This window comes from Campylobacter sp. IFREMER_LSEM_CL292 (assembly GCF_025771615.1).
Taxonomy (GTDB): Bacteria; Campylobacterota; Campylobacteria; order Campylobacterales; family Campylobacteraceae; genus Campylobacter_D; species Campylobacter_D lari_D.
The window spans coordinates 1-57,671 of sequence record NZ_JAKMQP010000003.1; the positions used below are offsets into that span (position 1 = coordinate 1).

The 57,671-nt window shown below is 30.4% G+C and carries 59 protein-coding genes and 1 pseudogene; 18 read left to right on the forward strand and 42 right to left on the reverse strand.

The annotated features are described in order from the left end of the window. Both L8T82_RS02675 and L8T82_RS02680 read right to left on the reverse strand, forming a co-directional pair. Positions 1 to 585 (reverse strand): cache domain-containing protein (locus L8T82_RS02675; RefSeq protein ID WP_263665462.1); only part of this gene is annotated, 585 nt, incomplete at its 3' end. Between the two features lie 244 nt (positions 586 to 829). Then, positions 830 to 1,426 carry a peroxiredoxin gene (locus L8T82_RS02680; RefSeq protein ID WP_133319569.1) on the reverse strand — a complete coding sequence of 199 codons (597 nt, stop codon included), beginning with the start codon at positions 1,424 to 1,426 and terminating at the stop codon, positions 830 to 832. Between the two features lie 186 nt (positions 1,427 to 1,612). On the opposite strand from L8T82_RS02680, the gene L8T82_RS02685 reads away from it, so the two are divergent. The 6 genes from L8T82_RS02685 (at position 1,613) to L8T82_RS02710 (ending at position 4,946) form a co-directional block, all read left to right on the forward strand. Beyond that, positions 1,613 to 1,897, forward strand: a complete 285-nt coding sequence (locus L8T82_RS02685; protein ID WP_039619165.1) for a ferredoxin, 4Fe-4S — start codon at positions 1,613 to 1,615, stop codon at positions 1,895 to 1,897. A gap of 156 nt (positions 1,898 to 2,053) precedes the next feature. Further along, positions 2,054 to 2,467, forward strand: a complete 414-nt coding sequence (gene ndk, locus L8T82_RS02690) for a nucleoside-diphosphate kinase (RefSeq protein ID WP_263725818.1) — start codon at positions 2,054 to 2,056, stop codon at positions 2,465 to 2,467. Further along, positions 2,467 to 2,820, forward strand: coding sequence for a hypothetical protein (locus L8T82_RS02695; RefSeq protein WP_087699608.1), 354 nt, complete (start codon positions 2,467 to 2,469; stop codon positions 2,818 to 2,820). The genes ndk and L8T82_RS02695 overlap by 1 nt, the downstream gene beginning before the upstream one ends. A gap of 14 nt (positions 2,821 to 2,834) precedes the next feature. Further along, positions 2,835 to 2,981 carry a 50S ribosomal protein L32 gene (rpmF, locus tag L8T82_RS02700; protein WP_012662034.1) on the forward strand — a complete coding sequence of 49 codons (147 nt, stop codon included), beginning with the start codon at positions 2,835 to 2,837 and terminating at the stop codon, positions 2,979 to 2,981. A gap of 5 nt (positions 2,982 to 2,986) precedes the next feature. Beyond that, the gene (gene plsX, locus L8T82_RS02705) at positions 2,987 to 3,976 is read left to right on the forward strand and encodes a phosphate acyltransferase PlsX (protein WP_263671240.1); all 990 of its coding nucleotides are present in this window, start codon (positions 2,987 to 2,989) and stop codon (positions 3,974 to 3,976) included. Continuing rightward, on the forward strand, positions 3,963 to 4,946 hold the full coding sequence (locus L8T82_RS02710) for a beta-ketoacyl-ACP synthase III (RefSeq protein WP_263659785.1): 984 nt from the start codon (positions 3,963 to 3,965) through the stop codon (positions 4,944 to 4,946). Before plsX ends, L8T82_RS02710 begins: the two co-directional genes overlap by 14 nt. 18 nt (positions 4,947 to 4,964) lie before the next feature. On the opposite strand, the gene motB is transcribed toward L8T82_RS02710, so the two are convergent. From motB to polA, 3 genes are read right to left on the reverse strand one after another with little or no spacing between them, the layout of a single operon-like run. Further along, positions 4,965 to 5,699, reverse strand: coding sequence for a flagellar motor protein MotB (gene motB, locus L8T82_RS02715; protein ID WP_133319564.1), 735 nt, complete (start codon positions 5,697 to 5,699; stop codon positions 4,965 to 4,967). 9 nt (positions 5,700 to 5,708) lie between these two features. Further along, positions 5,709 to 6,482 carry a flagellar motor stator protein MotA gene (gene motA, locus L8T82_RS02720; protein ID WP_133319563.1) on the reverse strand — a complete coding sequence of 258 codons (774 nt, stop codon included), beginning with the start codon at positions 6,480 to 6,482 and terminating at the stop codon, positions 5,709 to 5,711. A gap of 12 nt (positions 6,483 to 6,494) precedes the next feature. Beyond that, positions 6,495 to 9,134 carry a DNA polymerase I gene (gene polA / locus L8T82_RS02725; RefSeq protein ID WP_263725820.1) on the reverse strand — a complete coding sequence of 880 codons (2,640 nt, stop codon included), beginning with the start codon at positions 9,132 to 9,134 and terminating at the stop codon, positions 6,495 to 6,497. A 127-nt stretch (positions 9,135 to 9,261) separates the two neighbouring features. On the opposite strand from polA, the gene L8T82_RS02730 reads away from it, so the two are divergent. Beyond that, positions 9,262 to 10,617, forward strand: coding sequence for an MFS transporter (locus L8T82_RS02730; RefSeq protein WP_087685416.1), 1,356 nt, complete (start codon positions 9,262 to 9,264; stop codon positions 10,615 to 10,617). Beyond that, positions 10,617 to 11,621: a nucleoside hydrolase gene (locus L8T82_RS02735; RefSeq protein ID WP_263725860.1), complete on the forward strand. Its 1,005-nt coding sequence runs from the start codon at positions 10,617 to 10,619 to the stop codon at positions 11,619 to 11,621. The genes L8T82_RS02730 and L8T82_RS02735 overlap by 1 nt, the downstream gene beginning before the upstream one ends. Here L8T82_RS02735 and L8T82_RS02740 read toward each other — a convergent pair. Beyond that, a complete protein-coding gene (locus tag L8T82_RS02740) occupies positions 11,577 to 12,020 on the reverse strand; it encodes a YqaA family protein (protein ID WP_263659782.1) in 444 nt (147 codons plus the stop codon). The two genes, L8T82_RS02735 and L8T82_RS02740, sit on opposite strands and share 45 nt — an antisense overlap. A 276-nt stretch (positions 12,021 to 12,296) precedes the next feature. Here L8T82_RS02740 and trpB point away from each other — a divergent pair, with 276 nt between their 5' ends. Continuing rightward, positions 12,297 to 13,472 carry a tryptophan synthase subunit beta gene (gene trpB / locus L8T82_RS02745; protein WP_263725821.1) on the forward strand — a complete coding sequence of 392 codons (1,176 nt, stop codon included), beginning with the start codon at positions 12,297 to 12,299 and terminating at the stop codon, positions 13,470 to 13,472. Positions 13,473 to 13,490: 18 nt separating this feature from the next. Here trpB and uvrA read toward each other — a convergent pair whose 3' ends face one another. After that, entirely contained in the window at positions 13,491 to 16,313 is a 2,823-nt protein-coding gene (gene uvrA / locus L8T82_RS02750) for an excinuclease ABC subunit UvrA (RefSeq protein WP_263725823.1), read from the reverse strand. 158 nt (positions 16,314 to 16,471) lie between these two features. Between uvrA and L8T82_RS02755 the strand changes: the two genes are divergently transcribed. From L8T82_RS02755 to kcuS, 3 genes are all read left to right on the forward strand, one after another. Then, complete coding sequence (locus L8T82_RS02755; RefSeq protein ID WP_263661470.1) at positions 16,472 to 17,185, forward strand: DUF4198 domain-containing protein; 714 nt, start codon at positions 16,472 to 16,474, stop codon at positions 17,183 to 17,185. A gap of 148 nt (positions 17,186 to 17,333) precedes the next feature. Beyond that, positions 17,334 to 19,439 carry a carbon starvation CstA family protein gene (locus L8T82_RS02760; protein ID WP_263725824.1) on the forward strand — a complete coding sequence of 702 codons (2,106 nt, stop codon included), beginning with the start codon at positions 17,334 to 17,336 and terminating at the stop codon, positions 19,437 to 19,439. Beyond that, a complete protein-coding gene (kcuS, locus tag L8T82_RS02765) occupies positions 19,436 to 19,627 on the forward strand; it encodes a KCU-star family selenoprotein (protein WP_133319555.1) in 192 nt (63 codons plus the stop codon). Before L8T82_RS02760 ends, kcuS begins: the two co-directional genes overlap by 4 nt. 60 nt (positions 19,628 to 19,687) lie before the next feature. On the opposite strand, the gene serC is transcribed toward kcuS, so the two are convergent. From serC to L8T82_RS02910, 29 genes are all read right to left on the reverse strand, one after another. After that, positions 19,688 to 20,764, reverse strand: a complete 1,077-nt coding sequence (gene serC / locus L8T82_RS02770; RefSeq protein WP_263666625.1) for a phosphoserine transaminase — start codon at positions 20,762 to 20,764, stop codon at positions 19,688 to 19,690. Positions 20,765 to 20,776: 12 nt separating this feature from the next. Next, a complete protein-coding gene (gene xseA / locus L8T82_RS02775; RefSeq protein WP_263725825.1) occupies positions 20,777 to 21,940 on the reverse strand; it encodes an exodeoxyribonuclease VII large subunit in 1,164 nt (387 codons plus the stop codon). Continuing rightward, the gene (ubiE, locus tag L8T82_RS02780) at positions 21,937 to 22,638 is read right to left on the reverse strand and encodes a bifunctional demethylmenaquinone methyltransferase/2-methoxy-6-polyprenyl-1,4-benzoquinol methylase UbiE (RefSeq protein ID WP_133319552.1); all 702 of its coding nucleotides are present in this window, start codon (positions 22,636 to 22,638) and stop codon (positions 21,937 to 21,939) included. The genes xseA and ubiE overlap by 4 nt, the downstream gene beginning before the upstream one ends. Positions 22,639 to 22,645: 7 nt before the next feature. Further along, on the reverse strand, positions 22,646 to 23,830 hold the full coding sequence (locus tag L8T82_RS02785; protein WP_263725826.1) for a hypothetical protein: 1,185 nt from the start codon (positions 23,828 to 23,830) through the stop codon (positions 22,646 to 22,648). Position 23,831: 1 nt separating this feature from the next. Continuing rightward, positions 23,832 to 24,245 carry a peroxide-responsive transcriptional repressor PerR gene (gene perR / locus L8T82_RS02790; protein WP_133319550.1) on the reverse strand — a complete coding sequence of 138 codons (414 nt, stop codon included), beginning with the start codon at positions 24,243 to 24,245 and terminating at the stop codon, positions 23,832 to 23,834. 81 nt (positions 24,246 to 24,326) lie between these two features. After that, positions 24,327 to 26,156 (reverse strand): 1-deoxy-D-xylulose-5-phosphate synthase, encoded by a 1,830-nt coding sequence (gene dxs / locus L8T82_RS02795; protein ID WP_263725828.1) that lies wholly within the window; start codon positions 26,154 to 26,156, stop codon positions 24,327 to 24,329. Then, entirely contained in the window at positions 26,153 to 26,965 is an 813-nt protein-coding gene (gene fliH, locus L8T82_RS02800; protein WP_263709235.1) for a flagellar assembly protein FliH, read from the reverse strand. Before fliH ends, dxs begins: the two co-directional genes overlap by 4 nt. A gap of 4 nt (positions 26,966 to 26,969) precedes the next feature. Continuing rightward, positions 26,970 to 27,998 (reverse strand): flagellar motor switch protein FliG, encoded by a 1,029-nt coding sequence (gene fliG, locus L8T82_RS02805; RefSeq protein WP_039619192.1) that lies wholly within the window; start codon positions 27,996 to 27,998, stop codon positions 26,970 to 26,972. Further along, on the reverse strand, positions 27,998 to 29,683 hold the full coding sequence (gene fliF, locus L8T82_RS02810; RefSeq protein ID WP_133319547.1) for a flagellar basal-body MS-ring/collar protein FliF: 1,686 nt from the start codon (positions 29,681 to 29,683) through the stop codon (positions 27,998 to 28,000). The genes fliG and fliF overlap by 1 nt, the downstream gene beginning before the upstream one ends. A 14-nt stretch (positions 29,684 to 29,697) precedes the next feature. Further along, on the reverse strand, positions 29,698 to 30,789 hold the full coding sequence (gene hisC / locus L8T82_RS02815; RefSeq protein WP_263659772.1) for a histidinol-phosphate transaminase: 1,092 nt from the start codon (positions 30,787 to 30,789) through the stop codon (positions 29,698 to 29,700). Continuing rightward, a complete protein-coding gene (gene pheA, locus L8T82_RS02820) occupies positions 30,779 to 31,852 on the reverse strand; it encodes a prephenate dehydratase (RefSeq protein WP_263659771.1) in 1,074 nt (357 codons plus the stop codon). The genes hisC and pheA overlap by 11 nt, the downstream gene beginning before the upstream one ends. Further along, positions 31,849 to 32,610 carry an HAD-IIA family hydrolase gene (locus L8T82_RS02825; RefSeq protein ID WP_263664589.1) on the reverse strand — a complete coding sequence of 254 codons (762 nt, stop codon included), beginning with the start codon at positions 32,608 to 32,610 and terminating at the stop codon, positions 31,849 to 31,851. Before L8T82_RS02825 ends, pheA begins: the two co-directional genes overlap by 4 nt. 1 nt (position 32,611) lies before the next feature. Further along, the gene (gene lysA, locus L8T82_RS02830) at positions 32,612 to 33,817 is read right to left on the reverse strand and encodes a diaminopimelate decarboxylase (RefSeq protein WP_263664588.1); all 1,206 of its coding nucleotides are present in this window, start codon (positions 33,815 to 33,817) and stop codon (positions 32,612 to 32,614) included. A gap of 17 nt (positions 33,818 to 33,834) precedes the next feature. Then, positions 33,835 to 34,896 carry an LptF/LptG family permease gene (locus L8T82_RS02835; RefSeq protein ID WP_263659768.1) on the reverse strand — a complete coding sequence of 354 codons (1,062 nt, stop codon included), beginning with the start codon at positions 34,894 to 34,896 and terminating at the stop codon, positions 33,835 to 33,837. Positions 34,897 to 34,899: 3 nt separating this feature from the next. After that, complete coding sequence (gene pth, locus L8T82_RS02840; RefSeq protein WP_263725829.1) at positions 34,900 to 35,439, reverse strand: aminoacyl-tRNA hydrolase; 540 nt, start codon at positions 35,437 to 35,439, stop codon at positions 34,900 to 34,902. A gap of 1 nt (position 35,440) precedes the next feature. Continuing rightward, on the reverse strand, positions 35,441 to 35,977 hold the full coding sequence (locus L8T82_RS02845) for a 50S ribosomal protein L25/general stress protein Ctc (RefSeq protein ID WP_133319540.1): 537 nt from the start codon (positions 35,975 to 35,977) through the stop codon (positions 35,441 to 35,443). A gap of 46 nt (positions 35,978 to 36,023) precedes the next feature. After that, a complete protein-coding gene (locus tag L8T82_RS02850; protein WP_263666618.1) occupies positions 36,024 to 36,995 on the reverse strand; it encodes a transaldolase in 972 nt (323 codons plus the stop codon). Further along, on the reverse strand, positions 36,992 to 37,618 hold the full coding sequence (gene serB, locus L8T82_RS02855; RefSeq protein ID WP_133319538.1) for a phosphoserine phosphatase SerB: 627 nt from the start codon (positions 37,616 to 37,618) through the stop codon (positions 36,992 to 36,994). The genes L8T82_RS02850 and serB overlap by 4 nt, the downstream gene beginning before the upstream one ends. After that, the gene (locus L8T82_RS02860; protein WP_133319537.1) at positions 37,618 to 38,136 is read right to left on the reverse strand and encodes a chemotaxis protein CheW; all 519 of its coding nucleotides are present in this window, start codon (positions 38,134 to 38,136) and stop codon (positions 37,618 to 37,620) included. Before L8T82_RS02860 ends, serB begins: the two co-directional genes overlap by 1 nt. Before the next feature lie 4 nt (positions 38,137 to 38,140). Next, a complete protein-coding gene (locus tag L8T82_RS02865) occupies positions 38,141 to 40,447 on the reverse strand; it encodes a chemotaxis protein CheW (RefSeq protein WP_220566582.1) in 2,307 nt (768 codons plus the stop codon). 2 nt (positions 40,448 to 40,449) lie between these two features. After that, entirely contained in the window at positions 40,450 to 41,403 is a 954-nt protein-coding gene (locus tag L8T82_RS02870; protein ID WP_133319535.1) for a chemotaxis protein, read from the reverse strand. Then, positions 41,403 to 42,131 (reverse strand): UDP-2,3-diacylglucosamine diphosphatase, encoded by a 729-nt coding sequence (locus L8T82_RS02875; RefSeq protein WP_220566581.1) that lies wholly within the window; start codon positions 42,129 to 42,131, stop codon positions 41,403 to 41,405. Before L8T82_RS02875 ends, L8T82_RS02870 begins: the two co-directional genes overlap by 1 nt. Positions 42,132 to 42,134: 3 nt before the next feature. Beyond that, a complete protein-coding gene (greA, locus tag L8T82_RS02880) occupies positions 42,135 to 42,620 on the reverse strand; it encodes a transcription elongation factor GreA (protein WP_039619215.1) in 486 nt (161 codons plus the stop codon). A gap of 9 nt (positions 42,621 to 42,629) precedes the next feature. Beyond that, a complete protein-coding gene (lpxB, locus tag L8T82_RS02885; RefSeq protein ID WP_263725830.1) occupies positions 42,630 to 43,727 on the reverse strand; it encodes a lipid-A-disaccharide synthase in 1,098 nt (365 codons plus the stop codon). Next, positions 43,724 to 44,317 carry a hypothetical protein gene (locus L8T82_RS02890; protein WP_263662785.1) on the reverse strand — a complete coding sequence of 198 codons (594 nt, stop codon included), beginning with the start codon at positions 44,315 to 44,317 and terminating at the stop codon, positions 43,724 to 43,726. Before L8T82_RS02890 ends, lpxB begins: the two co-directional genes overlap by 4 nt. Next, a complete protein-coding gene (locus L8T82_RS02895) occupies positions 44,283 to 45,731 on the reverse strand; it encodes an AAA family ATPase (RefSeq protein ID WP_263662784.1) in 1,449 nt (482 codons plus the stop codon). Before L8T82_RS02895 ends, L8T82_RS02890 begins: the two co-directional genes overlap by 35 nt. Positions 45,732 to 45,855: 124 nt before the next feature. After that, positions 45,856 to 46,428, reverse strand: a complete 573-nt coding sequence (locus tag L8T82_RS02900) for a cytolethal distending toxin subunit A (protein WP_263661487.1) — start codon at positions 46,426 to 46,428, stop codon at positions 45,856 to 45,858. 9 nt (positions 46,429 to 46,437) lie between these two features. Continuing rightward, complete coding sequence (locus L8T82_RS02905; RefSeq protein ID WP_220566608.1) at positions 46,438 to 47,241, reverse strand: cytolethal distending toxin subunit B family protein; 804 nt, start codon at positions 47,239 to 47,241, stop codon at positions 46,438 to 46,440. Positions 47,242 to 47,243: 2 nt separating this feature from the next. Then, on the reverse strand, positions 47,244 to 48,050 hold the full coding sequence (locus tag L8T82_RS02910; RefSeq protein WP_133319529.1) for a cytolethal distending toxin subunit A/C: 807 nt from the start codon (positions 48,048 to 48,050) through the stop codon (positions 47,244 to 47,246). Between the two features lie 156 nt (positions 48,051 to 48,206). Here L8T82_RS02910 and pepT point away from each other — a divergent pair, with 156 nt between their 5' ends. Further along, positions 48,207 to 49,433: a peptidase T gene (gene pepT, locus L8T82_RS02915; protein ID WP_133319528.1), complete on the forward strand. Its 1,227-nt coding sequence runs from the start codon at positions 48,207 to 48,209 to the stop codon at positions 49,431 to 49,433. Positions 49,434 to 49,457: 24 nt separating this feature from the next. On the opposite strand, the gene dcuC is transcribed toward pepT, so the two are convergent. Continuing rightward, a complete protein-coding gene (gene dcuC / locus L8T82_RS02920; protein ID WP_220566573.1) occupies positions 49,458 to 50,750 on the reverse strand; it encodes a C4-dicarboxylate transporter DcuC in 1,293 nt (430 codons plus the stop codon). A 9-nt stretch (positions 50,751 to 50,759) separates the two neighbouring features. Next, entirely contained in the window at positions 50,760 to 51,464 is a 705-nt protein-coding gene (gene pepE, locus L8T82_RS02925) for a dipeptidase PepE (RefSeq protein WP_263725831.1), read from the reverse strand. Positions 51,465 to 51,584: 120 nt separating this feature from the next. On the opposite strand from pepE, the gene surE reads away from it, so the two are divergent. The 5 genes and pseudogenes from surE to L8T82_RS02950 all read left to right on the forward strand — a co-directional run bounded on the left by surE (position 51,585) and on the right by L8T82_RS02950 (position 54,575). Continuing rightward, entirely contained in the window at positions 51,585 to 52,358 is a 774-nt protein-coding gene (gene surE / locus L8T82_RS02930) for a 5'/3'-nucleotidase SurE (RefSeq protein WP_133319525.1), read from the forward strand. Next, complete coding sequence (locus tag L8T82_RS02935; RefSeq protein WP_220566570.1) at positions 52,351 to 53,004, forward strand: ThiF family adenylyltransferase; 654 nt, start codon at positions 52,351 to 52,353, stop codon at positions 53,002 to 53,004. The genes surE and L8T82_RS02935 overlap by 8 nt, the downstream gene beginning before the upstream one ends. Then, positions 52,988 to 53,443, forward strand: a complete 456-nt coding sequence (locus L8T82_RS02940) for a GNAT family N-acetyltransferase (protein ID WP_263725832.1) — start codon at positions 52,988 to 52,990, stop codon at positions 53,441 to 53,443. The genes L8T82_RS02935 and L8T82_RS02940 overlap by 17 nt, the downstream gene beginning before the upstream one ends. Continuing rightward, a pseudogene (locus L8T82_RS02945) lies at positions 53,433 to 53,740 on the forward strand (hypothetical protein); the annotation flags it as partial. The gene L8T82_RS02940 and the pseudogene L8T82_RS02945, both read left to right, overlap by 11 nt. Positions 53,741 to 53,753: 13 nt before the next feature. Continuing rightward, entirely contained in the window at positions 53,754 to 54,575 is an 822-nt protein-coding gene (locus tag L8T82_RS02950; protein WP_263661492.1) for a CPBP family intramembrane glutamic endopeptidase, read from the forward strand. Positions 54,576 to 54,578: 3 nt separating this feature from the next. On the opposite strand, the gene L8T82_RS02955 is transcribed toward L8T82_RS02950, so the two are convergent. Genes L8T82_RS02955 through L8T82_RS02970 form a run of 4 tightly spaced genes read right to left on the reverse strand, consistent with a single transcriptional unit; the run spans position 54,579 to position 57,617 of the window. After that, complete coding sequence (locus L8T82_RS02955; RefSeq protein ID WP_263659508.1) at positions 54,579 to 55,277, reverse strand: methyltransferase domain-containing protein; 699 nt, start codon at positions 55,275 to 55,277, stop codon at positions 54,579 to 54,581. Beyond that, on the reverse strand, positions 55,262 to 55,888 hold the full coding sequence (locus tag L8T82_RS02960) for a pimeloyl-ACP methyl esterase BioG family protein (protein ID WP_263725833.1): 627 nt from the start codon (positions 55,886 to 55,888) through the stop codon (positions 55,262 to 55,264). Before L8T82_RS02960 ends, L8T82_RS02955 begins: the two co-directional genes overlap by 16 nt. Continuing rightward, complete coding sequence (locus L8T82_RS02965) at positions 55,885 to 57,009, reverse strand: aminotransferase class I/II-fold pyridoxal phosphate-dependent enzyme (protein ID WP_263725834.1); 1,125 nt, start codon at positions 57,007 to 57,009, stop codon at positions 55,885 to 55,887. The genes L8T82_RS02960 and L8T82_RS02965 overlap by 4 nt, the downstream gene beginning before the upstream one ends. Next, positions 57,009 to 57,617 carry a tetratricopeptide repeat protein gene (locus tag L8T82_RS02970; protein ID WP_263725835.1) on the reverse strand — a complete coding sequence of 203 codons (609 nt, stop codon included), beginning with the start codon at positions 57,615 to 57,617 and terminating at the stop codon, positions 57,009 to 57,011. The genes L8T82_RS02965 and L8T82_RS02970 overlap by 1 nt, the downstream gene beginning before the upstream one ends. Positions 57,618 to 57,671 lie beyond the last annotated feature (54 nt).

The window sequence follows — 57,671 nt, forward strand, 5'->3', positions numbered from 1 at the left end:
ATGCCCTATAGCTAAAACATCTTTAGAAAAAGTATGTAAATTATAGTCACCTCCAACTACCGCTAAGAGTTTTCCATTAGCATAAACAGGAATAGCATAAGTAATTCCTATTTCTCCTGTTGTTACAGATTTATATGGATCAGTTGTTATAAATTTTCCAGCTGCTTTAGCTTCTTTATACCAACCTCTATTTTTAGTATCATAACCCTTTGATAAATCAAGTACTTGACCATCTGATTGATAATTTTTGCCACTATCTTCAAAACCAACATAAACTAGCTCAAACCCAGAAGTTTTTGCAGCTAGTTTGAGAATTTGCATAATTTGTTCTGAAGGCATATTTAAATTACTAGAAAATTGCTCTGCTAAAGATTCTATAGCTAATCTTTTAGTTTTTCCATAAAAATCATACAGAGCATTTGTATCCACCATATTGTTTACTTGTATTTCTGTTAGTAAATCAAAAGTACTATTTTTTGAATTAAAATAACTGACTAAATTAATCAGTATTACAATAGAAACTACACCTACACACATTATCCATATAAGCTTTGAAGATAAGCTCTTAGAAAATGAAAAAACCATAACAGCTCCTTAAAATTTTGTAGTAAATTTTTATACAACGATTATCATGCTATTAATATAACAAAATAACAACAAAATAATAAATATATAAAATAAAAAGTAAATTATTTATTACATGATGTCCTAGTTATAATATTTTAAAAGCATTTATCAAAAATGTATATTAATCAGTATATTTTGAGAGTATTGTAACTTTATAACACAATTTATGCTAAGCTGAAAGAAAAACTTTCAGCTTAAAAAATTATAATTTATTTTCGTTTTTACTTAGATAATCAGCAACACCTTTAGGGTCAGCCTTCATACCTTCATCGCCTTTATTCCAACCAGCTGGGCAAACTTCACCATGTTCATTAGTAAATAACATAGTATCAACCATTCTAATCATTTCATCAATGTTTCTTCCAAGTGGTAAGTCATTTATAACTGCATGGCGGATTGTTCCATCAGCATCAAGCAAGAAAGAACCTCTTAAAGCAACTGCTTCTTCAAATAAAACATCAAAATTTCTAGCAATTTGTTTTGTTAAGTCAGCTACTAAAGGAAATTTAACTTGACCTATACCACCTTGATTTACCGGCATATTTTTCCAAGCAAAGTGAGAGAATTCGTTATCGCAAGATACACCAATTACTTCAATACCTCTATCTTTAAAATCTTGATATCTTTTATCAAAAGCAATAATTTCAGAAGGGCAAACAAAAGTAAAATCTTTTGGATAGAAAAATACTACTGCACCTTTTGGTCCTATATTTTTATAAAGATTAAAATCTCCAACTATTTCATTATTACCTAATACAGCAGGTGCTGTAAAATCAATAGCTTTTTTAGTTACTATCATCGTTTATCTCCTAATTAATAAATTTTATTTGTAACAAAATAATATCATTTGTAAATTTAAAAATTTATTAATTGTGTAAATTTGTATGTAAATTAATTTTATTATCAAAATTAAAAGATTTTAAGAATAAAATTAAGACAATTTTGATAATCTTATATTAAACTTTTAATATTTAAGGAGTAAAAAATGGCAGTTAAAATTACTGATATTTGTATAGCATGTGGTTCTTGTATAGATGAATGCCCAGTAAGTGCAATCGTAGATGATGCAAATAACCCTGAGGGCGAAGATAGATATTATGTTTATGCTGATAAATGTGTTGAATGTGTAGGACATAATGATCAGCCAGCATGTGCAAGTGCATGTCCAACTGATGGCTGTATTGTATGGAGCGATGTAGTTAGTGGTCAACCAAGTCGTGATAATATCGGAAGCGATTTAAGAGATGGCTCAACTCCGGTATTTGCTTAATTAATACCCAATACAAGCATCTTTCTAGTATTTAAGATGCTTGTAGCTTCTTCATTTTATAACTCAAAATTACAATTTTTATATAATTTTAAAGCATTTTTTGATATAATTAGCTCTTTTATAAATATAAAACTTATCTAAATTAAGGGGACGATTTTGGAAAAAACACTTTCTATTATTAAACCTGATGCAGTAAAAAAAGGCGTTATTGGTCAAATTTTAACACGCTTTGAAAGCAATGGTCTAAGAATAGCGGCTACAAAAAAAATACAGCTTTCAGAAAAAGAAGCACAAGAATTTTATGCTGTACACAAAGATAGACCATTTTTTAAAGACTTAGTTGAATTTATGGTCAGTGGTCCGGTTGTGGTTTCTGTTTTAGAAGGCGAAAATGCTGTGTTAAAAAACAGAGAATTAATGGGTGCTACAAATCCAAAAGAAGCGGCTCCTGGTACTATCAGAGCAGATTTTGCAGATAGTATTGATGCAAACGCGGTTCATGGAAGCGATAGCTTGGAAAATGCAAAAATTGAAATAGAATTTTTCTTTTCAAAAACTGAAATTTTATAATGAAAATTGCCTTTGCAAAACTTAGCTCTGTAGCTTATCCTTTTAAACTAGATCTTGATAATATAGTTTTTGAAGGAACTATTACAAAAGTTAATCCAAAATTAGCTAAAATAACAGCTAATTTTAAAGGATTTACTTATAGAAATTGCGATCGATGTGGTGATGAAATGGAACTTGAAATCGATCAAAATATAGAGCTTTTTGCAAGCGATGGAATTTTTAAAGATGAAAATAATACTTTAAGTGATACTATGGAGTTTTTTGACTCTCATATTGACTTAATAGAGCTTGCTACAAGTGAATTACAATCTTACTTAAGTGATTATTTTTATTGTAATAAATGTTTAAATTAATAAAGGAGTAAAAAATGGCAGTACCTAAGAGAAGAGTGAGCAAAACTCGCGCAGCAAAACGCAGAACTCATTACAAAGTTACCCTACCTATGCCTATTAAGGATAAAGATGGTAGCTACAAAATGCCTCATCGTGTAAATCCTGTAACTAAGGAATATTAAGAACAATGACGAGCATTGCTATTGATGCAATGGGTGGTGATTTTGGGGAAAAGCCTATTATAGAAGGTGTAATTCAAGCTCTAAAAGAGCGAAAATTTAAAGCCGTCTTAGTAGGAGATCCTCAAAAGCTTAAAACCTTAATCCCTCAAGAATTAAACTCATATATAGAATATGAAGAGGCTTTTGATGTGTTTGCTATGGAAGAAAATTCTACAGATGCATTAAAACGAAAAGATAGTACAATCTACAAAGCCATAGATTTAGTAAGAAATCAAAAAGCAAAAGCTGTTGTGTCAGCTGGACATAGTGGAGCTACTATGAGTTTGGCTACTTTAAGACTTGGAAGATTAGCCAATATCGCTAGACCTGCAATAGCCACTTTAATGCCAAATATCCATTCAAGAACATTAGTGTTAGATGTTGGTGCAAATGTTGATTGCAAAAGCGAGCATTTGTTTCAATTTGCCATTATGGGTGAAGCCTATGCTAAAGAAATTTTAAAAATTGCTAAGCCTAGAGTTGCTTTGCTTTCAAATGGTGAAGAAGAATGCAAAGGAAATGAGCTTACTAAAGAAACCCATCAACTTTTAAAGCAACTTCCAAATTTTGTCGGAAATGCTGAAGGAAGAGATATATTTAATGGCACGATAGATGTATTAGTATGCGATGGTTTTAATGGAAATATCTTACTTAAAACCGGTGAAGGTGTAGCAAGTGTTATTACAAAACTTTTAAAACAAGAAATTCAAAAATCTTTTTTATCAAAACTTGGCTATCTTTTAGCAAAACCTGCTTTTAATGAATTAAAAACCCACATTGATTATGAAGAATATGGAGGGGCTCCACTTCTAGGTGTGAAAGAATGTGTCATTATAAGTCATGGTAAAAGCGGTCCAAAAGCTATTAAAAATGCTATTTTTCAAGCATTAAATTTTACACAATCAAATATAAATCAAACTATAGAAAAAGAACTTGCCAATTATGAAATCAACTAAAGCTTCATTAAAAAGTATAGCTTCTTACATCCCTGAAAAAATACTTAGCAATAAAGAATTAGAATCTATGGTGCAAACTAGTGATGAGTGGATATTAAGAAGAACAGGAATAGAACAAAGACGCATAGCAAATGATGATGAAAACACAAGTGATCTTGGTACTAAAGCAGCTATCAAAGCTATACAAAGAGCGAATTTAAAACCTCAAGACATAGATGCTATTATTGTTGCTACTTTAAGTCCTGATTGCTTTACTATGCCATCAACTGCATGTAAAATTGCTCATAATCTTGGATTAAAAAACATCACTGCTTTTGACATTTCTGCAGCATGTTCAGGGTTTATTTATCTTTTAGAACTTGCTAAATCTATGGTTGAAAGCAAAACAAAGAAAAATGTTTTAATTATTGGAGCTGAAAAAATTAGCTCTATTATAGACTATACAGATAGAAGTATTTGTGTTTTATTTGGCGATGGAGCTGGTGCTGGAATTGTATCTTTAGATGATAATTATCCGATTATAGATACTCATACAGCAAGTGATGGGGAGTTTGGAGATTTATTAATAACTCAAAGATCTCAAAAAAGTAGCATTTGCTCTCCTCTTTCTATGCAAATGAAAGGAAACGAAGTATTTAAAATTGCAGTAAATACTCTAAGTAACGATGTTGTTGATATTCTTACAAAAAATAATATAAAAAGTGAAGAAATTGATCTTTTTATACCTCATCAAGCTAATTTAAGAATTATTAAAGCCGTGCAAGAAAAATTAAATTTTACAGATGAACAATGCGTAGTTACAGTGCAAAAATACGGCAATACTTCAGCAGCCTCAATACCTATGGCAATGAATGATGCTTATGAACAAGGTCGTTTAAAACAAGGCTCACTAATATTGCTTGATGCTTTTGGTGGTGGATTTACTTGGGGTTCAGCATTGCTTCGTTTTGGCGGAGAAAATAACAAATAAGTTTATAAAGCTTATTTGTTATTTAAAAGTTTCTATTTGATCTAATACTGACTTTCTAACTTGATTGTCTGAAGAATCTACACGAATATAAAACTCTACCCTATTATTTATTTCATCTTCTTTATTTGTACTTAAAGGATAATTATCACCAAAACTTACAACTATAAGTTGAGTTGGATCGATTCCTTTAGCTATTAAATAATCAGCTACAACTTGAGATCTTTTACTAGCTAAATCAAAATTTCTCTTAGGATCCCGATCGCTTGCATCAGTATAACCTCTAAGTTCTATTTGAGCTTGTTTTGGCATTTTCTTGAGCACTTCACTAATACGCTTTAAAAAATCTTGTACATCAGCAGAATCAATCTGAATACTACCCCTAGCAAATTCAACTCTAGCTGGTAAATTTAAAACTATATTATTTTCTCTTTGATCTAATGCTGCTTTTAATTTTTCTATATTTTCTTGTTGAGTAATACTTAATTTCTTAAGTTTTTCAAGCTCTTCTACATTTGCATTTGAAGGTGCGCTATATTTATTATGCACTTCACTTTCTTTTTCTAAAGGACTAGAAGCAGTGAATTCAAAAATTTTAACAAATTCAGTTTTCAAAGCTTCAGTTTTTGCAGGATTACTTTCAGAAATCGCCCAAAGAGCAATAAAAAGTGCCAAAAGCAAACTTAAAAAGTCCGCATAAGGCACTGCCCATTTTTCACCTGCTGGACATTCTGGACATTTATGTTTTTTTCCCATTTTTAACTCTTATTTATCAAATTGAGAAATTCTAGGCTCATCATGACTTAAATAGTTAAATAACTTTGCCTCCAAATCTCTTGGATTAGCTCCTTCTGCAATACTTACAATAGCGTGAGAAATAACTATTCTTTCCTTAATTAAATCATGTGAATTAGCTTTCATTTTATTACCCCAAGGCCCAAATAAAGCATAAGCTCCAAAAATTCCCGTAACAGTTGCTGTAAAAGCTCCTGAAATACCCGCTGCCATAGCCTGTGGATCATCAAGTAGTTTAAGTGCCAAAATCAATCCAAAAACAGCACCAACAAGCCCCATAGTAGGACAAGTTTCACCAAAGCGTATCCAATATTCTGCACATTCTTTATAATATTCTTCCATTTCTTCTACTTGAATTTCCATACTTTCTTTAATTTCTTCTACGCTCTTACCATCTACCATCATCATCATAGCTTCTTTTAAGAACTCATTGTCAATTTCATTAGTTTTTGACTCTAAAGCCAAAAGTCCATCTCTTCTTGCTATAACAGAGTATTCTACAAGCTCAGCTATTCTTTGACTTAAATTTACCCCCGAACCTTTAAAAACTACCTTTAATTCCTTATATGCACCTTTAACAATTTTTTTATGTGTAGAAGTCATTGCGCAAAAAGCTGCTGTAGGCACCACGATAATAAAAGACGCTAAGTGTAAAACATGCAAAGGGTTACCACCCTCTAAAATATCCCCTACAGAAATACTAACAACAGCTAATACCATCCCAAGTATGGTTGAAAGATCCATTAAACATTCTCCTTATTTTAATATACCCCAATTTTTGGCAATACTTGATGAAGTTTTTAATTTAACTTTTAATTTTACAATATTTTCCATAATATCACTAGCTTTTTTTGCAAAATCCTCACAAAGTTCATCTTTTACTTCAAAAATAAGCTCATCATGAATTTGCAAAATTAAGCGTTTGTTTTCATCCAAATTTCTACTTATTTCTATCATTGCCAATTTTATTATATCGGCAGCTGAACCTTGAAGTATAGAGTTAATACTCTCTCTTTCATGCATTGCAATTTGCATAGGCTTTACATTTTCAAAATCAAAATAACGCTTACGACCTAGTAAAGTACTTATAAAGCCATTTTGCTTAGCTTCATTTTTTACTTTTTCAAAATAAGTTTTAATACTAGTAAAATTCTCAAAATATTTTTCAATATATTCTTTAGCTAATTTCGCTTCTATTTTTAAATTTTGGCTCAAAGTCTTATAACCCATACCATAAATAAGACCAAAATTTATACTTTTAGCAATACTTCTTGTCTCATAATCACTATGGCCAAAAATCATAATAGCAGTTTTTGCATGAATATCCTCATCGTTTGAAAACGCTTCTAATAATTTCTCATCTTCACTAAAATGTGCTAGCATTCTAAGCTCAATTTGTGAATAATCAAGTGAGATAAAACTAAATCCTTCTTTTGCAATAAAGCAAGATTTATAATCTTTAGCATATTGACCATGTGCAGGGATATTTTGCAAATTTGGATCTTTTGATGAAAGGCGTCCAGTAGCTGTTCCTGTTTGCAAAAAACTTGAATAAATTCTTGAATTTTCATCTTTTTTAGCTAATTTTAACAAAGGTTCACAATAAGTAGAAACTAATTTTGCAAGCTCTCTGTAAGCTAAAATTTCTTTTACAATCAAATGTTCATCTAAAATAGCATTTAAAACCTTTTCATCAGTAGAATAACCTGTTTTGCTTTTTTTACCACTTGGTAATTTTAATTTTTCAAATAAAATATCCCCTACTTGTTTAGGAGAGTTAATATTAAATTTTTCACCCGCTAAATCATATATTTTTTCACTTAGTATTTTAATATCTTGATTAAAACTTTGCATTAAGTTTTCAAGCTTTTGAGTGTCAAGTTTAATGCCATTATTTTCCATCATAATAAGCACTTTGATAAATTCAAACTCACTTTTTTGTGCAAGTTCAAATAAAGGCTTTTCTAAATTTTTTAAAAAATACAAATAAAATCTTAAAGTAATATAAGCATCTTCAGCAGCATATTTACAAGCTTTTTCTACATCCACTCCTGCAAAGTTTTCTCCTTTTTTTACCAAGTCTTCAAAATGTAAAGTCTCATAAGCAAACAATCTTTTTGCCAAATCATCCATATTTACACGCAAACTTGGCTCTTTAAGCCATGCAAGTATCATAGTATCAGCATAGTTTTTTGGAGGAAGTAAATTAAAATTATTTTTTATGATTTCAAAGTCATATTTAAGATTATGGCCTATAACCGTGCTTTGATATATTTTTTCTATACCCTTTTTAGCTACTTGCATAGAAATTTGCTTACAAACTCCTAAATAATCATGTGCAAGTGGCACATAAAAGGCTTCACTTTCATGAAAACAAAAACTAAACCCTACTATCTTAGCTTCTTTAGTATCCAAGCCCGTAGTTTCGGTGTCAAAAGCAACAATGCTTTGATCATCAATTTTTTCTAAAATTTCAAATAATTCTTTCTCATCTAAAATTAATCTTGCATTAAATCCTAAATTTTTATCTTTATTAGTAGGATTAGTGCGTAGTTTTTTTAACAAAGCATTTAATTCATAATGCTCTAAAATATCCATAATCTTAAGCAAAGGCTCATCTTTTGGATACTCACAATTTAAAAGCATATCTTTTACATCTAAATTTTCATACAAAGAAGCAAGTTTTTTACTCAAAAAGGCATTTTCTTTGCCTTCAAGCAACAAATTACGACTTCTCTCATTACGCACTAGTGTTAAGTTTTCATAAATTCCCTCAATACTTTCAAACTCATCAAGTAAATTCTTAGCACCCTTAGCACCAATTCCTTTTACCCCTGGGATATTATCTGAACTATCTCCGCATAGAGCTAAAAAATCTCTTATTTGGCTAGGTTTTACCCCATATTTTTCCAAACACCCTGCTTCATTATAATCATTTTTTGAAATAGGGCTATAAATACTAACTTTATCATCTTTTATAAGTTGATATAAATCTTTATCTTGAGTGATAATTCTTATAAAAATATCCTTACTTTCACACTCTTTAACTAAAGATGCGATGATATCATCAGCCTCATATCCTTCGCAAGAAAAACTTGAAAAACCCATTTTTTCTATCATTTGAATGCAAATTGGAATTTGAGCTAATAAATCAGGCGGAGGTGGAGTGCGGTTGATTTTATAATTTGGATCAATTTCACTTCTAAAAGTTTTTCCTTTACTATCAAGAGCAAAAATAATCATATCACTAGGATGTTCATTTTTCAAACTATAAATAAAATTAGCAAAACCACTAATCATATTACTAGGCTCACCTTTTGAATTTTTCAACCCCTTTAAAGCATAAAAAAGTCTAAAGAAAAAGCCAAAAGTATCAATTATTGTTAAAGTTTTCATTTTTTTCCTATATTAAAAAATAATAATAATTATCGCCCAAAATTATTTAAAAGTCGGTAAAAAGTATTAAATTTCCATTTTAAGCATTTTAGTTACAATTATATTTTAAATTTAAAACAAAGGTTTAATCTTGCAAACAAAATCAATCGCGGATGAAAATTTTCAAACTCCACAAGGAAAAAAGGCATTTAAAAAGGCTGTGTTTTCATGCTGGCTAGGAACTGCCATGGAATATGCAGATTTTGCACTTTATGGCTTAGCTGCAGCTACTGTTTTTTCAGAAGTTTTCTTTCCTGAACAAACTCCTGTTATAGCATTATTGCTTAGTTTTGTTACTTATGGTATAGGTTTTATTGCTAGACCTATTGGAGCTTTATTTTTTGGATATTTAGGAGATAAATACGGAAGAAAAAATGTATTAATGAGCACCATTGCATTAATGGGTATTTCAACTACTTTAATTGGTTTTATACCAAGTTATGCAGTAATTGGAATTTGGGCTCCTATATGTTTGGTTATTTTGCGTTTTATGCAAGGCTTTGGAGCAGGTGCTGAGCTTTCAGGTGGGACTGTCATGCTTGGAGAATATGCTCCTAGCAAACATAGAGGTTTAATCTCTTCTGTTATAGCACTTGGATCAAACAGCGGAACCTTACTTGCAGCTTTCGTGTGGCTTTTAGTTACAAGTATGGATGATGCTAGTTTTAAAGAATGGGGATGGAGAATTCCTTTTATAGGAAGTATTTTTATAGCACTTTTTGCTGTTTATATGCGTTTAAATGTAAAAGAAACTCCTGTTTTTGAAAAACAAAAAGAATTAATGCTAAAAATTCGTCATGAAAATGAAGCACATATGAAAAAAGATGAAAGAACTTTTTGGCAGAAAAGTCGTGCATTTTGGACTATGGTGGGTATAAGGATAGGAGAAAATGGACCATCTTATCTTGCACAAGGCTTTATAGTAGGTTATGTAACTAAAATTTTACTTCTTGATAAATCAGTAGCCACAACTGCTGTTGTTATCGCTTCTTTGGTGGGATTTTTGGTTATACCTTTAGCAGGATATTTAAGTGATAAATTTGGAAGGCGTATTACTTATAGAACCTTTTGCTTGCTTTTAATGCTTTATGCTTTCCCTGCTTTTATGCTACTTGATAGTAAAAATGAAATTATTGTAATTTTAACTATCATCGTAGGTATGTCTTTGGCATCTTTAGGAATTTTTGGCGTACAAGCTGCGTGGGGTGTGGAGCTTTTTGGAGCAAAAAATCGCTATACCAAAATGGCACTAGCAAAAGAATTTGGCTCTATACTTTCAGGAGGAACCGCTCCTATGATAGCTTCAGCTTTACTTGCTTATTATGGCACTTGGTGGCCAATAGCCTTGTATTTTGTTATCACTGCAGGAATTGGTTTTATCACAACTTTCTTTGCACCAGAAACTAGAGGTAGGGATTTAAATTTAATAGAAGATGCGATATGATACGCCTTATTTTAGATACTGATATAGGCAATGGAATAGCAGGGGCTAATACTGATGATGGTTTAGCCCTTGGACTTATTTTAGCCTCCAAAGAAATCAAACTTGAAATGATTAGCACTTTAAGTGGTAATGTGCAAGCTTTAACCGCTTATAGTGTTGCTAAAGATTTATTAAATAAGCTTAATCTAGATATACCTTTGTATTTAGGTGCTCATGAAGCTTTATGTGAAGATAGTCATTTTTGGAGACAAAGACTAGATAAAGGCGTAGAAGAGTTTAAGCTTACTCATCTTTGGGATCATATAAAACCTATAAAAATCTTAGAAAACATAAACCCAAATGCTTGTATGAAAATGGGTGAGCTTATTATGCAAAACCCAGGTGAAATTTCAATTTGCACTATAGGGCCTTTAACAAATATAGCCATAGCTATGAAGCTTTTTAAAGACTTTGATAAAAATGTAAAAGAAATTTTTATCATGGGTGGAAGTTTTGATATGCCTTATCATATCAAAGATACAAATTTTGGCTTTGATCCTGAAGCTGCTAGTATAGTTTTAAACTCAAGAGCTAAAATCACACTTGTTCCTTATAATGCAACAATGCAAACTATGCTCACGCATGAAGATTTAAATACTTTAGAAAATCAAAATCCACTTTGTGATTTTTTAGTGCAGACTTTAAGAGTTTGGATTGATTATGCAAGCAAAACAAGAGGCACAAATGGCACATGGATACACGATGCATTAACTATTGCTTATATGCTTGATCCAAATTTAGCAAATTTTGATGAGTATTTAGTAGATGTCATTTGTGATAGTACTTTTGCTAGAGGAAGCACGATAAGGTGTTTTAAAGATGCAAAAATGCCTATGAAAAATCATGAATTAAAAAACACCATAAAAGTTTTAAAAGATGTTGATAATGCTAGACTTTTAAATCTTTTAAAATCAAGGCTTTTAAATGGAATTTGCTATGAAAATTACAAAAGCATAACGACTTAATTTACCCAAGGCTATAAAAATACTTGCTTTTAAAAAAGAATACTTAGCAAATCCAAGCCCTAGTGCAAAAAGATCTCCCACTATGGGCAAAAAAGTAAAAAAAGCATACAAAGAGCCAAATTTTTTAAAGTTTGCATTGATTTTTTCTAATTTACATAAAGAGTTTTTAAAATATTTTTCCAAAATTTGACTCTCTCCAAAATAAGCTAATGCATAAGTACTTAAACTACCCAAAGTATTTCCCAAACTTGCTATAAATAAAACCATATAAGCATTAAAATCTAATTTCACAAAAGCAAGCACAAAAGCCTCACTTGCCATAGGTAAAAGCGTGCTAGAGAGAAAACATACTATAAAAAGCCCTATATAGCTTATATCATTATATAAAAAATCAAACATTACAAATTTTCTTAGTATTTATTTTATAAACTATCATTTTAAAGAATTTTTAATAATAATTATCTTAGAATGTAAAGTCATTTGGCAATTTTTTAAAAGGAAAAACTATGGAAAGGAAAAAATTTTCTAAACTAAATTTAGAATACTCATTTAACAAAGCTTCTTTTTCTTGGCGTTAAGCCTGCTACTACATTTTCAATCATTTTTTATTTTACATTTTTAGTTTTAGTTAATCATTTTTTGATTTTAAATTATTAATCATTTTAAGGAAACACTATGAAAAAATATTATGGAAAATTTGGTGGGCAATTTGTGCCAAATGAAGCAAAAATAGCATTAGATGAAGTAGAAAAAGCTTTTTTAAAACTCAAAAAAGATAAAGATTTTAACACAGAATTAAAAGAACTCTTAGCTAATTATGTGGGAAGACCTACACCTTTATACCATGCTAAAAATTTAAGCAAGCTTTATAATCATGAAATTTATTTAAAAAGAGAAGACTTAACTCACACAGGAGCTCATAAGATCAACAATGCCATAGCTCAAGCCTTAATGGCAAAGAAAATGAATAAGAAAAAAATTATTGCAGAAACCGGAGCAGGACAACACGGGCTTGCAACAGCTACTGCAGCAGCACTTTTGGGGCTTGAATGTGAGATATTTATGGGAGCTATTGATGTAAAAAGGCAAGCCTTAAATGTCTATAAAATGGAGCTTTTAGGAGCAAAAGTTCACGCAGTAGAAAGTGGAAGTAAAACTTTAAGTGATGCGGTAGATGAGGCTTTAAAGTTTTGGGTTAAAAATACCAAAGAAGTATTTTATGTAGTAGGAAGTGCAGTGGGACCTTATCCTTATCCACAAATTGTTACGCATTTTCAAAGTATTATAGGTAAAGAATGCAAAATGCAACTTAGAAAATTAAATAAAAAAGTTGATTACATCATAGCAGCAGCTGGAGGTGGTAGCAATGCTGCTGGAATTTTTCATGCATTTTTAAAAGATGAAAAAGTTAAGCTCATAGGTGTTGAAGCAGCAGGTTTAGGAAAAGATACACCTTATCATGCAGCCACACTTACTAAAGGCAAAGAAGGTATTATCCATGGTATGAAAACTAAAGTTTTACAAGATGATAAAGGCAATATTGCTCATACTTTTAGTATTTCTGCTGGGCTTGATTACCCTGGCATAGGGCCTTTGCACGCATATTTGCAAGAAAGTAAAAGAGCAAGTTATCATGCTATTAGTGATGATGAGTGTATTAATGCTTTAAAATTATTATGTAAAGAAGAAGGTATTATACCCGCTATTGAAAGCTCACATGCATTAGCTTATTTAGAAAAACTTTGTCCGATTTTAAAGAAAAAAAGTGTGATAGTTGTAAATCTTTCAGGAAGAGGCGATAAAGATATGCAAAGTATTTATGAATATAAAAAAGGTGAAATTTATGGTTGAAGAATAACTTCAACCAATTTATTTTTTTATGCTTTTTAGCTCTAAATTTAGATAATACCCTGTATAAGAACCACTTTTTTTATGATTTTTAGCAAGCTCTTCAACGCTACCTTTAGCTATAACCTTACCACCTTTAACTCCACCTTCAGGTCCCATATCGATGATATAATCAGCATTTTTAATCACATCTAAATTATGCTCTATCACAAACACACTATTTCCAAGATCAACTAAATGTTGCAAAACTACAATAAGTTTATTAACATCTTCAAAATGAAGTCCTGTTGTAGGTTCATCTAAAATATAAAGAGTTTTTCCTGTATCGCTTCTACTTAATTCTTTAGCTAACTTAATACGCTGAGCCTCCCCACCACTTAAAGTAGTTGCATTTTGTCCTAAGGTAAGATAATCAAGCCCAACTTTTACCAAAGTATCAAGCTTTTGTTTTATCTTTGGCACAGAAGTAAAAAACTCACTTGCTTCAATAATACTCATATTTAAAACATCAGCTATGCTTTTACCTTTATATTTGATCTCTAAAGTTGCATCATTATATCTTTTGCCATTACAAACATCACAAGTTACCATCACATCAGGCAAAAAGTGCATTTCTATTTTAATTTCACCATCGCCGCTACACTTTTCACATCTTCCACCTTTAACATTAAAAGAAAAACGCCCTGCTTTATAACCTCGCATTTTAGCTTCTTTAGTAGCTGCAAAAAGATTACGAATTTCATCCATAGCACCTGTGTAAGTAGCAGGATTTGAACGAGGAGTCCTTCCTATAGGACTTTGGTCAAGATAAATCACCTTATCAAGTTTTTCTAAACCTTCTATCTTAACCCCACTTAGTTTTTTAACTTTTTTAGCACGGTTAAGCTCTTCTTTTGCAAATGGAAGCAAAGTTTGCAAGATTAGTGAGCTTTTACCGCTTCCTGAAACACCTGTAATTGCTACTAAATTATGCAATGGAAAATCTACACTCAAATTTTGAATATTATTAATACTCACATCTTTTAAACTAATAAAATCTTTTTGTTCTCTATTTTTTTGATGAGCAATTTGCTTTTTACCACTCATATAAAGGGCGGTTTGACTTTTGCTTTTTAATAATTCTTTATAAGTTCCACTAAATACAACTTCACCACCAAATTTACCAGCATTTGGACCAATATCTACGATAAAATCTGCTTCTTCTATTGTCATTTTATCATGCTCAACCACGATTAAAGTATTACCCTTTTGCTGAAGATTTCTTAAAGTTTTAATGAGTTTTGCTGTATCTCGCTCATGCAAACCAATGCTAGGCTCATCTAAAACATACATCACTCCACTTAAACCACTACCAATTTGAGATGCTATACGAATTCTTTGAGCCTCACCTCCGCTAATGGTTCTTGCATCACGCCCTAAAGATAAATACCCAAGTCCTACATCATAAAGAAAAAATAATCTTTCATTAATTTCTTTAAAAATAGGTTTAGCTATCAATCTTTCTTGCTCACTTAAATACGCAAAATTAGCTTCTTTTGAAAAAAATGCAGTGGTATTTTCTATGCTCATATCTAAAATTTCACCCAAATTTTTCTCAGCTACTTTTACAGCTAAACTCTCAGCTCTTAAACGATGACCATTGCAATCTTTGCAAGTTTTTTCGCTCATATACTCGCTTAAATCTTTTTCATCTTTTAGCATTTCATAAGCATATTTAACTGCACCTTCAAATTTGCGATTTAAGCGATGTCTTTTCCATAAAAAGTTAATTTCCTTGGCATTACCATAAAGCACCAGACGCTTTTCTTCTTCACTTAACTCATTATATGGAATTTTTACCCTGATATCATTTTGCTCACAAAAGGCCATTAAAAACTTATAATAATAACTTTTATTAAACCCATATAATAGCTTTACAGCTCCTGCTTCTAAGCTTAATTCTTCATTGATAAGTTTTTTCATATCAAGTGTGTATCTTATACCAAGACCATCACAACTTGGACAAGCACCTTTTGGAGAATTAAAAGAAAAACTCAAAGGCTCAAGCAAAGGAAAGGAAATTTTACAATCAAAACAAGCATTATGCTCACTATAATGAAAATGTTTTGCTATGTTTAATTCTTCATTATTTAAAACTTCAATTTCCACTTCACCAAAGCTCTCACTAAGACCTTTTTCTATATCGCTTGCAAGTCTTGCCAACATATCATCTTGCACTTGGAGTCTATCTATCACAAGCTTTATTGTATGTTTTTTAGTTTTAGCAAGCTCAATATCCTCATCAAGACGCGTTAAAACCCCATCAATTTGTGCTCTAACATAGCCTTTTGCGACTAAATTTTCCAAAAGATCTGCAAAAGTTCCCTTTTTTTCTTTGATCAAAGGAGCATAAATGATGATTTTTGCCCCTTTTGGAAGCTTTAAAATTTCACCTACGATATCTGCTGCACTCATAGATGAGATTTTTTGGCCACATTGATGACAATGTTGTGAGCCAATCCTTGCATATAAAAGTCTTAAATAATCATAAATTTCAGTAATAGTCCCAACAGTTGATCGAGGATTTTTAGAAGTTGTTTTTTGATCAATAGCAATAGCAGGAGTTAAACCTTCTATTTTATCAACATTTGGCTTACCCACTTTATCTAAAAACTGCCTTGCATAAGCACTTAAACTCTCAATATAGCGGCGTTGTCCTTCTGCATAAAGCGTACCAAAAGCTAAAGTGGATTTACCACTTCCACTAAGTCCTGTAAAAACTATAAGCTTATTTTTAGGAATTTCTAGGTTGATATTTTTAAGATTATTCTCTTTAGCACCAATTATATTAATAGTATCATTCATAACTTTTCCTAAATATTTAAAAATAAATTTATGATTTTAACATAAGAAAAATTAAAATATTTTTCTTTTTTATAAAGGAAAAATTAAAATACATTCTTAAGTTTCATATAAATAAAAATATATATAATGATTATCAAAATTATTTTAAAGGAGAAAAAATGAAATTTTCAAAAATGGTGTTTTTGAGTTTTTTTATAGCAAGTTCTGCTTTAGCTCATCAATTCTTTCCTATGCAAACTAGCAATGGATATGAAGTAGGTTTTTGGGCTGATGATCACTGGGGACAATATCAACCTGATAGGGTTTTTGGTATAAGTGCAAAAGATTCTCAAGGAAAAAATTTAAAAGCTGGCTATGACTACGAAAATAACAAAATATTTATTGAGGGAAAACCTGCTGTTGCAAGTGTTAATTATGATTTTGGATATTACACATTTACAAAAGATGGAAAACATTATGCACAAAAAAGATCTGATATTACAGATATTACTGGTGCAAATGAAGTCACTCAAACAAGAAAAATTTTCAAAATGGGAAAAAGTATTTTTTCTTGGGATGAAGGTTCAAAAAAACCATTAGGATTAAAATTTGAAATAGTTCCTTTACAAAATCCTTTAACACTACATGAAGGAGATAAATTAAAACTCCAAGTTTTACTAGATGGAAGACCCGTAAAAGGAGTTGAATTTGAAGATCAAAATGATGATATCGACAACATAGCAACAAATGAAAAAGGTATAGCAACAATCACACTCACAAAACCAAAAGATGGTTTACAAATAATAGCTGCAAACATCAAACTACCATACAATCTAGACAGATATGGCGATACTTTACAATTGACAGCGACACTAAGTTTTAAATCTAAATAATTTCAAATTCTTAGTCAATAAAATTAATTTTTAATTGACTAAGAAATATGTTACATTTTGTAATATATTAATTTTTTATTTATCCTATATAGCAATAAAATATAATTCTACGATACACTAAATAAATTCACTAAAGCAAAGGAATTAAATGAATATTACTAACAAAATATTATGGTTTTTTGTTGCCATTGTCGGTGCTGTTTGTTTTGGCATATTAGCACTCCAAAATGGCGAAAGTATTTCAGCGATTTATCTTGTTATTGCTGCTTTATGTATTTATATCATAGGGTATAGATTTTATGGTAGATATATTGCCTATAAGGTGCTAGAGCTAGATAAAAACAGAGCAACTCCTGCTGTAGTTAAAAATGACGGATGTGATTTTGTCCCTACAAATAAAATTGTGCTTTTTGGACATCATTTTGCCGCTATCGCAGGAGCTGGTCCTTTGGTAGGTCCTATACTTGCTGCACAAATGGGTTATTTACCCTCTATGCTTTGGATATTAATAGGCGGTGTTTTAGCAGGTGCGGTACATGATTTTGTAGTTTTATTTATATCTACGCGTCGTAATGGAAAATCTTTAGGAGAGATGATAAAAGATGAATTAGGACAATTTATCGGCGCAATAGCAATGATTGCTATATTTGGAATTATGCTTATAATTATTGCGATTTTAGCTATGGTTGTTGTAAAAGCTTTAGCAGAATCTCCATGGGGATTATTTACCATCGCAATGACCATTCCTATTGCTGTTTTTATGGGAATTTATATGAGATTTTTAAGACCTGGTAGGGTTGGTGAAGCTTCTATTATAGGTTTTATATTGCTCATATTAGCCATACATTATGGAAGTGAAATAGCTGCTGATCCTTATTGGGCGAAAATATTTACCTTTGATGCACCAACTTTAGCACTTATTATGATGGCTTATGGTTTTATAGCTGCAATTTTACCTGTTTGGTTTTTACTTGCTCCAAGAGATTATTTATCAACTTTTTTAAAAATCGGTGTTATTGTGGTTATGGCTTTAGCTATTGTATTTGTAGCACCTGATCTTCAAATGCCAAAAATTAATTCTCAATATTTAGATGGAAGTGGGCCTGTATTTGCTGGAGCAATTTTTCCATTTTTATTTATTACCATTGCATGCGGAGCTATTAGTGGTTTTCATGCATTAATTTCAAGTGGCACAACTCCTAAAATGCTTGAAAATGAAACTCATGCATTAGCTGTTGGATATGGCTCTATGCTTATGGAAAGTGCTGTGGCTATCATGGCTTTAATTTGTGCTTGTATTTTACACCCTGGTCTTTACTTTGCCATCAATGCGCCTGCTGCTACTATAGGTGTAGATGTTGCAAATGCAGCTGCTGCTATTTCTAGCTGGGGTTTTAAAATAACTCCTGAAGAAATCACTACTTTAACTACAAATATAGGTGAACAAAGCATATTATCAAGAACTGGTGGGGCACCAACATTTGCTGTAGGTGTTGCTTTAGTTTTACATGAATTATTTGGTGGAGTGAATTTAATGGGCTTTTGGTATCACTTTGCTATTTTATTTGAAGCCTTGTTTATTTTAACTGCAGTTGATGCTGGGACAAGAGCTTGTAGATTTATGGCTCAAGATATATTGGGTAATGTTTATAAACCTTTAGGAAATATCAATAATACCTTAGCAGGAATTTTTGCAACAGCTTTAAGTGTTGGTGGATGGGGGTATTTTCTCTATCAAGGAGCGATAGATCCAAAAGGTGGAATTTACTCATTATGGCCACTTTTTGGAGTGAGTAATCAAATGCTTGCTGGTATGGCATTGCTTTTAGCAAGTGCGATTTTATTTAAAATGGGGAAAGCAAGATATACTTGGATTACTCTCATACCTGCTTGTTTTGTTTTAATCGCAACACTTTATGGAGGTATTCAAAAAATTCTTCCTTACAAAGAAGGAGATCCAATCCATAATGCTATAAGTCATGTTGCTGCTGTACAAATAAATACGCAAAAAATACAAGAATTTAATTTAAAACTTTCTCAAACACAAGATGAAGCAATAATCGAGCAAATCAAAAAAGATATAAAATTAGCATCTCAAGCTAAAAATTCCAATTTAATAAATGCAATTTTATGTGTGTTTTTCATGATTACCACTTTGCTTGTTATACTTTCTTGTTTTGGAATTTTTATCAAAAAATTAAACATTCCTTTAAAAGAAAGCCCTTATATAGCATTAAAAAAGGAAAAAACATGATAAAAAAACTTAAATTATGGTATGAAAAATCCGAAAGGTTTTTTCATCCCTTAGTTGGAGTTGCAAGCTATGATAAATATCTTGAACATATGAGAGAAAAACATCCTAAAGCACCTTGTAAAAGTAGAAAAGAATTTTTCAAAGATTTTCTTGAAAAAAAATACAATAGTGGTTTAGGAAAATGCTGATAAATATTAAAGAGTAAAGTTTTTACTATACAAATGATTTTTGGTGAAAATCACCAAAAATCAAGCATGTTTTTTTGCAAAAGCTTTCATAAATTCACTTAACTTTTGAACCTTTTCAATGCTGATAGAATTATAAATACTAGCACGAATTCCACCTAAAATTTTATGTCCTTTAAGACCTATCATACCATTTTCTTCAGCTTCTTTTACAAAAACTGGCTCTAAGTTTTTATCATAAGCTATATTAAAACTAACATTCATTAATGATCTATCCTCTTTTTTGGCATGACCTTTATAAAAACCATTACTCTCATCAATCACATCGTATAAAATTTTGGCTTTTTGTATATTTTGCTCATTGATTTTGTCTAATCCACCTTGATTTAAAAGCCATTTCATTTCAAGATTAAACATATATATAGCAAAGGTTGCTGGAGTATTAAATAAAGAATTATTTTCAGCATAAACGCTATATTTTAACATACTAGGTATATTTTTGTTTTTACTACGCTCTATCATATCTTTACGCACAAAAGCACAAGCAAGCCCTGAAATTCCTGCATTTTTTTGCACCCCACCAAAAAGCATAGCAATATTAGAAAAATCTATCTTTTTAGAGAAAAAATCACTAGAAGCATCAATTATCAAAGGACTTTTAGTCTTTGGATAGCTTTTATATTGAGTTCCATAAATGGTATTATTAGAGCATATATAAGCATAATCTGCATTATCGCTAAATTCAAATTGTGGGATATGATCAAACTCACTTTCTTGAGAGCTTGCTACTATTTTTGTATTTACTCCTAAAATTTCAGCTTCTTTAATAGCCTTTTTAGTCCAAACTCCCGTATTAGCAAATTCACAAACTCCACCCATATATAAATTCATAGGTATCATAGCAAATTGCAAACTAGCCCCACCTTGCATTAAAAGCACTTCATAATCATCATTTACACCATAAAGTTCTTTTGCCATTTTGATAGCTTCAAAATGCACTTCTTCAAAAACCTTTCCACGATGAGAAACTTCCATAATAGAAAAGCCTTTACCATGATAATCAAACAAATGTTCCCTAGCTTCTTTTAAAACCTCATCAGGCAGGTTTGAAGGACCTGCACTAAAATTCATCACTCTCATTTTATCTCCTTTTTATAGTATTTGAGCTTCTTTACTCTCATTTATTGAGCAAAGCTTTATAATATCTCCTTTTTTTAGCTTTTCAAGAGAGATATTTTTGCCATCTTTTTGTAAATTTATCAAATTTTTACTTTTATCAAAGAAATTTTTATGCTGAGTTAAAAGTTCCTCAAAATTATCAAGCTTATTTTCATAATTTAATAATTTTAAATTTAAAACACTCTTTAGTTGGCTTTGTAAAAAATCAAGCTTTTGTTTTCTAAGAAAAAAAGCATTTTCTAAAGACTTAGCTTTGGCTAAATTTTGCAAGTGATCGATTTTGTTTTGATAAAACTTAAGATGATTTAACATTTGGTTTTTAAAACGCATAGCAAGCTCATCAAGTCCTTGTTCTAAGCTTAGTTTATTTGGAAAAATCATATCAATAGCTGCACTTGGAGTTGGTGCTCTTAAATCTGCTACAAAATCACTAATAACATAATCAATCTCATGTCCAATAGCAGAAACAATAGGCGTTTTTAAAGAAAAAATACATCTTGCAAGTTCTTCATCGTTAAAACAAAACAAATCTTCTCTGCTTCCACCACCTCTTGCCAAAATAATCGCATCTAAATTATACTCATTGGCTTTTTTTAAAGCATTTATTAAAGAATTTGGGGCACTTTGTCCTTGGGTAAGGGCATTAAAAATAGTTATTTTGCAAAGATTGTATTCTTTTTGTGAAATTAGCTTTAACATATCTTGCAAAGCAGCTGAAGTAAAAGAAGTAACTATGCCTATTTTTTTAGGAAATTTAATAATGCTTTTTTTAACATTTGTATCAAACAAACCTTCTTTTTCAAGCTTTTCTTTTAGAGCTAAAAATTTAGCTTCTAAATCTCCAAGACTTGTTTTTTGCATACTTTTGGCGATAAATTGATACCTGCCACTTGCTTCATATAAACTTACATAACCTCTAAGTTCAAGCATATCGCCAACTTTAGGTTTAGCTTGGACAAACTGATTAAAACCTTTAAACATCACACAAGCTATACTTGATTTTTCATCTTTTAAGTCAAAATACCAATGTCCTGAACTATGAATGGTAATTTTAGAAATTTCTCCACTAAGCTCTATATCATCAAGATGAAATTCTAATAAACTTTTAGCTTTTAAATTAAGTTCTGAAACTTTCATTTTTTTCTTGCAATAAACATAGAACAAACACCAAAACTAAAGCTTTTATACTCTAGCATTTCAAAATACTCACTCAATTCTTTAATAAATTCTTCTTTGCTTAAAAAATCTTCTATCGAATTTGGTAAATACTCATAAGCACTATAATTTTTACTGATAAATCCACCCACTTTTGGTAAAATATTTTTTAAGTAAAAATCTCTACAAGCAGCTATAAAACCACCCTGCTCTCTTTTAGTAAATTCAAGCACAAGTAAAATCCCATCCTTTTTCAACACTCTTGCAAATTCTTTTATAGCTTCTTTCCTATCTACCACATTGCGTATGCCATAACTTATACTTATGATATTTGCACTTTCACTTTCAAGTGGAAGTTCTTGTGCTTTTGCTTGCACAAAAGTCGCATCAGGAATTTTTTTCTTAGCCACTTCAAGCATGCCCGCACTTGGATCAACCCCTTTTATACTAATGATATTTTTATTTGTCCTTAAGGCTTGATTTTGCCATTCTATAATCATATCGCCTGTACCACAAGCCACATCGATAATATCAAGTTCATTGTTAGAAAATTTAAAAACATCTAAACAAGCTTTTTTTCTCCAACTCACATCACTTCCAAAACTTAAAATTCTATTAGCCTTATCATAAGTTGGTGCTATATCATCAAACATTTTGACTATTTTTTCTTGTTTTTGCATGTTTTTCCTAACTATATATTTTTAATTTTTTAATGCTTTTTTCAATTTGTTTTATTGTATTTTCATCATATGAAATTTGTTCTAAATGATTATGTTCAAAATAATTTTTTAGTTTTTCAATACTTTTTTCTTCAAACATAGTTGCAAAATAGCATAATAAAAATTTTATTCTTTCTAATTCTTCTTCATGATTTGTTTGAGATTTTACAATTTTTTTCTTTAAAAAAACTAATTCTTTTCTTAGTTTAAAAGCCACTAAAGACTTTAAAATTTGATTTTTCTCTCCTTGATAAAAACTACAATCATTCTTTAAAATAAAATCCATATCAAGAAAAATATCATTGATTTTTTCATCACTTAAAATAAAAATATATTTTTCTAATTCAAATTTACAAATTTTATCATTACAAATTTGTTTTTCCAAATTCAAAATATAATCTTGAAGTTTATTTTGAATACTCTTTTCAAAAAGAGTGCTAAAAAGCTCAAAGAAAATGCATATTTGCCTAAGACTTACAAAAAATTGCTCAAAACTTTCAAAATTTAATTTTTGTAAAAAATTCAATCTGTCATTTTTTAATCTTTTTAAAAGTACAAAAAGTAAGATTTTACCCGCTTCAAAACTTTGAATTTGATTTGGAAAATGTAAGCTAATATCTTCTTGCTTATCTAAAATTTTAATACATCTAGCACTATCAAAAATTTTAGAAAAATCTCCATATAATGCTAAATTTTTGCTGTAGAAATTTTCATCATCTGAAATCTCTTTATAGCTTTTAAAAAAGTGAGGTAAATTAAATTGCTTTGCTTTTTCAAAAGTAGGAAAAACAACTTTCAAAATGACCAAATCTTGTAGATTATTTTTAAACTTATAAAGTAAAAATCGAGCACTATTAATCTCAAAACTAATTCTAGTTTTCTTAATAACACTTCCTATAAGTTTTTTACTTTGCTGTTTAAATTCTTTTTTAGAAAGTTTATGATTTTTTTTATCTAAAATATCATGCAGTTTATAAAACGAAAATCGATAATAATTTTTATTAAATTTTTTATATTTAACATCACAAAAAGGACTTATACGCGTAAAGAAAACGCGTATTTTATCCTTAGAATATATAATTTTTTCTTCTTTTAAAATTTTTATAAAGTCATCATTTTTGAGTAAAAAGCGTCTTTGGACTTCACAAACCATTTTATTTTTTACAAGCTTTACAACCATTCACATAAGCAAATACGCCAAGATAATCAATAATATTGCCAATTTTTTTCTCAAGATCTTCTTGGTATTTATTTATCCCACTATCTTCATAACACACATCTTCTATATGATTGCATTTGCTACAAATTACATGTATATGAGGATATTCATAAATATCATAACAAGTTTTTTGATTTGGAGTGTTGATTTCTACAACCAAACCTTGTTCTTTTAAAGTATTTAAATTTTTATACACTGTAGCTAAAGAGATAGAAGGATATTCTTCCTTAATGCTTTCATATAAAGATTCTATATTAGGATGTTCATGGCGTTTTAAAATTTTTAAAATACAAAGTCTTTGAGGAGTAGCTTTTAAATCACAATTTTTAAGCAATTGAATAAGTTCCATTATTAATTCTCCGATATTTTTTATATAGTATAACGCTTTTTTTATAAAAAAATGATTATATTAAAGGATATTTTTTATCTTTTAATAAATTTTAATCTTTTTACACAAAGATTCAACATCAATTTCTAGAAATTTTTCTACTTCATTTGTTTTACCATGAGTTATAAATTGATCTTCAAATTCAAAACTTACTAGTTTTATATGATAAAGGTTTTCTTTTTGCAAGAAAGTTGTAATCAAACTTCCCACTCCACCTATCTTAGCACTATCTGAAAAAACAAACCAAGTTTTTGTATCTTTTGCCAATTCTTTTAAAAGCTCTTCATCTAAAGGTTTTGCAAAAATCAAATCTATTAAGCTTGCATAATCTAAACCAAGTTTATCTAAAGCTAGTTTTGCCTTAGCCACACCCTGACCAAAACCTAAAAATACTTTATCGCTTTGCACTTTAGATAAAATTTGAGCTTTTGCAAGTTTTATCTCACATGGATTAAAATTTTCATCTAATAAAAAATTACCTCTAGGATAACGAAAAGCAAAAACACCTTGATGAAAATAAGCATACTCCATAATTCTTTCCATCATAGCCTCATCTCTTGGAGCCGCTAAAGTAATATTTGGTATAGCACTTAAAAAACTAACATCAAAAGCACCTTGATGAGTTTCCCCATCTTCTCCTACTACGCCAGCTCTATCCATAGCAATAACTACATTTAAATTCATAATAGCACAATCATGGATAACTTGATCATAAGCTCTTTGCATAAAAGTGCTATAAATCGCTATAAAAGGCTTAAAACCTTCTTTAGCCATAGCTGCCATAGAAGTAACTGCATGTTGTTCTGCAATTGCTACATCCCAAAAACGCTCAGGATATTTTTCCATTAGCTTATCTATTCCAGTTCCACTTGGCATAGCAGCAGTTACACCTACTATATTTTCATATTTTTGAGCTAAAATTAAAAGTGTATTTGAAAAAATTTCTGTCGCACTTTTTTTGTTCATATTAGCCTTTAAACTCTCTCCGCTACTTCTATCAAAAGCACCTACTCCATGCCATTTAGCATTTTTACCTTCAGCTAATGTATAACCTTTGCCTTTGATAGTTTGCGCATGCACTACACAAGGTTTATTCATAGCTTTAGCTTGATTTAGCGCATTTATAACTTCATTTAAATTATGTCCATCAATAGGTCCTATATATTCAAGTCCTAATTCTTCAAATAAGAGTCCAGGTGTAATAAGTCTTAAACCCTCTTCGAAACGCTTTGCCATATAAGATGCGCCTTGAGGAAAATACTCTAAAAGATTTTCTATGCGTTTTTTAAACTTTTGATAAAACTGCGTTGCCATTGCTTGAGAAAGGTATTTTGAAATAGCTCCAATTGGCCTTGAAATACTCATTTCATTATCATTTAAAATAATCACACAAGGATATTCTCTATCACCAAGCTCGTTTAAAGCTTCATAAGCCATACCTGCACTTAACGCTCCATCACCTATTAATACAACAGGTAAGCGATCTTCTTTTTTTAATCTTATAGCCTTACAAGCTCCAACTGCTAAAGATATAGAAGTGCTTGAATGTCCTGCTACAAAATAATCCCCCTCATCAGGCTTTGTATATCCACTCAAGCCATTAAATTGTCTTAAAGTATGAAAATTATCTATCTTACCACTTAAAAGCTTATGTGGATAAGATTGGTGTGAAACATCAAAAATAAAAGGATCTTTTCGCACATCAAAAACATAATGCATTCCTATGCTAAGCTCAACTACACCTAAATTTGAACTTAAATGTCCACCATTTTTACTCACTGTATCTATGATAACTTCACGCAAATTACTAGCTAAATTTTCCAGTTCTTTAATTTGCATATTTTTAATATTTAAGTTATTTAAATCTATCATTCATTAACCATGTTTTTGATTTTTTGCAAACGATTGTTAAGGTTTGACTCTATATTACCCGCATCACTTAATATTAAAATACTTCCCTTATTAATCGCATCATCAAGACTAAATTTAATATTGCTTTGTTCTTGCAAGTGTGTTTTTACATATTCAAAATCATCAGGACTTAACTTTAATTCTATCTTAGTAGCATTTTTAAGTTCACTCATAAGTTCTTTTGCTAAATTTAATGCTATAAGTGATGAATTTTCCTCGAGCTCTTTTGCAATCACTTCTTTTGCAATAATTACAGCCGTATCGGCTAATTCTTTTTCATTTTTAGATAAAAACTCATTTAAATTTTGCACTGTATTTTCAAGCTTTTCTACGCTTTTTAAGTATTTTTCCTTCAAGGCTTCTAATTCGCTTTCAAAATTCTTTTGTGCTTGTTCATAACCTTCTTTAGTAAATTTTTCCTTTGCATGTTCTAATTCTGTATTTAAACGATTGTTAAATTCAGCCTCTTGGCTTTCTATCTGCATTTGCAACTTAATGATATTTCCTGACATTTCATCAGTTTTTTTAAGTAAATCTTCTACAAAATCAGGTTGAATTTGTGGTTGTGGGGTTTGTGGAGTAGCTTCTATTGTTTGATTTTCTACTGCTTGTTGTGTGTTTTGGACAGGAGAGACTTGATTTATAGTTTGAATTTCTTCTTGTTTTTGTTCTTCACTAGAGGGCATTTCACTCATAACTTTAAAATGATAACCCTCAACTACATGAGCAGAAATATTTTCAGGTGAAATTACATTGGTTAATTTTGCCATAATCTTACTCTATCATCTCATCAGCCTCACCCACTTGGATAAGACCTTGTTCTGCAAGTTTTTGCACCACTTCTACAACTTTTCTTTGTGCTTCTTCTACATCTTTAACACGCACAGCACCCAAAAAGCCCATTTCTTCTACAAAAGCTTCAGCAGCGCGCGTAGACATATTGGACATAAATTTTTGTTTTAAATCCTCGCTTGCGCCCTTTAAGCCTATCATCAAATCACGCTTGTCAGCAGCTTTTAAAACTTCTCTAATCGCATTAGTACTAAGTTGAGAAATATCATCAAAGGTAAACATTAAATCTTTAATGGTTGTAGCAAGTTTTTCATCACTTTGCTCAATATAAGAAAGTGTTGTTTTAGAGGCTTTTTGACCCAAGCGATTAAGCACTTCAGCAACTGCTCTTGGACCACCCACTTCAACTTTATAAGAAGTAAGACTTTCAAGCTTACTTTCAAGCACAGCAGATACTCTTTTGATAATTGAAGGAGATATATCTCCAAGATTTGCCATTCTTATTACAACTTCAGCTCTTAATTCATCGCTAAAATATTCCAAAGTTTCAGCAGCTTGAGTAGTATCCATATGAGCTAAAATCAAAGCTATAGTTTGCGGGTGTTCTTTAATGATAAAGTCTGCAAGTTGTTGTGGTTTAATTTGTGAAAGATAAGCAAAATTTTGATTATTTTCCATACTTTTGGTAAGTTTTTCCAAAATTTTATTGGCAATTTCAGGACCAAAAGTTCTAAATAAAATTTCTTTTGCATATTCCAAACCACCACTTTTTAAGTATTGATTTGATTGCAGTAAAGTATAAAATTCCTCAAGCACTGCAGTAGCAACTGGCTTATCAACATTTTTTGCTAAAGCAATATAGCGAGAAATTTCAGTGATGACATTAATATCCATATGAGAAAATAAAACTGTCGTTACATCTTCTCCAAGTTGGATTAAAAATATGGCGACCTTTTCTGGCATAGAAAGGTCATCATAGACCATTTTTTGTTCTTCGCTAAGCTTTATCATTAGATATCCTTCTCACCAAATTCAGCTTCATTTTCAACAAGTTTTTGCAACAATAATGCCACTTCTTCGCCTTTTTCATTAGCTACTGCTCTTAATTTTTCAAGTAAAACATCATATTGTAATGCATCCTCATCAAAACTATCTCCAAAACCAAGCTGTTCTTCAACTTTTCTACGAGCAGCATTGAATTTTTCAATAGCATCTTCAGCCTCATCAATAATCTGCCCATCCTTGCCTTCCATCTCTTCTTCAAGTCTAATATCTGCAAGCATTTTTTGAGAAAATGGCACAATAACTTTTTTGTAAAAGATAAAAAGCAAAATCGCGGCAAATACATACTTAACAGGTGGAATAAAAGGCTCAACAAATCTTGAATAAAAAGTTTGAACCTTATTTTCAACTTTAGCTGTTCTATGAAATTCCAAATTATTTACTTCAACCGCATCACCTCTAGCAAGATTAAATCCTATGGCACCTTTAGTAAGATTTTCAATCGCTTTAATTTCTTTATCACTCAAAGGAATATATTCATTAGTAATATTTCCCTGATCATCAGTAATTACTTTATACTTTCCATCTACCACAACAGCTGCAGAAATTCTTTTAATGGTTGCAAATTGCTTAGTGGTGTTGGTAATTTTTTTAGAAATTTCATTATTAGTTGTAGTTTGATTTTTAGTATAAACCTCGCGCGCACCTTTATCATCCAAACCTTCCACAGGACCGATGTTTGAAACAGCACCTGGCACACCTTGAATTTCTTTATCTTTATAGCCTTCTCTATGCTCTTCCAAGGTTTGCTCACTACGCACAACGGTATTTGGATCATATACTTCACTTTGTGATTCTTCTTTAGAAAAATCATAATCAATACTAACCTTTGCTACTACCCTATCATAGCCACCTGCAAATGGAGCAATAGAAGCAACAATTTTTTGCTCTAATTCATATTCTTGATCTCTTTTATATTTAATTTGAGCAGCAATTAAATCACTTTCAAAAGCACCCTCATCATCTAAAGGAATACCTTTTTGATCCATAATTTTTACATTTTCTGGAGTAAGTTTTGTTACTGAAGAAGCGATTAGGTTTTTAATCCCCATAATTTGCTTTTTATTAAGCTTTAAACCTTCTTTTATAGTCAAAGCTACTGAAGCAGTTGGTGGAACTTGTTGTTGGGTAAAAAGTGTATCTTTAGCAAAAGCAATATGAACCGTAGCACTATGAATAGGCTCTAAACTTTCAATCGTTCTAGCAAGCTCACCTTCTAATGCTCTTTGGTATTTTACCTTTTGCTCAGCTTCTGTGGCTCCAAATTCTTGTTTATCAAAAAGCTCAAAGCCTACTTTATTATCTTTTGGCAATAATCCTGCAGAAGCAATAGCTAAACGCTGTTTATATACTTGTTCATTAGGAACCAAAATCGTTCCTTCATTACGCAAAATATAAGGAACTCCACTTTTTTCAAGTTGAGTTACTATCATCGCTGAATCACTAGTATTAGCATTTTCAAATAATACTGAATATCCAGCTTCGCTAGCTACTGTAGAGCCACTTCTAAAAAGGGTTAAAAATACTAAAAATCCAACTACAACAACAATAGAAGCAGCAATAATAATACGCTGTCTTAAACTTAAATTTTGATAAAGCTGACCTACTTGGTGCAGTATAGTTTTATAATCCATTTATTTCCTACAAACTAAAAATTTTTAGAAAACTCTTCAAAAAACCTTGAATTTTCATACTCTGTACCTATACTTATACGCACAGCATTTAAACCATAACTTTGTAAATTTCTTATTATTATACCGTTTTTAAGCAGTTTTTCAGATAAATCTGTGCTATTTTTTTCATCAAAAAAATAGGTAATAAAATTTGTATAGCTTGGAATGTATCGAATTTTATAATTTTTAGCAAAATCTTCATAAAGTTTCATTTGTGAAAAATTATTTTCTAAGGTTTTTTGCACAAACTCATCATCATCTAATGCAGCAACAGCAGCTTTTAAACTCAAATTAGTCACATTAAAAGGTGCTCGTAATTTATAAAATGCATTGATAATTTCCTTGCAAGCTATACCATAACCCACTCTCATACCGCCCAAACCATAAAGCTTAGAAAAGGTTCCTAGATATACTGCATTTTGAAATTTATGGATTAATTCTTTAGGATTAATATGTTTTTTGCTATCTTTAAATGAAGCAAATTCATTATAAGCTCCATCAATGGCTACCAAACAATCCTCATCAATTTTCTCTAAAAACTCAAAAACCTCACTTGCGTCTAAACACTCGCCCAAAGGATTATTTGGCAAGCATAAAAAGATTACTTTAATTTCATTTTTATGCTTTTGATATAACTCATATAACTCATTTAAATCATGGGTTAAGCTTGGAGTTTTATAAACCTTAACTCCTAGTTGTTTTGCATAAATTTCATACATAGCAAAACTAACCCCGCATTGCAAATAAGCCTTAGAATGATCAAGTTTTGCATGTACTATATATTCTATGATTTGATCACTCCCACTACCTATGATGAGATTTTCTTTTAAAATATCATATTTTTGTGCTAGAGCTTGTTTTAATTCACTCATAGTATCATCAGGATATAAATGAGCTAAATGTGCATTATTTATGATGGCTTCTTTAGCTTTTTTACTTGTGCCATAAGGATTTTCATTACTTGCTAGTTTAATAACTTCTTTTAAACCATATTCTTTAGCAATTAAATCCATATCCTTGCCACTTTCATAAGTTTTAATAGCCTCTAAAAAAGGATTAAATTTCATTGCTTTCTCCTGATAAATATGATCCAAGCCATTTTATATGCTCAGCTTTTTTTAATACTCTTTGGACATTTTCATCATCAATATGTCCTTCAAAATCTATATAAAAACTATGCACAAATTCTCTTGTTTTTATAGGGCGCGATTCAAGTTTTGTTAAATTTATCCCCTCTTTTTTAAACTCATATAACAAATCGCTAAGCCCACCTGGTTTGTGTGCAGCAAGTGCTAAGATAGAAGTTTTACAATGAGGCATTTGAGGTATTTTTATATCACTTAAAATCAAAAACCTAGTGCGATTTGCCAAATTATCCTCAATCGTTTCAAATAATATAGGTACATTATAAAGTTTTGCTGCAATTTTAGAGCAAATCGCAGCTGAAGTAACATCTTGCGAAGCTAAATAAGCCGCATGAGCTGTGGATTTGCTTGCTACAAATTCTACTTCACTTAAATCATGACTTTCTAAAAAATTTCTACATTGATTATAACCTTGTGGATGAGAATATATGCGTTTAATATCTTTTAAATTTTCACTCATACTTACAAAAGAATGATGAATGTCCATATAAATTTCAGCAAAAATCTTTACATCCTCATATTTTCCAAGACAATCAAGCGTCACACCCACTGCACCTGCTGTATTATTTTCTATAGGTACTACTCCATATTTTGCTTCTTTGTGAGCTAATTCTTTAAAAACATCTTCTATATTTGCAAGTGGAGTATAACGACTCATAGCACCAAAACGCGTTCTTGCTACTTGATGCGTATAACTTCCTTCAGGCCCTAAATAAGCTATGCTTTGAGGCATTTCTAAATTTCTTGATACAGCAAAAATTTCTTGATAAATTGCTTCGATTGCATTTTGATCTAATAAACCATGATTATAATTTTTAAGTCTATTTATAATAGCTCTTTCACGCTCAGGTCTATAAATACTCCCACCTAAATTTTGTTTAATAACTCCTATATCTTTAACATGAAGCATTCTTTCATTAAGCAAAGCCAAAATTTTATCATCGATAGTATCGATTTTATTGCGTAATTTTTCTATATCTTTCATTTAAACCTCGATATGTAGTAATCCTTAATACTATCATATACAAAATTAAGTTTAGTTGTATCAAGACCTTGAGTGTTAGAAATTTTACCACTTAAAACTAAGCCTGTTTGCATACCAAGCTCATAAGCACCAAGCAAATCGCCTTTAAAATCATCACTAATAATCAAAATCTTTTTAAAACTCACATTACAATCTTGCTGTTTTAATAATTTTAAAGCACTTTCATAAAAAGCCTTACTAGGTTTTCCTATCACTTTATAATCAAACTCGCATGCATTTTTAAGCATAGACATGATGCTTCCAACGCCTGGATAAAGCCTTGAGTTTTTCTTATAAATACTACCCTCATGCATTGCTATAGCTTGCACGCCATCTTTAATATACTCTATCATATTAGCAAAATCTTGAAATTTAAAATTATCATAACTTGCTAGCAAAAATGCTTTTGGATTTTTATAATCAAGCTCATAACCTAACTCTTGAAGTGAATCTAAAAATTCTTTTGCCCCAAAAGCTGCTATTTTACAAGGTTTTAAATAATCTTTTAAAACACAAAAAGGATCAATATAAACCTTTTCATTAATTTCAAAACCCAAATTTTGCAAATAATTTAAAAAATCTAATCTTTTGGTGTTATTAGTAATAATCACATAAGGAATTTTTTCTTTATTTAAAGATTTAATGAGTTCTAAAGCACCATTTATAGGACTTTTATCATGATCTGAAATCAAAGTTCCTTGCACATCTAAAAACAACATTTTAATCCTTTAAAAAATCAAGCTCTAAAGCAATTTGATCCTCATAACTTTCTCTTTTTCTAATCATTCTTACTATGCCATTTTCACAAGCTAGCTCACATACTCTATTGCGAGTATTGTAATTACTACTCATACTAAAACCATATGCACCTGCGCTTTTAACTATGATCAAATCTCCTGCTTTTGTTTTAGCTAGTTTTCTATCTTTAGCTAAAAAATCTCCACTCTCACAAACCCCACCAACAATATCACAAAGGCTTTCTTCTTTATTTTCACTCAAAAGCTTGATTTCATGATAAGCACTATATAAACTTGGACGCAATAAATCATTCATCGCCCCATCAATAATCACAAAACGCTTTTTATCATTAAATTTTTCATATAAAACTTTAGTAACAAACTCGCCTGCATTTGCTACCAAAAACCTGCCAGGTTCCATACCTATACACACATCAAGACCTTGCAAACTTGCTAAAATTCCTTGAGCATAATCATATAAATTTGGCTCTTGTTCATCTTTATAACAAACTCCTAAACCCCCGCCTATATCAAAGAATTTAATATTAATTTTCAAAGCTAAAAGTTCTTTTACTAATTTTGCAACAATCGCTGAGGCCTCATGGATACTACTTATATCAAGAATTTGTGAACCTATGTGAAAATGCACTCCAACTGGCTCTAAAAATTGTGAGTTTTTAGCATAAAGATACATTTTTTTAGCACTTTCTATATCTACACCAAATTTATTTTCATGCAAACCTGTAGAAATATAAGGATGTGTTTTAGCATCTACATTTGGATTTACCCTTATGCTTATACGAGCTATCTTTTGACCTTCTTTAGCAATTTGCTCCAAAAGAAGCATTTCTTCATAACTTTCTAAATTTACATAAAGTATGTTTTGCTCTAAAGCATATTTTAATTCATCAGCACTTTTTCCAACCCCGCTAAAAATAATTTTATAATTTTTAGCCCCTGCTTTTAAAGCTCTATAAATCTCACCCGCACTAACACAATCAAACCCACTATCCAAAGAAGCTAAAAGCTTTAAAACACTTAAATTAGAATTTGCTTTGACTGCATAAAAAATTTGTGATTTTCTTGCCTTAAAAGCATCTTTTAACATTGTAAAACGCTCTTTAATTTTATCAAAATCATAAATATAAAATGGTGTGTTGTATTCTTTTGCTAGTTTTAAATAATCCATAAAAACCTCACTTGTAGTTATTTGTGTTTAAAATAATAAAAACTTCCTATACTTATTAAAATAAATACTGGTAGCATTATACCAAGCTCTGGAAGTAAAATTTCATTTTCACTCAATCTTGTTAATAAAAACAACAAACCCCAAACTAAAAGTATGCACACAAAAAACACAAAAGCTAAAAGTGCGAGATTAAAAAATCTTGCTGTTAAAGGAAAATAATAATACACAATAAGCATTAAAAATGGTGCAAAAAATGGTGTAAGAACTAAAGAATATAAACTTGTTCTAAGTGTATTAGTAGAAATATTTTGTTTTGCAAAAATTGCCATACTTTCTAGCGCGTCTAAAATAGAATAAGAAGGATTGCTCTCTACTAAAGAAATTCTTTCTAAGATTTTTGGAGAAAAATCTTCTAAGCCTTTGATATTTTTAAATTCTTCTACGCTTAAACCCTCTTTTGAAACAATCAAATTTTGTGGTACATTAGTAGCTTTAGCGTCATTTAAGTTCCAAGAATCTCCATCAAATTTAGCAGTTTTTGCATGGATTGTGCTTTGAATGTCTAAATTTTTTACATCAAAGATTTTTACATTATATAAGGTTTGAGAACTTGTTTTTTGTATATAAATAAATTTATCATTATATTTAATCAAAACTTCCCCACCCTCTCTATCTACAACACCACGCTTGAGAATATTACTTTTATATTCATCTGCATAAGCAAAGGCACTAAAATTAAGTCCTACATAAACACAACAAAAAAACATAGCCCATAAAAAAGGATAAAAAATCACTTGATTTTTACTTAAACCCAAAGCATATAAGCTAACAAATTCATTTGAGCGTATCATATTAAAAATACATAAAACCAAAGCAAGGACTATAGCTAAAGGTAGTATATAAGAAGCTGCTGAACATGTTAAGAAAAATATATACAAAAGCTCTAAATTTGCACTTTTTGGCAGTCTATTGAAATTGAGTAAAAAATCAATCGCTACGAAGAAAAAAGTCAAAGAAAAAAATAAAATAAAAAATGATTTTAAATACAAAGATGAAATATAGCGAAAAAATATACTCATCGTTTAACTTTTTAAAGAATATTTTGAAGCGATTTTTTCTATATCAGAATTTAAAAGCTCAAGTAAAGCTTTTTTGCTATGTTCTAAAACCTTAGTTAAACTTTCTTGTTCTTCTTGTTTAAATTTTCCCAAAACATGAGAAATTACATCTTGTTCTTTTCCTACTCCTATGCGTACCCTCTCATAAGCATTGCCACAAAGATTATCTATACTTTTAAGCCCATTATGTCCACCGCTTGATCCACCCATTTTAAATTTCAATGCACCCAAATTTAAATCTATATCATCATGGATTACAATGATTCTATCACATTTATAATATTCACTAACAGCTTTTACACTTTCTCCTGATAAATTCATATAAGTGGAAGGTTTTAAAAAAAAAGTAGAAGAGCCTTTAAAAAGCTCTCCTTTAAATTTGGCATTTGAAAGCTTTGCTGTTTGCAAATCTTTCAAAATTAAGTCAATTAGCATAAACCCTACATTGTGACGGGTTTGGGCGTATTGTTCTCCTATATTACCAAGTCCTACGACTAAGGTCATTTTATCTTGCTTTTTCTACGCCAACTACAGCTACTCTATCAGCATCAACCATAGTTACACCCTCAGGTACAACTACATCGCGGATTAAAAGTGCATCACCAACATCAAGTTTAGTTACATCTAATTCAAAATAATTTGGTAAGTTTTCAGCTGCACATTTTACTTTCAATCTTCTTTTTGATTGGATTAAAACACCTTTATTTTTAAGACCCATAGCTGTTCCTACGATCTTTACAGGAACCATATATTTAGAAATAACACCTTTTTGTGCTACTTTTAAATCTACGTGTTTTAATTCTGCAGTTACAGGATCTTTTTGATAATCAACTACTACAACATTTAATACTTTATCTGCTACTTTTACATCAAAAGCTAAAGTAGTTTTTTTGCGTACTTCTTTAATAAATTCATTTACTTTAAAAGCAGCATTGATGTTTTCTAATCCTTTTCCGTAGATGTTTGCGATTAGATAACCATCTCTTTTTAAAGCTTTAGCAGCTTTTCTACCGATACTCTCTCTAACGATACCTTCTAACATCTGTTTCCTTTCTAAAAAAATAAACGCTAATTATAGCCAAATAAGTTTATAAAGATTTTAAAATATCTTCATAAGCTATGCAAAATTGCTCCAAACCATCATCAAGCAAATCTTTACAAGCTTTACTTAAAGCATCTTTTGAAATATTTGCATTTAATTTTTTCTCTATACACTCATCTTTTAAAGGCTCTTTAAATATAATTTTCTTACCTTTAAAAGCCTTAATAGCATCTAGTGGTGCAGTATTAATAGCTTTATCATAGAGTAATTCTTTAATATAATAATCTTTTTCTAAATCATCACCCTTAACACCTGTACTTGCAAATAAAGCTCTAATATTTGTTTCATTTTGTTTAATGATATAATTATAAGCCTTTGTTGCAGTAAGAATTCCTATATAATTTTTATCTAAAACTTGATTATTTAATAATCTATCAAAACGGCTTACAAAAATACTAATAACTGCTCGAGGCTCTTTTTTAGCTGTGGTATTATTTTTTCTAAATTCTTTTAAACCTAAATTTAAAGCTTCAAAGCATTTTTTAGTTTGCTCAAAATCAAAAATCAAAGTAGCGTTAACATTAATACCATTTTTCATTAATTCTTGCATTACTTCATAAGAAGCTTCTGTAGCAGGAATTTTCATCATCACATTTTCTTTTGCAATTTGCATGTATAATCTTTTTGCTTCGGCCAAAGATAGGCTAGTATTATCTTTTAATCTTGGATCAATTTCAATACTAATAAAACCATCATTATTTTCATAATAATTAATAGCTAATTTATCCGCAGCCTTAGCTATATCTTCTATCGCAAGATACTCATATAAAGCTTTTTTATCTTTAAGATTTGATTTTTTGATTTTTTCTTTATAAATAGCTGAGTTTAAAATCGCATTTTTAAAAATAGCAGGATTTGAGGTAGCACCATTGATTGTTTTTGAGTAAATTAAATCTAAAAATTCATGATCTAAAAATTCATTTTCTATAAAATCACACCATAGTGAAAATTTTTTCATTGTATTACCTTTATTATTTCTTTTAAATCTTTCTTATCTATACAAATATCTGCATGAGATTTTAAAATTTCTTTGGCACAAAAAGCTATTTTTAATCCACATTCTTTAAACATAGAAATATCATTAGCTCCATCGCCTACACACATAATTTCTTCTGTTTTTAAATTTAAAAATTTCTTAAGTCTTTGTAGTATAATACCTTTTGAGTTATTAAACATAATTTCTCCGCCAACTTTTCCTGTTAAAAAACCATTTTTACTATGTAAAAAGTTAGCAAAACCAAAATCAAAATGAAGTTTATTTTGTATTAAATCAATTCCTTCATGAAATCCACCACTAAAAACGATTATTTTTATATTCTTACTTTTTAAATATTCGCATAATTCTTTAGCGCCATTCATCAAAGGTAAATTTTCACAGCATTTCTTTACCTGCTCTATAGGCATACCTTCAAGCAAAGCTACTCTAGCACTTAAGCTTTCAAAAAAATCAAGCTCACCATTCATTGCTTTGTTGGTGATTGCTTTTACAGCATCACCAACATTATATTCTTGTGCTAAAATATCGATAGTTTCCCCATCCATTAGCGTAGAATCAAAGTCAAAGGCACAAAGCTTTATCATTAAAACTCACGCTTTAATAAAGCTTCAGCTTTTAATATAGTCAAGATATTTTCTTCTCTTTTGCCTATACCAAAAATCATACCTTTTTCTTTTAGTAAAGTTTCAGGTGGCGGATCAATCCTGCTTCTGTGAATTTTAATAGCTTCTGTTAATCTATCTATCACAAAGCCTGCATTACCTGCAGGAGTTTGATTGCCATTTGCTATACCTTTTAAAACAATATATCTTGTTTGAGGAGTCATTTTAGAACTACCTTGATTAAATCTTTTAGCAAGATCAATCAAAGGCATAACATTACCCCTCATATTAAACACACCTAAAACATAATCAGGTACACTTGGAACCCTAGTATATTCTATAGGTTTAATAATTTCTTGGATATTAAGAATTGGAATAGCGTATTCCTCATCTCCTACCACAAAGCCAACAAGCTGAATAATATCCTCTTCTTTATCTACATCAGGTTCTGCAATTTGCGCTTGTTGTTTTTGCAAAACCTGGTTTAATTTATCATTCATCTTCTTATCCTAGTTTTAAATTTTTTCTAACTACATTTTCTAAGTACTCTGGAGAGTAAGGCTTAGTAATATACTCAGTCATTCCTACTTCCACACCTCTTAAGCGGTCTGATTTACTAGTTCTTGAAGTTACTGCAACAAGTGGGAGGTTTTTATATTTAGAATATTTTCTAATTTCACCTGCTAAGGTATAACCATCCATTCTTGGCATTTCAATATCAATCAACACAGCATCAATATCATGCTCGCCTGATTTAATTGTATTTAATGCTTCAACACCATTAGTTGCTTCTATAATACTTACACCTAGTGGCTCTAATGATTTTTGCATGATATTTCTATCCATTTTAGAATCATCCACTATAAGCACTGTATAATCACTTGGTTTTTCTTTAGTTGTTTTTTTAGATTGCGATTCAATTTGTGCTTTAATATCAACTTTAATTTCTTTAGCTATATCCATCATAGCAGCAACATCGATAATCAAAGTTACTCTACCATCACCACGGATAGTTGCTCCTGCTATACCTTGGATATTTTGCAAATACTCACCCATAGACTTGATAACAATTTCTTCTTGACCTACTAAAGTATCCACTATAATACCAAGCTTACTTTCTGCCACACCTATAACAACTACATAAGTTTGATCAGTATTTTCAAGCACTTGTTTTACGCCAAATACATCTGAAAGTCTTACTAAAGATAAAACCTCATCTCTTAAGCGAAGTACATTTTTACCTTCAATGGTATAAATATCATCAATTGGCACTCTAACTGTTTCAAGAACACTTGCAAGTGGAATAGCATAAAATTCTTCTTGAGTTCCCACAAGTAAAGATTGAATAATCGCCAAAGTAAGTGGAATTTTAAGCTTCATCACAGTGCCTTTTCCAAGTTCACTATCGATTTCAATCACACCATTTAATTTTTCAATATTAGTTTTAACAACATCCATTCCAACACCACGCCCTGAAACATTGGTGATTTTTGCAGCGGTTGAAAAACCTGGTTTGAAAATCAATGCAAATGCTTCTTTATCACTCATTTGATCAGCTTCACGCTCTGTGATTAAGTTTTTCTCTATTGCTTTTGATTTTAACACATCAGCATCTAAACCTTTACCATCATCGGCAATTTCAACAACGATATGATTTCCTTCATTATATGCTTTAAGATTAACCGTTCCTTTTTCTGGTTTACCATTAGCTATACGCGTTGCTGGATCTTCTATACCATGATCACAAGAATTTCTAATCATATGCATAATAGGATCGCCAATTTCTTCTACAATAGACTTATCAAGTTCAGTTTCTTCCCCTGAAATTTCAAGCTCCATTTGTTTACCAAGTTCACGGCCTAAATCACGCACAACTCTTGGGAATTTATTAAATACTTTCGCAATAGGTTGCATTCTTGTTTTCATAACCGCAAGTTGAATATCTGTAGTGACAATGCTAAGTTGAGAAACAACTTGATTTAATTCTTCTAAGAATTTTTCTCCATCATATCTTTCTTCAACATCATCATAAATTTTTAACAAGCGGTTTTTACCTAATACAAGCTCACCAATTAAGTTCATTAAATGATCAAGTCTTTTAACTTCAACCCTAATTGTTTGATCCATATTTGCACCGCTGCTTCCACCACCTGCTGCAGGGACCTTTTTCTCAGCTGCTGCATTTTGTGCCTGTGGAGCTGGCTTACTTGGGGTTGGAGTTGATTCTTGAGTTTTTTTCTTTTCAGCGCGTCTTGCTTGATCTTCAGCTTTTCTTACTTTTAAAAGTCTTTCAATTTCAGCTTCAACTTCATCATCACTAAGTTTATTTACATCAACTTCAGGTTCTTCAGCTTTTGGCTCTTCTTTAACTTCTTCTTTTGGCTCTTCAGCCTTAGCCGGAGTAATTGATTCTAAACTTTCTCCTTCTGAAATTGCGGTTAATCTTGCACAAATTGGAGCTATATCAAGTCCGATTGCTGTATCATTTCCATTATCTCTAATAGAATTTAATAAAGTTTTCATCATATCAATAGATTCTAAAACTACATCCATTACTTCAGGAGTAATTTTAAGCTCATTATGTCTTGCTTTATTTAAAACATCTTCCATATGATGAGTAAGTTTTGTTAAAACATCAAAATTTAAAAAGCTTGATGATCCTTTAACAGTATGCGCAACGCGGAAAATTCTATTTAATAGTTCTAAATCTTCAGGATTTGCTTCTAATTCAACCAAATCATGATCAATTTGCTCGACTAATTCAAAGGCTTCAACTAAAAAATCCTCAAGTATTTCTTGAATATCTTCCATTTTTACTCCTCACCTTTTTCATGTTTTGCTATGATACGAGAAATTTCAGCAAAGAAATCACTTGCATTAAATTTAACTAAATACCCATCTCCACCTGCTTCTTTAACACCTTTATCACTCATAAATTCATTTGATAAAGAAGAGTTAAATACGATAGGAATATTTTTAAATCTCTCATCATCTCTAACTTTTGCTGCAAAATGGAATCCATCCATTTGTGGCATTTCAACATCACTTACAATAATTTTTAAATGTTTATTTAAATCACTGCCATAAGTACTATAAAGCTCTTCTAGTTTATGTAAACCTTCAACACCATCTTTAGCTTCAATTACTTTAAGACCAATTTTATTTAGTAAATCTTTAACAAGTTTTCTTGCAGTTGAACTATCATCAAGTGCTAAAGCCATACCTTCGATTTTTTGAATTTTATCATCGTCAATATCAGTTTGCGGGGTATAAATTCCAAGTTCTTGTACTATACTTTCTAAATCTAGGATAAGTAAGACCTCATCTCCTTCGATCTTAGTTACACCAGTAATTTTACCCTTATCTAAACTACCCGCGCTTGTTGCAAAAGTAGCTGGCTCAATATTTTTCCAGTTAATTCTACGAATTCTTTTCGCCTCATGGACAATAAAACCGATTAAAACATTACTAAATTCAGTAATGATAACTCTAGGTTTTATATTTGTCATTTCTGGTTCTTGAATTTGCATCCATTTTGCTAGGTTGATTACAGGAATCACCACGCCACGAAGATCAAAAATACCTTCTACATATTCAGGCACTCCTGGAATTTCAGTCAAAAAAGGAATTTTAATGATTTCTCTAACCTTAGAAACATTTACACCATAAATTCCCTCGTAGACTTTATCGTGGCCTTGCTTAAAGATGCGAAAATCAACAAGTTCCATTTCATTTGAACCTGTTTTAACGACATTCTCATCAAACATTATGCCTCCTTAAGTTCTATTTTGTGAAATCTGATTTCTGGCTCATATTTTACTATAAAAAAACTTTCCTTGTATGCAAAAGTAGCTAAATTTAGATATTTTATATCTTCATTTTTTAAAAATACATCTTGATGATAATGACCTTCTATTACAAAGCCTATATTATAGTGCTTTAAACGCTCTTTTACTAAAGCAGAAAAATGAGGAATTTTTCTAATAAGTTGTTTTTTGTTTTGATTTTTTAGAATTTTTTGAGTAATTCTTTCTTTACTAATAACATTTAAAAAATTTAAAAAAAGTAGCAAATAATGATTTCTCAAACTTTTTAAGCAAAACTGCAAAAAAGGTTTTAAAAAAATATCCCCATGGGCTAATTTTACTAAGGTTTTATCTTGAAATTCGCAAAGCAAAGGTTGTTGTTTTATACTAAAAACCTTCACTTTTTTAAAAAATTTAGCTAAATTAAAATCATGATTGCCTTCTAAATAAATGATTTCAATTTCATACGCAAGTTCTTCAAGTAAGTCTATATAAGCTTTTGCAAAATCATGCGTGGCCTTTACTTCATAAATTAAAAGATCAAATATATCACCCATTAAAAAAAGCTGTGGAGTTTGAATTTTTTTATTTTTTAAGGCTTGCAAAAACTCCCAAAAACCACGCCTATTTTTATTTTCATGCGCATCGGCAATAAAAATAGCATTTTCTTTTATAATTATTTTTTGCAAAAATTAAAATTCCAAAGCTTTGTATTCTATAGAAATGATTTCAAATTCACTCTCGCCTTTTGGCAAACGCACTTTAAAATCATCCCCTTCTTTTTTACCAAGCATTGCTTTAGCAATAGGCGAACTAATGGAAATATAGCCTTTTTCTAAATTTCCTTCATTTACCCCTACCAAAGTATAAGTGCTTTGTTTTTCACTTTCTAAATCCTCTACAACAACAGTTGAGCCAAATTTCACACTATCATGCTCATAAGAAGATGGATCGATGATTTGTGCTCTTGAGATCAAATCTCCAAGTTCAGCAATCTTTCCTTCTATAAAAGCTTGTTTTTCTCTAGCCGCGTGATATTCTGCATTTTCTTTTAAATCTCCATGGCTTCTTGCTATGTCTATTTCTTCTACTACTTTTGGGCGTTCAACTTTTTTTAAATGCTCTAATTCTTTTTCTAATTTCTCATAGCCGTATTTACTCATAGGTTCTTTTTGCATGATTTATCCTTATTTGATTTCATAAAGTATTTTAGCCAAATTTTTTGCACTTGCAAATTGCAAATATTCTTTTAAAAAATCTACTTTATCAAAAAATGCCTTATAATCGTATTTAAGATAAGCTTGATATAAATTTTCCACATTCACTTGCTCTTGTAAAAATTCAGGATTAAGCTCGCTTTTTCCTGCAAAATCTAAAAAGATATTTGCAAGGCCTATATGTTTGAGTTTTACAAAACATCTTGCGATAAATACATCAATAGCTTTAGCTTTATAAGCAAGCACAAAAGGCGTGCCGACCAAAGCTGCTTCAAGTGTAGCTGTGCCACTACAAATAAAAGCAAAATCAGCATTTTTTAGCACCTTTGGGGTGTTAGTTTGAATTTCAAAATTACTCACTTTTCCGTAAATTTCTAATCTTTTTAAATTAAACTCGGGCACACAAAGGATTTTTTTACCTTTAAATTTAGTGCTTAACTCTCTAAAAATAGGCATCAAACGCTTTATTTCACTTTTTCTTGAGCCCGGTAAGAAAGCGATTACTTTTTCATCATCATTTTTTGAAAGTATAGAATTTATATCTTCTTGATTTTTAAATTCTTTTATCTCATCTAAAAGCGGATGTCCCACATAAGTGCTTTTACTAAAAAACTCACTATCAAAAGGTAAAATAGAAGCTAGCACATCAAAATGACTTTCTATGATAGGAATGCGTCCTTTTTTCCATGCCCAAACTTGAGGTAAAATATAATAAATTCTTTTTACTTTGGAATTTGCTTTTTTTAAAGCCTTTGCAAAAGGTAAGTTAAAGGCAGGAGAATCTATACATAAAATCGCATCAATTTTTTGAGCAAAACTTAAACTCACCAGCTCTTTCATGGCTCTTTTAGCTTTTAAAATGAGTGGCAAAACCTCTATAAAACCCATAGCACTAAACTCATGTGAGCTATAAAGTGGCTTCGAATTTAAACTAAATTCTTCACATAAATTCTCATCATAAATTCCCACTAAATCAAATTCTTTATACTCATTTTTATAAGCTTTTAAAACTTCTTTTAAATGCAAATTTGCTGAAGGCTCTAAGGCACAAACTAAAAAGGTTTTCATTTGAAAATCTCAAAAAATTCATTTATTTTGTTTTCTGAAATTTTTACTATACCATTCTGTATATTACTAACTTCCACACTTTTAAATCTTAAATTAGTCATTTTGCAAAAAATTCTTTTATTTGAAACCCCCATTTTAGGATATATATATAAAAAAAATTCTTTTTTGATTACAATGCTTTCTTTGTGATATTCTAAATAACAAGATAAAAGATAATTTACAAATAATCTTGATGATTTTATTTGTTCCAATGCTTCATTTTCATTCTTTTTACTAAGACTTGATTTTATTTCAGAATAATATACAATTAATTCGTTATTCAATATTCTAAACACAATAAAATCGCACGATTTATTTGTAGAAAAGCTATTTAAAAGATTTAAGGTATGTTTGTTTTCATCTTGCCTAAGTATTAAAAAATCATCTTGATTTTTTAATGTAAATTCTATTTTTTTAATTTTACTATCTTCATGTTTTTCAAAGACTATAAAACAATTGCCATTTGGTTTTATTTTCAGATCATCTTTAATAGCATCTCTAAAAATTTTTAAGTGCTTATTTGTCATATCTAGTCTCACATATCTTTTCATAAATCGTACTTTGATTTTCATTTTGAGTATCTATAGGTTCATCAAAGGTATTCATAAAAATTCCTTCTTCTTTAGTGATTTTTACCCCTTCAATGGTATTTTTACCTTTAATGTTTTTAGCAATATAAGCTTTAATATCTTTAAAATCAATTTTATTTTCTTCTATATAACCTTTTGATTTGAGTGTTTGTATTTGTTCATTTGTTAATCCATTTAGCATTATGCAATTATTTAATTCTCTAACTATATAATCACTATGAGTAGTAATAAAAATTTTAACACCTGCATTTGCCAAAAGCGTAAAAAGTCTTGCTAGTAAAATTTGATTTTTAGGATGGAGATTAAGTTCTGGCTCATCTATCATCAAAATATCACCTTTTTGAGCTTCATGTAAAATATAATGATTTAGTATAAGCAAAGATCGAACAGAACTCGAAGCTCTTTGAATTAAAAATTTACCTTTGATAATTCTTTTTTTTGCACCCGGTGCAAATTCTACACCTTCTCCGCTAACCAAGTATTTTCCACCAACAATTTCAAATAATAAATCTAAAATATTTTGATATAAATTTTTACTTTTAGAATTTTTATTTATACCTTCTTGTATAAAGCTCGTTTTCTTTACTACCTCATCTAATTCTCTAACAAAATAAATATTATCTTTAACCGGTTTTGGATATCTAGAATATTTTTCTACTAAAATATCTATTACAGCTTCTTTAATATCACTACTTCTAACTTGAGATATCCTATCTACAATTTCATTTTTATTTACATCCAATTCCTTTTGAAACATTGAAGCTCCAGTTCTTTCTGCACTCAAAATAAAAGCTCTTGGGTATTTTGGAGTTAGAAATAAAAAAAAAGATGTTAAAAGCTGCATAGTTTTAATCATAATAATTCTATCTTTTACTTCAAAATTCTCATCATCATTCTTATAATCTAATTTTATATATTCGCTATTGATTTCTGACAAATTAATCAAATTTTTATTTTCTGAAAATTCTTTAAATCTATTTACAATATCTTCATTACTTAACTTACCTAAAAAATAATCTAATTCTTGGTTTAAGAAAACACTATCATCAAAATCTCCGTCTTTTCCTGCTAAGATTTCTGATAATTTTTCCTTATAATCATCGTATGTTTTTTCAATTACTTCTTTGTAAATAGCTAGAATTTCCCATGTTGATATTGTGATAGTATATTTTTCAGGAATTAAAATATTTGAATGTTTTTGAACTATTGAAAAAAATACACTAGTTAAATTATTACTTAAAAAATCCAAATAACCGTATAAACTATAAGTAGCATAAGTTTTCCCAGTATTATTTTCACCACAGATTAAAGTAATATTTCCTACTTCAAATTCTGCCTCATCAAGCATTCCAATATTTTTTAATTTTACTTTCATATTTTTCCTTCAATATATCTACTGTGTAGGATTTATATTTTGGCTATTAAAATTATCTACAAAAATTTAAAGACATTCTAACAAATTTTAACTTAGAGTTTAAACCCGCAAAAGCGGGTTAAATTTAATAAATCGGAGTTGCTTCAACAATAGCAGGAGCAAAGAAAAATAACTCTTTTAACTCTATCGGCACAGAAGGATTTACAGTGCAATCATCTAAGCCAAAACGATTTTCTATAGGCACGCGCGCTTCATAAAAGGTACTCATGCATTTTACCCCGCCATGAGTTAAAGATCTAATTTGCACAGCTGAACTTGTAGTAGGCATGATAGAAAAAACCGTTTGCATTTGCCCATCTTGCAAATCTTGCTTGCAAGATTTCACTCCAAAAGATTTTTCACTTAAGACAGCTAAACATACATCAGCACCTCTAGGGTTTATAAACTGCACATAGCCAAAAGGGCGTTGCACGGCATATCTATCTTTTTGTTTCAATTCTTTGCTAAGTATTATTTCCCTTAAAAACCAATTTTGCTCTTCTAATTTTTCAGAGCTATATCTAAAAGGACTAAGTGAAATTCCTGTTTCTAAAGATCTTATCGCGAACATAGGTGTAAAATCTTCTAAATCATCAAATAAAACTTCAGCTTTTAAAAAACTTAAAATAAAGCAAAATAAAATACAAATTTTTCTCATCATCTTCTCCTAAGGTCTTCTAAAATTTACAGGAAAATGATCCGAAGCTAAAAAAGTCCTAAGTCCTGCTACAGCTAAGATTGCAAGAATTCTAGGCGGACTATATAAAGATGTAGTACTTGAATTTCCCGTAATCGCATAATCAATTGTATTGCCACCTGTTTGTGTAAAAGAAGGAGGTGCGACTATATTAATGCGAGATCTTAAATCCGGATCAATTAAATTTACAATAGTCCCAGGAGGTCTGTTAAAATCCCCTAAAATCATCCAATTAACCTGTGGCATATTCCTAAAGTGCATATCCACAGCACTTATAATAGCCCCTGCATCATTACCACCTCTTGATAAAGCGTGTATGCTAAAAAACGCATCATTTCCTATACGAATTCCTATAATAGGCCTTGAAGCAACGGTTGGAGGTGGTAAAACTATTACCTCATCAGCTCGCATTCTACTCACAATAGCCATATTTACGCGATTTGCCCCAACATCAACTCTTGAGTAGTATATATAAACTGAATTTGGACGACTTGATGAACCCAAATTCCACTCATACTCATGAATAGGAATGCCAACTCCCACGGGTTGAACTTGTCTTGGCGTCATTATAGCAGTGCTTGGTAAAACCCCTGCTTCTTGAACAGCCAAAATATCCATAGGATTAGCACCAGTTACAAGCTGTCTTATGCTAATATTCCACTTACTTTCAGTAGAAGCTGATGCACCTTGTAAATTCCAAGTACCGCTATTATAATTTTCCAAAGCAGCAAATAATAAATTAAAACTAAAAATCAAAAATACTATCTTTTTCATCATCACTCTCCCGTATAAGCATAAGGCGATCTTGTTTGAAAAGCAGGCGCACTAATGCTCCATTGTCTATCTAAATTTTTTTCTTTTGATTTCAAACAAGGTGTCAAATAAATACTATAATAGTCAAAATAAAATTCCTCCATTACATTTCCAACTGTCGTTTGTATACATTGTTGTGTTGCAAAATTTTGAATTTGATAAGCACCATTGCTCATAGGATATAATCTCCAAAATTGTGCAAAATTTGTCTGATCGCAAGGATAATGTACTATACCATTACCATAAGCATTTAAGCAAGTTAAAGTTTTTGCATTTTTAATCATCACAGTATTATTTGGAAATTCAATGAGTTGCCACACTCTTGCATCACCAAAAGATTTACTATCAAATAAATTATACCCCCATATCCAATTGCCTGGATTTAAAGCCCAAACCGTTAGTGCAGCTCCATTTGGGTTCATAATAGTTACAAAATCGCTTACAAATCCTATATTTTCATACAAAGCATTTGAAGTAAATCCATTGCTTGATGTAAGTCTTGGTAATGGTCCTTTTACAGCATTATCTCCTTTAAAAGTATTGACTTTCATAAGAGGTGGCTCAAGTGGTATAGCTGGGATTTTCTTACCTTCCACTAAAGTTGGTGTTTTTTGTTTAGCCGGTGGAGTTGGATTTTTACCTATTTTCAAAGGATCTCCATCGCTAAATTCTCCAAAAGAACGCCCTAAAGGATTGATTTCTTTAGAAGAACATCCAACAAAAAAAGTTATAAATACGCTCAATATCATCATAAATCTAAGTTTTTGCATATTCTCTCCTTAAAAAATATAAATTTAAATATATTATCATAATTTTAAATAAATTTTGATAGAAAATATCATTTAATAAAATCTTCTTAGATTAATCAAATATTTTAAAAATGAATTGTTATAATTTTATTAATTTTAATCTAAAAAGGAAAAATTATGGATATTGTACAAAGATTTATAAATTACACTAAGATTAATACCACTACAAGTAGAGAAAATGGCGCCAAAGGCATTATGCCATCAAGTCCTAATCAAATGGAGCTTGCAAAATTACTTGAAAAAGAATTACAAGAACTAGGTTTAAAAGACATCAAAAGAAGAGAAAACACCATCACCACAGCTCTTTTACCAGCAAACACTCCAAATGCTCCTAAAATAGCCTTTTTTGCGCATTTAGATACAAGTATGGAACAAACTAATGACACCAAAGCACAAATCACTAAGTATCAAGGTGGAGATATATGCTTAAATAAAAACTTAGATCTTTATTTGAAAGAAAGTGAATTTAAAGAGCTTAAAAACTACATAGGAGATGATATTATCCACACTGATGGCACAAGCTTGCTTGGAGCTGATGATAAAGCAGCTATTGCAGCTATTATGGATATGCTTGAATTTTTTGTTAAAAATCCTGATATTAAGCATGGTGATATTTATGCTTGCTTTTTACCTGATGAAGAACAAGGTTTAAGAGGGGCAAAAGCTTTTGATATAAAAGAAATTAATGCTGACTTTGGATATTGTTTAGATTGTTGTGAGATAGGAGAATTTATTTATGAAAATTGGAATGCAGGAGATTGTGAAGTAGAATTTATAGGAAAATCTGCTCATCCTATGAGTGCTAAAGGAAAATTAGTTAATTCTTTACTTTTAGCACATAAATTTATCTCTATGCTTCCAAATGGCGAAGCACCTGAATACACAGAAAATAAAGAAGGATATTTTTGGGTTAAAGAACTCAAGGGAAATAGCGCTAAAACTATTTTAAAAATAGATATTAGAGAATTTGATGATGAAAAATACAAACAAAGAATGCAATTTTTACAAGATTTAAACGATAGTTTTAAAAAGCTATATGGAGAAGAAAGAATTAACATTAAGCTTAACGATCGTTATAAAAATGTCTTTAATAGTCTAAAAACAACCAAATCTTTGCCTATTAAACTTGCTTTACAAGCTTATGAAAATTTAAATATCAAAACTAAAATCATTCCTATGCGTGGAGGATACGATGGAGCGGTGCTTTCGGAAAAAGGCCTGCCTTGTCCAAATATCTTTACTGGAGCACATAATTTTCACTCTATTTATGAGTATTTACCTGTTAAATCTTTAAAAGCGGCAAGCAAAGTTATACAAGAAATCATCATCCTAGCCGCAAAATAAATTTAAGCCTTTTAAGGCTTAAAATTATAATAACACAAAAGCAATTACAACCACCGAAACAACACAACCTAAAGCAGTTCTTTTAACAATTTCTAAAGGACTAACCCCGGCTATAGCTGAAACGATGATACAAGCTCCTAAAATAGGCGAAAGGTATCTTCCAAGCACTGCTGACATTGCCACTGCAGTACCAAGTTTAACTTGATCAAAACCAAGATCTTGAGCATGAATAGTTACAGCCTTGTTAAATGCCATAGCAGCAGCATCACCGCTACCTGTAATCATAGCCATTAAAAATGGTATAAAAGTTCCACCAAAACGCACATAATGCTGTTCATTTTTAAGCCATTCTATGATAATATCAATTACACCGCATGCTTTTAAACCCGCAACAAAAACACTAGCAGCTATGATAATCCCTATAATCTCTGCATAAGATTTTCCCATGCCATTGAAAAACTCTTTAAAAATATTATCAGGCTTACTCATAGTTACCACCAAAGCTATAATCGCCCCTAAAAGCATAGCTTCAGCAACTCCAACTTGTTTTGTCCATGTTAAAAACTCATAATCATTTAAAGGACTTGCGCCTATGATTAGTACAATCAAAGGCACTAAAGGCATAAGCGCATAAAATACATTTACTTTTTCAATATTATCTTCAGTCTTGTTTTGATTAGCCACTTCAAAAACTTGCCCTTTTTGATAATCTTTAAAAATCACTGCCATAATCATCAAAGAAATCATCACTATCACTCCTGCTGTTAATGCATTTGGAGTTTGAGTTAAAACAATTTCTTGTATATTTTTCCCTGAAATTTCAGAAATCAAAGCCGTATGAGAAACACCTGGACTTAAAATTCCTCCTATAGTTCCACAAAGCACTGTTGCTGCTGCCATGGCAGGTTTTATACCCGAAGCCATTAAAAGCGGTATTAAAGTCGCACCAACTGCAGCTGAACATCCTGCCGCTGAAGGTATAGCTATAGCGATAAAAAAAGTCACCATAAAAGCAAGTGGGATTAAGAAAAATCCTACATTTTTCAAAGGTGTTGTAAGTAATCTAACCAAATGTTTATCGCATTTAGTCACTTTCATCACAAAAGCAAAACCCATACTCGCACAAATTGCCTTAATCAAGGCAGGTTGCACCATAGCATGCGTAAAAGCACTCAAAGCTTCAATGGGCTTAAGTGAAATCAAACATAAAATAAAACCAACACTAATTAAAGCTGTTTTTGTTTCTACTTTTTTAATAAGCAAATAAACCACAGCCACAATACCAAAAATCGCAGCTAAAAGATAAAAAGTTTGCATTTTTCTCCTTTAGATTTTAGTTATTTGATTGACTTTTAAATATTCTACATTAAAAGGATGACTTAGCTTTAACACATCATGATAACCTATGATTTTTAAGCTATCATCTTGCACTTTTAATGCAGAACCCTCCGGTATAGCATAAACAATGTCTTTTGGATTAGTTAATAAAAACTCTTCCAAACGCTCTTCTCTACTTTCTCCGTTGTATCCAGGAATTTTCCCGCCAATAAAATGTGGGTTGATTTGACAAGGAAAAACCCCTAAACTATCAAAACTTTTTGGCATAACAATAGGCATATCATTAGTTGTTTTTATGCTAAGACCTGCTATGTTTGAGCCTGCACTCCAACTTATATAACAAGCCCCTTTTTCAATACGCTCTTTTAACACTTCAAGCAAATCATTTTCATATAATTTATGCAAAAGCATAAAACTATTGCCACCACCTACTAAAAAAACCCTTGCATTTAAAATCGCTTCTTTTAAATTTTCAAAATGGTGTAATGATTTGATATTATCTTTTTTCAAGCCTTCTTTTACCTTAGCTTCATAAGCATCATAAGTCCTTCTAACACCCGCATAAGGTATAAAAAGAATTTCTTCATCTTTCATGGAATTTTCTTTTAAAAAATCATCTATAAATTCTCTAGTATGACTTAAATAAGCACTATCTTTATAGCCAGAAGCACTAAAAAGTAAAAGTTTTGACATCATTCTTTCCTTTAAAAAATTAATCAAAACTATAATTTTAATATTTAAAAAATGAAAAAACAATTTAGTAATAAAAAAATATTGTATTACTTGTGTTAGAATTTAAAAAAAGGAAAAAACATGAAAGAAATTTTAATAACAAACGATGATGGCTATGAAAGTGAGGGTTTAAAAAAGCTTATAAAAATGCTAAGAAAGCATTTTAAAGCTAAAATTACCATAGTAGCTCCTGCTAGTGAAAAATCAGCATGCTCACACTCCATAACACTAACTAAGCCTTTGAGATTTCATAAGGTTGGTAAAAGATTTTACAAGCTTGATGATGGCACGCCTGCAGATTGTATTTATCTAGCTTTACATGCTTTATATAAAAAGCGTTTGCCTGATCTTGTCATAAGTGGAATTAACAAAGGTGCTAATGTAGGCGAGGATATAACCTACTCAGGAACTTGCGCAGGTGCTATGGAAGCAGTACTTCATGGAATTCCCGCCATTGCTTTATCGCAATTTTACAAAGATAATCAAAAAGAGCTTGATTATAAACTTGCTTTAAAACTTACTAAAAAAATAGTCAAAAATATCTTTGAAAAAGGCTTTCCTTTAGATAAAAAAGAATTTTTAAATATCAACTTTCCTTCTAGCAAAACAGCCTTTCAAGGCTTAAAAATTTGCAAAGCAGGTAAAAGAATTTATAGCTATAAAGCACACTCAAATACAAATCCAAGAGGTGTAGAATACTACTGGCTAGCTGCTGCTAATCTTGATCATGAAAATGAAAAAGATTCAGACATAGCACTTTTAAAACAAGGCTATGCCACAATAACCCCTATAATGCTTGATCTAACAGCTTATAAACAAATGAAAAATCTCAAAAAATGGATGAAAAATGGATAGATACACGCGTATAAAATGGCTTATTAATGAAGAAAATTTTATCAAAATTCAAAACACTAAAGTTTTAGTTTGTGGGCTTGGTGGAGTTGGTGGAATTTGTGTTGATGCGCTTTTTAGAAGTGGCTTTAGTAATCTAACTTTAATTGATGCGGATAAATTTGAAACTACTAATCAAAACCGCCAGCTTCATAGTGAAAATATAGGCGAAGAAAAAGCTAAGGTTTTTGAGCGTATTTACAATGCTAAAGGTATAGTCAGTAAAATCGATGATGAGTTTTTGAAAAGTTTTAATTTGAGTGAATTTGATCTTATCATCGATGCGATCGATGATATACCTGCTAAGGTTGCTTTGGCTAATTTACTTGATTTGAAAAAGCAAATTTTTATCTCATCAACCGGTGGAGCTAGAAAGCTTGATCCAACACGTATTAAAACGACAAGCATATTTAAAACACATGGCGATGCTTTAGCTAAAAAATTCCGCTATGAACTTAGAAAATCGGGCTTTAAAGGGGATTTTGATGTGGTATTTTCAGATGAAGAAGCCCATTGTAAAGATCTTGGCTCATTTATGGGTGTAACAGCTTCTTTTGGACTTGCTCTAGCTTCTTTGGCTTTAAGGAAAGTGCTTGATAAGAAAGCTTGATATAAAAGACTTAGCTCCTTGTATCAAGCTTTTTAAGCAAAGCGTATCCATTCTTTGTAAAAATGATTATACAAAAGAACAAATTCGTGCTTGGATTAATATAAACCAAAAAGCTTGGGAAGAAAAATTTCAAAATCAACTAGGTTTTATTTATGAAGACAAAGGCCAAATTATATCTTTTATAAGTATAAATTTAGAAGAAAAAACACTCGATCTTTGCTTTACTCATACAAACTATGCTCATCAAGGTTATGGTAAAGCTTTATTAGAATTTGCTCTTAAAAACTACCCTTATAGTGAAATTTATACTTTTGCTAGTCTTAGCGCTAAAAATTTCTTTTTAAAAGCAGGATTTAAAATCATCAAAGAAAACATTGCTATAAGAGATCAACAAGAATTGAAAAATTTTTTCATGAAAAAGAAAATAAAACGATTTTAAAAAAACAAATAAAATGCATTTTATCTGCTTCTACTTTAAAATTTTTAATATCTTAATTACACTCAATAAAGGTATTATAAAAGATAATAATAAATTTTTCACTACAAAGATAAAAATTATAAATATCATCAAGCTAAGTGAAAACACAAACTGGAATTTAAAACAATATAGACAAATTGTAGGTTTTATAAAAAGTAACAAAATTTACGCTTTTGTCTTAAATATATAAATGTAAATGATTTAAAAAAGCTTTACCTAAGAGAAGAAGTAGTAAAACTATATCTAGATCAATTATAAACAAGGATTTTATATGTTAGCTTTAAGCACTCATCTTTTTTTGGCTATTTCTTTGATATTGCTTTCATTTGATAAAGTCAAAATTTCGTATATTTTTTTACTCTTTTCAGTCTTGTTGGGATATGTATTTAAAATTATAGATATAACTTTTATAGTGATTAATGTATTAGTTTTTATAACGGCTATATTGTATCAGTATAAAAAAATTTTCATATTAGAAATAGCATTATTTATCTATGCTTTAGCTTTATTTCTTCATTTTATCCCTGGTGTAAATAACATCAAAGTTTTAGATCAAGTTTATGCAAGCACAAATAGCGCACCTTTTAATCTTTACTTTAGTATTGACAAGCCACTAGGGGTTTTTATACTTTTTATACTTTTTCCTATTTTATTTAAAAACACAAACTACACCAAAGCTTCAGTGCTAAAATGGAGCTTATTGCTTTTATCTCCTATTCTTTTGCTGTGCGTGCCTTGGTATTTGGGTGTTATCAAACTAGAAATAAGCATACCATCATGGATTTTATATTTTTTATTTTCAAATCTTTTGTTAGTTGCTTTAGTAGAAGAAGCTTTTTTTAGAGGTTATCTCCAACAAAGACTTACACAATTTATTCACCCCAATCTTGCTTTATTAATCGCAAGCATAGCTTTTGGATTAGTGCATTATAAAAGCGGTGTTTTGATGATTGTATTTGCTAGTGTTGCAGGCGTGATTTATGGCTTAGCTTATAAACACTCAAAAAGCTTATGGATGAGCGTATTGTTTCACTATGGATTAAATTTAATCCATTTGATATTTTTTACCTATCCATTTTACTTAAAACATTAGCGATTATAGTTTTCTAACTAGAAAAAATAAAGGATGATAAGTCAAGGTATTTTGAAATTCTTTTTCATAGTTTTTTAAAAATGCCTTGCTTATAAAAAATTTATCACTCAAAGCATTTACTCCGCTTAATTTCAAATGCCTAAAAAGTTCCAAAGTATGATCAAATTTTAACTCTTTTAACTCTTCTTTTGTTTTTATGATCTTAAAATTTTTAGAAAGCTTTTGCCTAATTTGCTCTAAAGTTAAATACTCAAGTGATAAATTAGTGCTTTGTTTTATTTGAGTGAAATTTTTTTCTCCAAAAGTAGAAAAAAGCAAAATCCCATTTTTATTTAGCATGCTTGCAAAATTTTCTAAAAGCTCATCTATCTTTAGCCACTGCATACAAGCATTGGAAGCTATAAGATCAAATTTTTTCGTATAAAAATGATGATTTTTAAGTTCATTCATATCAAAAACACCAAATTCATCAAACTTACAAGGATTTTCAAAAGGATAAATATCATTTAAAAAATAATGCTTAAATTTAATACACTCTTGCAAAGCCTTACTAAAAACCCCTACTCCACAGCCAAACTCAAATACCGCTTTAAAATCGCTCAAATCATTCTCACTAAGCATTTTACAAAGCTCTTTAACCATGTCTTTTTGCACTGGTGTATTTGCGCTATAAGTATCTTTTGCTCTTATGAAAGTTTGCAAAGCTCTTCCCAAGTGTGGTATTTAAAAAATGCAAAATGCGGCTCATCGATAAACATTGCCTTTTCTTTGAAAAAATTTAAAACATGCTTTGGTGGAAAGATTTTATCCTCTTTGCTAATTATGGCTTTATCCCAAGTGAAATTTTCATTTAAGTTTTTAGTGCAAAACTCATATAAACTTAAAAGTTCTGCTTTTAAATACTCGTTTTTTTCAAAGTAAAATTCATCACTTAAATTCATTCTTTTTTCAAGCAAATTTGCTTTAAAATCCTCTAAAGCAAATCTTTTTATCGTAAGTTTAAAAATGGCTTTTTTAATCCCAAATTCATCATTTATAGGTAAATTTGTGCCATTTATGGCTATTTTTTTATCAAATTTCATATCTTTTAAAATTTTACTCGCCACACAAACTCCCATAGAAAAGCCAACAAGAGTGATTTTTTCAAATTTATTAAGATCAAATTCCCAACCAAAACTCGTATAATCATACACCATTAAAACATTTACATCACTTTTTAAATGCGTAAAATGGCTAAAATGCGAGCAAAACCCTGAAAAAAATAAAATCAACTCAGATGAATTTGCATTTTCATGTAAAAAATGAGTTTTCAAAATACCTCCAAAACCTTTTTTAAGTCTTTTTTCACTAAACCAGTATGCAAAGAAAAGCGAATTCTAGCTGTATTTTTAGCTACGGTTGGCTCTTTAATAGCAGGTGCAAAAATACCATTTTCTAAAAGCTTTTGTGAAATTTCACTAGCTAGTGCATTTTGCCCTAAAATAAAAGATATCACATAAGCCTCGCCTAAAACTGCACCTTTACTTGCTAAAGCATTTTTAAACCAAGTGCTTAATTCTAAAAGCTTTTTTCTTTGAGCGCTAAATTCATGCAAATGCTTAAAAACATGCAAAGTCCAAGCTACATTGATAGGCGCAATGGCAGTTGAGTATATAAAGGCCCTTGCTTTGTTGATAAAAAAATCTTTTTCATCACTTATCATACAAGCTCCCATGGAAGCTATGGCCTTACCAAAGGTAAAAACTAAAAAATCCACTTCCTTTTCCAAGCCCAAAAATCTCACATAACCCAAACCATCATCTCCAAAACAACCTATGCTATGAGCTTCATCAATGTAAATTTTGATATTTTTAAACTCTTTTTTTAAATTTATGAATTCTTTTATAGGCGCAAAATCTCCATCCATACTAAATAGCGCTTCACTTATGATGATGATATTTTCAAATTCTTTATAATGCTTCTGCACTAAGCTTTGTAAATGCTTTATATCATTGTGTTTAAATCTTATAAATTTAGCTCCGCCAAGCCTTAAACCATCAATAATACTTGCATGTACTTGCTTATCTGCTAAAAATAAAGTATTTTTAATGCTTGCTAAAGCTTGCAAACAGCTAACATTTAAGGCATAGCCATTATTAAAATGCAAGATTTTTCTGCCTAACTTAGCTTCTAAAAAGCTTTCAAATTCATCAAAAATCGCATAATTTCCACTCAAGCTTCTTGAACTTGAACTAGAAAATTCAAATTCTTTTAAATGTGTTAAAAAGTCTTGCTTTAATGCTTTTTCATTACTTAAATTTAAATAATCATTGCTCGCTAAATTCAGCAATTTTTGCTCATTATAAATAACATATTTTTCCTCATGTTTTAATGAGCGTAGAATTCTAAAATTATCTTGTTGTTTTAACTCATCTAAAATTTGTGCAATTTGCATTATTGTTTAAGCCTTGCGTAGTTTTCACAACCCTCATCGCTTTTTAAATCACAAGCCTTGCCAAAATATTCTAAAGCTTTAGAAATATCTTTTCTAACGCCTTTGCCATTTTCATACATAAAACCAAGACTATTGCATCCTTCTTTATGGTTCATATCGCAAGCTTTTCTATAAAGTTCTACAGCTTTAAAATTATTTTTACCGACAATTTGTCCTTTCTCATATAAAGCTCCAAGGTGAACACAAGCGTAAAAACTATTTAAAGAACAAGCTTTGCTATAAAATTTTTCAGCCATCAAACCATTCATTTTAACACCTTCTCCGGTTTCATATAAAATTGCAAGTCCAAAACAACCGCTACCTTCATTTAGGTCGCAAGCTCTTTTATAAAATTCCACTGCTTTAGGGTAATTTTCATATATTTTATACATAAATCCGAGAGCAGAGCAGCCTTTTTTATTTTCTATGCAATCTTTTTGATATTTTTTCATATCATCTCCATATTGCGTAGCGTTGAATGCTTTTTCAATGACAACAAGCAAATCTTTATCTTGTGTGTATGCAAAATTTAAAAATAAAATCGCTAAGATAATCAAAACTTTTTTCATACTTTATCTCCAAATTTAAGATAAAAAACTAATTATATAAATATTTTCTAAATA

Bases quoted from the DNA above. Each gene is read 5' to 3' on its own strand.
- L8T82_RS02680 (WP_133319569.1), bottom strand. From the start codon at position 1,426: ATGATAGTAACTAAAAAAGCTATTGATTTTACAGCACCTGCTGTATTA.
- L8T82_RS02685 (WP_039619165.1), top strand. From the start codon at position 1,613: ATGGCAGTTAAAATTACTGATATTTGTATAGCATGTGGTTCTTGTATA.
- L8T82_RS02695 (WP_087699608.1), top strand. From the start codon at position 2,467: ATGAAAATTGCCTTTGCAAAACTTAGCTCTGTAGCTTATCCTTTTAAA.
- rpmF (WP_012662034.1), top strand. From the start codon at position 2,835: ATGGCAGTACCTAAGAGAAGAGTGAGCAAAACTCGCGCAGCAAAACGC.
- plsX (WP_263671240.1), top strand. From the start codon at position 2,987: ATGACGAGCATTGCTATTGATGCAATGGGTGGTGATTTTGGGGAAAAG.
- L8T82_RS02710 (WP_263659785.1), top strand. From the start codon at position 3,963: ATGAAATCAACTAAAGCTTCATTAAAAAGTATAGCTTCTTACATCCCT.
- motB (WP_133319564.1), bottom strand. From the start codon at position 5,699: ATGGGAAAAAAACATAAATGTCCAGAATGTCCAGCAGGTGAAAAATGG.
- motA (WP_133319563.1), bottom strand. From the start codon at position 6,482: ATGGATCTTTCAACCATACTTGGGATGGTATTAGCTGTTGTTAGTATT.
- polA (WP_263725820.1), bottom strand. From the start codon at position 9,134: ATGAAAACTTTAACAATAATTGATACTTTTGGCTTTTTCTTTAGACTT.
- L8T82_RS02740 (WP_263659782.1), bottom strand. From the start codon at position 12,020: ATGTTTGATTTTTTATATAATGATATAAGCTATATAGGGCTTTTTATA.
- trpB (WP_263725821.1), top strand. From the start codon at position 12,297: ATGAAAAAATATTATGGAAAATTTGGTGGGCAATTTGTGCCAAATGAA.
- uvrA (WP_263725823.1), bottom strand. From the start codon at position 16,313: ATGAATGATACTATTAATATAATTGGTGCTAAAGAGAATAATCTTAAA.
- L8T82_RS02755 (WP_263661470.1), top strand. From the start codon at position 16,472: ATGAAATTTTCAAAAATGGTGTTTTTGAGTTTTTTTATAGCAAGTTCT.
- L8T82_RS02760 (WP_263725824.1), top strand. From the start codon at position 17,334: ATGAATATTACTAACAAAATATTATGGTTTTTTGTTGCCATTGTCGGT.
- kcuS (WP_133319555.1), top strand. From the start codon at position 19,436: ATGATAAAAAAACTTAAATTATGGTATGAAAAATCCGAAAGGTTTTTT.
- serC (WP_263666625.1), bottom strand. From the start codon at position 20,764: ATGAGAGTGATGAATTTTAGTGCAGGTCCTTCAAACCTGCCTGATGAG.
- xseA (WP_263725825.1), bottom strand. From the start codon at position 21,940: ATGAAAGTTTCAGAACTTAATTTAAAAGCTAAAAGTTTATTAGAATTT.
- ubiE (WP_133319552.1), bottom strand. From the start codon at position 22,638: ATGCAAAAACAAGAAAAAATAGTCAAAATGTTTGATGATATAGCACCA.
- L8T82_RS02785 (WP_263725826.1), bottom strand. From the start codon at position 23,830: ATGGTTTGTGAAGTCCAAAGACGCTTTTTACTCAAAAATGATGACTTT.
- perR (WP_133319550.1), bottom strand. From the start codon at position 24,245: ATGGAACTTATTCAATTGCTTAAAAATTGTGATTTAAAAGCTACTCCT.
- dxs (WP_263725828.1), bottom strand. From the start codon at position 26,156: ATGATAGATTTAAATAACTTAAATATTAAAAATATGCAAATTAAAGAA.
- fliH (WP_263709235.1), bottom strand. From the start codon at position 26,965: ATGGCAAAATTAACCAATGTAATTTCACCTGAAAATATTTCTGCTCAT.
- fliG (WP_039619192.1), bottom strand. From the start codon at position 27,998: ATGATAAAGCTTAGCGAAGAACAAAAAATGGTCTATGATGACCTTTCT.
- fliF (WP_133319547.1), bottom strand. From the start codon at position 29,683: ATGGATTATAAAACTATACTGCACCAAGTAGGTCAGCTTTATCAAAAT.
- hisC (WP_263659772.1), bottom strand. From the start codon at position 30,789: ATGAAATTTAATCCTTTTTTAGAGGCTATTAAAACTTATGAAAGTGGC.
- pheA (WP_263659771.1), bottom strand. From the start codon at position 31,852: ATGAAAGATATAGAAAAATTACGCAATAAAATCGATACTATCGATGAT.
- L8T82_RS02825 (WP_263664589.1), bottom strand. From the start codon at position 32,610: ATGTTGTTTTTAGATGTGCAAGGAACTTTGATTTCAGATCATGATAAA.
- lysA (WP_263664588.1), bottom strand. From the start codon at position 33,817: ATGGATTATTTAAAACTAGCAAAAGAATACAACACACCATTTTATATT.
- L8T82_RS02835 (WP_263659768.1), bottom strand. From the start codon at position 34,896: ATGAGTATATTTTTTCGCTATATTTCATCTTTGTATTTAAAATCATTT.
- pth (WP_263725829.1), bottom strand. From the start codon at position 35,439: ATGACCTTAGTCGTAGGACTTGGTAATATAGGAGAACAATACGCCCAA.
- L8T82_RS02845 (WP_133319540.1), bottom strand. From the start codon at position 35,977: ATGTTAGAAGGTATCGTTAGAGAGAGTATCGGTAGAAAAGCTGCTAAA.
- L8T82_RS02850 (WP_263666618.1), bottom strand. From the start codon at position 36,995: ATGAAAAAATTTTCACTATGGTGTGATTTTATAGAAAATGAATTTTTA.
- serB (WP_133319538.1), bottom strand. From the start codon at position 37,618: ATGATAAAGCTTTGTGCCTTTGACTTTGATTCTACGCTAATGGATGGG.
- L8T82_RS02860 (WP_133319537.1), bottom strand. From the start codon at position 38,136: ATGAATGATAAATTAAACCAGGTTTTGCAAAAACAACAAGCGCAAATT.
- L8T82_RS02865 (WP_220566582.1), bottom strand. From the start codon at position 40,447: ATGGAAGATATTCAAGAAATACTTGAGGATTTTTTAGTTGAAGCCTTT.
- L8T82_RS02870 (WP_133319535.1), bottom strand. From the start codon at position 41,403: ATGTTTGATGAGAATGTCGTTAAAACAGGTTCAAATGAAATGGAACTT.
- greA (WP_039619215.1), bottom strand. From the start codon at position 42,620: ATGCAAAAAGAACCTATGAGTAAATACGGCTATGAGAAATTAGAAAAA.
- lpxB (WP_263725830.1), bottom strand. From the start codon at position 43,727: ATGAAAACCTTTTTAGTTTGTGCCTTAGAGCCTTCAGCAAATTTGCAT.
- L8T82_RS02890 (WP_263662785.1), bottom strand. From the start codon at position 44,317: ATGAAAAGATATGTGAGACTAGATATGACAAATAAGCACTTAAAAATT.
- L8T82_RS02895 (WP_263662784.1), bottom strand. From the start codon at position 45,731: ATGAAAGTAAAATTAAAAAATATTGGAATGCTTGATGAGGCAGAATTT.
- L8T82_RS02900 (WP_263661487.1), bottom strand. From the start codon at position 46,428: ATGAGAAAAATTTGTATTTTATTTTGCTTTATTTTAAGTTTTTTAAAA.
- L8T82_RS02905 (WP_220566608.1), bottom strand. From the start codon at position 47,241: ATGAAAAAGATAGTATTTTTGATTTTTAGTTTTAATTTATTATTTGCT.
- L8T82_RS02910 (WP_133319529.1), bottom strand. From the start codon at position 48,050: ATGCAAAAACTTAGATTTATGATGATATTGAGCGTATTTATAACTTTT.
- pepT (WP_133319528.1), top strand. From the start codon at position 48,207: ATGGATATTGTACAAAGATTTATAAATTACACTAAGATTAATACCACT.
- dcuC (WP_220566573.1), bottom strand. From the start codon at position 50,750: ATGCAAACTTTTTATCTTTTAGCTGCGATTTTTGGTATTGTGGCTGTG.
- pepE (WP_263725831.1), bottom strand. From the start codon at position 51,464: ATGTCAAAACTTTTACTTTTTAGTGCTTCTGGCTATAAAGATAGTGCT.
- surE (WP_133319525.1), top strand. From the start codon at position 51,585: ATGAAAGAAATTTTAATAACAAACGATGATGGCTATGAAAGTGAGGGT.
- L8T82_RS02935 (WP_220566570.1), top strand. From the start codon at position 52,351: ATGGATAGATACACGCGTATAAAATGGCTTATTAATGAAGAAAATTTT.
- L8T82_RS02950 (WP_263661492.1), top strand. From the start codon at position 53,754: ATGTTAGCTTTAAGCACTCATCTTTTTTTGGCTATTTCTTTGATATTG.
- L8T82_RS02965 (WP_263725834.1), bottom strand. From the start codon at position 57,009: ATGCAAATTGCACAAATTTTAGATGAGTTAAAACAACAAGATAATTTT.
- L8T82_RS02970 (WP_263725835.1), bottom strand. From the start codon at position 57,617: ATGAAAAAAGTTTTGATTATCTTAGCGATTTTATTTTTAAATTTTGCA.